Below are 43,036 nucleotides of genomic sequence, written 5' to 3' on the forward strand. Positions count from 1 at the left end.
CTTGGGTTTTCCTGGTCGGCCACGTACTGGCGGATCCACTTGTTGAGTTCCAGCTCGAGGTCGGTACGTTCTTTCCACGAACCGAGTTGCTCGCGCTGCAGCACTTTCAAGTAGTGAGCCAGGCGGTTGACGATCATCATGTACGGCAGTTGGGTGCCGAGCTTGTAGTTCAGCTCTGCGGCCTTGCCTTCTGCGCTGATGCCGAAGAACTTCGGCTTCTGCACCGAGCTTGCGGAGAAGAACGCCGCGTTGTCGGAGCCTTTGCGCATGGTCAGGGAGATGAAACCTTCCTCGGCCAGTTCGTATTCACGACGGTCGCTAACCAGAACCTCAGTAGGAATCTTGGTTTCGATTTCGCCCATGCTTTCGAAGTGGTGCAACGGCAGGTCTTCAACCGCGCCACCGCTCTGTGGGCCGATGATGTTCGGGCACCAGCGAAATTTGGCGAAGCTGTCGGTCAGCTTGGTGCCGAACGCGTAGGCCGTGTTGCCCCACAGGTAGTGCTCGTGGCTGTTGGCGACGGTTTCTTTGTACACGAACGATTTGACCGGGTTTTCTTCCGGGTCGTACGGGTTACGCAGCAGGAAGCGCGGCACGGTCAGGCCAACGTAACGGGAGTCTTCCGACTGACGGAAACTCTGCCATTTGGCGAACTGTGGGCCTTCGAAGTGATCCTTCAGATCTTTCAGGTCCGGCAGGCCGGTGAAGCTTTCCAGGCCGAAGAATTTCGGGCCGGCGGCAGCAATGAACGGCGCGTGGGACATGCAGGCTACGCTGGACACGTACTGCATCAGTTTCACGTCCGGCGAGCTTGGGGACATGTAGTAGTTGGCGATGATCGCGCCAACCGGCTGACCACCGAACTGGCCGTATTCAGCGGTGTAGATGTGCTTGTACAGGCCCGACTGCATCACTTCCGGCGAATCTTCGAAGTCATCCAGCAGGTCGTCCTTGGAGACGTTGAGGATTTCGATCTTGATGTTTTCGCGGAAGTTGGTGCGGTCGACCAGCAACTGCAGGCCACGCCACGACGATTCCAGGGACTGGAAGTCCGGGTGGTGCAGGATTTCGTCCATCTGGCGGCTGAGCTTGGCATCGATCTCGGCGATCATGCGGTCGACCATGGCCTTCTTGACCGGCTCACCGTTGTTCTGCGGCTTGAGCAGCTCTTCGATGAACGCCGACACACCGCGTTTGGCGATGTCGTAGGCTTCGTCGTCCGGGGTCAGGCGGGTTTCGGCGATGATGCTGTCGAGAATGCTGTATTCGCCGTTCTCGTTGCTCTTTTGCTGTGCTGCGCTAGTGCTCATTGTGTTGGCTTCCTTGGCTGATGGGGGCTCAGGCGTCCGGGGCTGCGGCGTTCAGGCCCAGCTCACCCAGTACGCGACCGCGGGATTCGTCGTCGGCGAGCACGCCTTCGATGGCTTTGCGGAACGCAGGCGCGTTACCCAGCGGGCCTTTGAGGGCTACCAGCGCGTCGCGCAGTTCCATCAGTTTTTTCAGCTCAGGCACTTGCTCGACCAAGGATGCCGGGTTGAAGTCCTTCATCGAGTTGACGCGCAGTTGCACGGCCAGCTCGTCGGCTTCGCCATCTTCCTGCAGACGGTTCGGCACGCTCAGGGTCAGGCTCAGCTCTTGCTTGGCCAGCACTTCGTCGAAGGTCATCTTGTCGATGCTGATCGGTTTGCGATCTTCGACTTTGCGTTCGTCCTTGCGGTGGGTGTAGTCACCGATTGCCAGTAGTTTCAGCGGCAGTTCAATCTCTTCCTGAGCACCGCCGGTGGCGGGTTTGAAGGTGACGTTGATGCGTTCCTTGGGGGCTACCGAGCCTTCTTTGGCCATGGCTTTTCTCCTTGCGGTTGTGGCCCTGAGGCCTATTCGAGTACCACTTCGAGATCGAGGTGGCACAGCCTGCGATAAATCTCTTCCTTGCGTTCACGCACTGCATGGTTCTGCGGTAACAACTCGCAGCAGCTATGCAGCAAATGCAGCACTTCCAGCGCAAGATCGGGCTCCCAGGCGTGCAGGCCTGAGTCCTGTAATGTTTGGTCGAGGGTTTCGAGTTGGGTCTTGGCCAGTTCGTATTTCTTGGCCATGAAGCACAGCCGCGCGAGGGCGAACTGCCAAAAGAACCGAACCCGCCCGCCGTTGGCGCTTTGCAGGCCCTGCTTGAGGATCTGCACGGCGGCCTTGAGGCCGTCCTTGCGCAGAATCGGCATGACTTCTTCCAGGGCCAGCTCCCAGGCCGGCTGGGTATCGGCGACTTCGACCTTGCGCGGCGCACTGGCGCTTTGCAGGTGTGGCATGACGTGGGCGCTGATCCAGGCGCGGGTGGCCGGGTCGGCGAACGGCGCGCCGTCGTGGAAACGCAATTCGATGATGCCGGGCAGGCGCTGAACCAAAAGCGCGAAGTGGATTTCCACTTCGCGCATGGCCATCTCGGCGTTCAGCCCCTGAAGGCATTCCCAGACCATTCGCTGGCCATCGAACCAAAACGGTGCCTTCGCCAGGCTCGCCTCCAGCTCTACCAGCAGATCAGCGTATTTCCCTTGGTCGAAGCGGTCCTGGTAGGCCTTGAGTTTGTCTGCCGGCACGCCACGCAGGACGGTGATCTGCTCGGCATTGCGCTCGGGCACCGCGTCGATGGGCAGCCACAGCAGCGTACGATTGAGGCGCAGGGCGCGCAGGTCGGTGGCTTTCTGCTTGAGCCACCAGGCGCACAACGGACGGGCGCTTTCCTGCTGGGCGCGCAGGGCCTTATGGGCTTCTTTCTCGTTGTCGATTGGCGCGCCGGGAGTGAACAGCTGGGTCGCGGCCTGCTTGACCTGGGCCACTGCGGCGCCCACCACGCCGGGCTCCGGCTGGTTATCGGCGGCGCGCTGAACCATGTTTTTCAAGCGGCGGGAGATCGGCAGCAGCAACGGCGCGTCATCGCCCAAGTGCTCGGTGCACGCGGCGTCGAGGCCTTCCAGATGCTCGACCAGCCGGCGGAACAGCGGCAGCTGCTCTTTGATCGCAACGTTTTCGTTCAGCACCTGCTCAAGACGCGGCACCAGCCAGCTGATGGCGGCGGAGCGGGTGCGGGCCTTGTTCGGGTGAACTTCGGCCCAATGGTTTTCACAGAGATGGTGCAGCAAACCGAGGCCGGCCAGCAGCCCCTGGAAGGATTCGCGCTGGTACAGCGCCCAGGTCAGCCAAGCGCCGACACGCAAATCCTTGGATTGAGTGCGCAGCAGGTTTTCGCTGTTTTCACGGACTTTCAGCCAGTCGATCTGACCACTTTCGTGCATGGACTGGGCTTTGGCCAGTTCGCTTTCCAATGCCTCGTATTCGCTTGAAAAGCGAACATCCTCGCCCGCGAAACTCTCTTGGGAAACAGAGGCTTTTGCGAGTTCAAGGTAATGGGCAGAAAGTTTGCTTGAGTGGGACATTTATAGCCTTTAGTTAGAAAAACTGTCATTGCCCATTGAAATTCCAATGACTACGGGCAGCATCAAAGAACGACGAAGAGCCTTTCCTTATTTAGTCCTTACTCCTTAAACATTGGCACTTTGCAACCACTGTCAAGCACCTAATCAGATAGCAAGACGAAGTATCTCTGTTGCTCGTAGGAATTTTCCCTATATGTAGCAGCACTAATGATCTCGGACCGATATCTCATCGCACGACAACCTCGCCACAAACCACTGGAATAGAGCCTTACTTTGAATATTTCAGAACCACTTATGCATTCAGTACTGCGCACTCATCTTGATTGGGCGTGAAGCATGCCAAAAATAAAAAGCGCTGAATGTAGGACCATTCCGAAACATTACTGACATCAACAAGCAATTCGGTGAACGCCAATAACCAAATAAAAAACAACATCAAATTGATAACAATTTATGTACCCCACATTTTTGAATGCGGAAATTTCAGGCTTGGCTTCCAGACCCTTCCTACATCAATCATAAAAGTGCCTTGTTAGCGTGTTCAGCCATTGACGCCTGTCCGGGCCAGGTATGGCTTGGGCATCGCAATTTGTTTTCCTCAGCTTAAGGACGAGCGACTAAACAGCAAAAGGATAAGCGCATGTTCGCACCTGCCGATGCAGCCCATTTCACGCTTGTGATTCCGACGGTCCGCAACGATTTCAAAGTGCTGGCCTTTGAAGGCACTGAAACCATCAGCTCCTTGTATTCAATTCACGTCGACTTGATCAGCGAGTACCCCGATTTCGATCTGGAGAGCCTGCTGGACCAACCTGCATATTTGCAATTCGGACTTAACGGCGAAGGTATTCACGGTCACATCGTAAGCGTGTCCGTGGGTGATGCTGGTAAACGCCTGACCCACTATCGCGTGAACCTTGTGCCGGCACTGCATTACCTGCAGTTCAGCCGGGATCAGCGAATTTTCCAGGGGCAGACGGTGCCGCAAATCATCGCTCAGGTCCTCAAAGGGCACGGCATTCAGGCCGATGCATTTACCTTCCACGTCAAGGCAAGTCCCCCGCGCGAATACTGCACTCAATACCGGGAAAATGATTTGGAGTTCGTCCAGCGGCTCTGCGCCGAGGACGGCATTACGTGGCATCACCAGCACTCCTCGGAAGGCCATGTGCTGGAGTTCACCGATGACCAGACATTCTTCCCCAAACTGGGCGAAACGCCATATCAGCAAAACTCCGGCATGGTGGCGGAACATCCGGTGGTCAGCCAGTTTTGCATGGGTTTCAAAACCCGCCCCAGTGTAGTTACCCGCCGTGACTACGACCTGAAACGCCCGAACGCGTTGCTGGAAAGTCGCTTTACCGCTGAGTTCAGTCCCGAGCTGGAAGACTATAGCTACCCGGTGCCATTGGAGAGCGAAAAGCGCGGCAAACAACTTGCCCGCCAGGCACTTGAACGGCACCGGGTCGATTATCAGTTGGCGGAGGGCAAAAGCGACCAGCCAACGCTGCGCAGCGGCCACTTTTTCAGCCTGACGAACTGCCCGCACGAAACGTACAACGATTTATGGCTGTTGCTCAGCGTTACCCACTCTGGAAAAAATCCCCAGGTGCTCGAAGAGTCAGCCAGCGCGACCGAACCTGAGAACGGATTTACCCAGGGGTACCGCAACTGCTTCAGCGCCATTCCATGGGACGTTTTTTATCGGCCACCGATGCCTGCACCAAGACCCATGCTGAATTGCCAGACCGCTCGCGTCACCGGACCTGTTGGTGAAGAGATTTACTGCGACGAATTCGGTCGCGTCAAAGTCAAATTTCACTGGGACCGGTCGGAACGCAACACTGAAAACAGCAGTTGCTGGCTGCGAGTAGCGTCCAGTTGGGCGGGGGACAACTTTGGCACAGTGATCATTCCTCGTATCGGCATGGAAGTCCTCGTCACCTACCTCGAAGGCAATCCCGATAATCCGTTGATCACCGGTTGCCTGATCAACAAGGTCACACCGGCGCCCTACCCGTTGCCCGAAAATAAAACCAAAACCGTGCTTCGAACCCACAGCTCCCCCGCTACGGGTGGCTACAACGAGTTGTCGATGGAAGATCGCGCGGGCGATGAGTTGATCTACCTGCACGCTCAGCGGGATATGGAGCAGAAGGTCGGGAACGACAGCCGGATTGAGGTGGGTAATGAGAGTCGAGTCACCATCAAGGGCGACCGTATTACGGTACTGGGATCTGAAGAGCACCTCACTATCACATCGGATCGAAAAATCCAGGTTAGCGGCAACGACTACCTGCATGTCTCTGGCGACAGCCACACAAGATCTGATGAAACGCTGGTTATCGAAGCCGGTCAGCACGTGCATATCAAGGCAGGTACACACCTGGTGATTAGCGCGGGTGAAAGTCTTTCCGTGAAGGTTGGCAATGAGCACATTGTGCTCAACGCCGACGGGATTTTCAGCAGTAGTCCGATTGAGCTCGGCGGTGCTCCGATGCCAGGCACGGCTCCTCATACATTGTTGCGAGGGGCAGCAGCAGGCTTGTTGGTTGCCGTCGCACCTGCGCCGGCATCACCGAAAGAAAATGAATCGGATGAGCTGGAGGAAGAGGAGGAGGAAGTTGAGGAAGAAGGGATTACGTTGCGGATTGGGGTGTTCTTTGATGGCACGGGCAACAACAAAGCCAACAGCGAAACCGTGGCAGCGTGTTATGCGCCGGACGCCAAACTGGCGGAGGCGGCCGAGGAAGTACAAAAGTATTGCGCAGCTTATGGGTATGACGGCAATGGGAGCTCGCCGGACAATAGTTATGGGAATGATGTGAGCAACATCGTGCGGCTTTACAAACTCTATGAGGACCGAGTGGACGAAACGCTTTCGCCAGAAGCAACGACGACTTCGATCGCCATTTACGTCGAAGGTATCGGGACCACGAATGGTGGTGAAGACTCACGTTACTCCCAGGCAACGGGGCGGGGTGAAACAGGGGTGGCTGCCCGGGTCGAGCAGAGTCCGGCGCTTATCGGCGAGCAGATACGGCAGCTAAGAGCACGTAACCCGGAATTGATAATAGAGCGAATTGAGTTCGATATTTTCGGATTCAGCCGAGGCGCCGCAGCGGCGAGGCATTTCGCGAACGAAGTGCTCAAAGGTAACGAAGGCGTTCTTGCCAAAAGTTTTCCTAGCGGCTTCGAAGGCTTGGCTAAAAATTTTGCATGGCGGCCAAAAATAGATGCGGCTATCAACTTTATCGGTCTGTTCGATACCGTCGCCTCGATCGCCAACCCGTGGGTGCTTGACTTCAATGGTGCCAACAGCAGAAACCCTTTCCTCAATCTCAGACTCCCGGACGGCTGTGCCAATAAGATTGTGCATCTGGTCGCGCGAGACGAAGTCCGTGAAAATTTTGCCCTCAACAGCCTCGGTGATACAGACCTGGTTTTGCCCGGTGTGCACTCAGACCTTGGCGGTGGTTATTTGCCAATAGCCAATGAAAAACTCCTGTTGGGTAAGCCGTTAACAAGCACCGTGAGCGAGAGCACGGACGCCACCCGCACTGAGGCCTACCTTTCAGCCGAAAAAGAGGCATTCGCCTGGTATGGAAAAGGCGTCATCGACTTCGAAGGTCCGCTTAAGAAAATCAAAGTGGCGTATTGGGAAATACCGCTGCCTTACTCAAAAGGGCCAGCTGGAACCAAGATCGAACCACAGAAGAAGGTATTTGCAACTGCTGCGATTGAACGCCCGGTGCGAGGTGAATTGTCGCTTGTTTACTTACGGATCATGCGCGAACTGGCAGTCCGACACGATGTACCGTTTGGCATCATTGATGCCAACGACCCAAAACTAGCCCTGCCTGACGATTTGGTACCCATTCACAAAAAGCTGCAAGCCTATGCCCTTGGCGAAACAGCGGTCGAGGGATTGACCCTCCAGGAACGAGCATTGCTACGCAGTCGCTACATCCATATTTCCGCTAGCTGGAACGCAGCCAGAGATTTCAATAGCAGCGACATGAGCGTTTTTTTCATCAACCGACCGGCTAAAGACAACAAGCGTGTGGTGCACCCCAATGAATAATTCCGTCTGCCTTTTCGCCAAATGCACAGGCTTACTCTTTGGGCTGCTTTTTACTGGTGGCTCGCAGAGCTTCGCCCAACCCGGTAAGGAACTACCTTGGTTCTTGGGCTTTTCAGCGCCGGCTTATATGGAAGTCTGGATTGAAACTGCAGACGTAGTGGATATCCAAGAGCGGGAATTCCGAGGTGCGGGAGGCGGTATAGCCTCTGTTCCAAAGCCCCCGAATAATCAGGGTATTGCCAAAGGATGGGTCAGCAGTAACGGTGCTGGTAAGGGTAGATATGTCACTGGTGCCGATCTGCCCCGTCTGATCTATGTGCGCTGGCAATCACTGGCGGAACCGCAAACCTATGAGGCCTACATAGTCATCCCCGAATCCGCACGGGAAATTATGCGCAAACCTGAAAAGGCGTTTTGCAGCTTCGGTGCCGAATGGATTACCGAATCTCGTGACAATATCGGCATTGGTTTGGCTCCCGGCGGCATTGCCAAGGTCTGGCTTGGCGGTGCCTGCCTGAGCGCTATCGAAATAATTCGGGTAGAAGGAACAATAAACTCTAAAGGCCCTTATGAAGGCAAATCTGGTGGTAAGCATCGACCCTTATCCGAAACGTCCAGGACTTACATAGAACAGTTCGGGATTCCTTATGGCTCTTGGTAACCACTACCTCGCGGCCTCGCCGATCATCAAACCAGTTAAGCCAATCAAGAAATACATCAGCCTGCTAGTTGGATTGCTGTTGGCCTTTAGCTCGCAAAGCTTCGCGCAATCGGACAAGAAACTACCTTGGTTCCTGGGATTTTCAGCACCCGCTTATATGGAGGTCTGGATTGAAACTGCAGACGTGGTGGACATAAAGGAGCGAGTATTCCGAGGTGCGGGTGGTGGTATCGCTTCTGTACCAAAGCCCCCGAATAACCAGGGCATTGCCAGAGGGTGGGTCAGCAGTAATGGCGCGGGTAAGGGCAGATATGTCACTGGCGCCGATCTGCCTCGTTTGATCTACGTACGCTGGCAATCGCTGGCCGAACCGCAAACCTATGAGGCCTATATCGTCATTCCCGAATCCGCACGGGAAATTATGCGCAAACCTGAAAAGGCGTTTTGCAGCTTCGGCGCCGAATGGATTACCGAATCCCGTGACAACATCGGCATTGGTTTGGCTCCAGGTGGTATCGCTAAGGTCTGGCTTGGTGGTGCCTGCTTGAACGCGATCGAGATTCTTCGGGTGGCAGGCACCGTCAATACACAAGGTCCCTCTCAGGGAAAAAATGAAGGCCGTTATGCTCTGCTTTTGTCACCGGAGTCCAAAACCTACATCGACAAGTTCGGAATCCCCTATGGAAGCTGGTAAGGAATGCCTACATTTCCGATGGTTAAACACCATTCAATAGGGCTTGTTTAAAACGCCTCAAGGTTACGTCCTGCAAGCTACAACACCTTGCGTCGTTGCCTACGGCTGCGCCAGAATCTGCCGGCTTGTGCGCCTTGGGGGCGGTCGGTAACTTGATTCCTGTCACTGCCCATCAGTGATCGGGTTTAGCAGCCCGTGGTTGTTAGTGAGGTGCATAGCGGTCCTTCAGTCAGGTATTCATGTCCTGCACTTGATGGTGGCTGTGCGTGGGGCGCCTTCGGGCGCGCCGGTTTGCTAACTCCCCGGTCTGCTAACCCGCGCATAGCCGCCACCCATCGTTTAGCAGCGACATGTGAACGGCTCCACTTCAGGAGTTGGTAAATGTTCAAAGTCACCCCAAATCCACCAGACACCGACCCGATCTCCCCATACGAAAGCCCCGATTCAAACAAACTCAACGACGCCGCCGAGCGCGCCCTCGACCATCACTTCCCGCCAGCCGAACCAAAACCACCAAAACGCAACGGCCAGCTCTTCGCTGTCTGCCCCGGCATCAACACTGAAGCCCTCCTCGCCAGCGCCTCGGAAGATCTACTGTCCATCAGCGCCATCGCCGCCGACCTCGCCGACGATGTGGACGGTTCACGCCGCTCTGTAGCCTTGGCGCTCAGCCGCATGGCCGACGGGGTGCATTTGTTGGTAGAGCGAGCGCTGGATCATCTGGATGAACCAGAAATGGCGGCAATTTTCGCCAAGCAACAAAGTAAAGTCAGCTAACTCGCCAAGTAGCAAGCAACCCCGATGGGTGTGTTCCTCCCCATCGGGGTTTTCTCGTCACGGTGCCCAGCACACAGCTGGGAGCACAAAAACCAACACAGTTATCTTCCCTGTTTCCGGAGCACATGTAGGACGCGTCCGATTTGGTCTGCTTGGTCTTGAAGTGCCTCTCTGCCTCGTTACTTTGCACAGGCACACTCGATGTTGAGTGGGTGCGGCACATCGCTCATGGAAGCGCGCCAATAAACAGGGAGTTCAATCAGTTCATGGCTAGTCGACACAATAAAAAATGGACCGTGGCATTTGGGTGCTATTGGGTCGCCATGTTTACACTCGTAGCTAGCGTCTCTGTTCGGGCTGAAGGGTGCCACGGTTTAGGCTGCGCTCTAAACGGCGGCCCCCTGGATTTCTCGATGCTGACTGGAATTGGTTTCATCTACACAACGGTCGGACCATTTATTTCGACCTCAGACGCCACTGAAGATAGCCCCTCGAAACACTACGCCCAGGCCTTAAAAGATGATGCCTCAGCTTATCTCGCTACCGACGGCGATCACGATGGATCCGTGCTTGAATCTGAATGGCGCAAGTACTTGGAGCAGTACCCCCACCAGCCAAGCAAGGAAGAGTTTGCCCGGATGGTATTAGCTACCTATCAATGAGCCGGAAATGGCGGCGATTTTCGCCAAGCAGCAAGCCGGCTCCTACATCTATGGTCTTGCGTTCCGAGGTCACCCGCGTACAAGGCACGATCAATCCCAAAGGCCCCTACGGGGCACGTCCAACGGAAAACATCGACCGCTTTCAGAGGAGTCCAAAGCCTACATCGAGAAATTCGGCATCCCCTATGGAAGCTGGTAGGCCAAGAAGAATGACGAATGACGTGCAGTTGCCGGTGAAGCGAGCGCTGGATCATTTGCCAGCGCAGGAGATGGCGGCGCATGGCGCCTAGGCGTAGCCAGTACAGATCATCCCCACGCAACACGTGGGAATGATCAAAGCCCTACAGAAAACTCAATCAAACATTCGGGCAAGGTACCGGTGCCCAGTCGCCCAGGTCCGGGTTCTTGCACATGCTGTTGACCTGAGTGGTGCCTGCGCTGGCAACTTGCTTGCTTTCCGCCTGTTTGGCTTGTGCGGTTTGCAGGGTTTTCTCGGTGGTGACCGCTTCTTTCGGCACGGTTGGCAGCACCGGTTTTTTCGCTGGTTTCACCGCTTTCTTGCTCTTGGTCGGGGTCACGACCGGTGTGGTGTCGGCGGTCGCCACGGTGACCACGTCAGTGCGCTGCACGCCTACTTGCTGCAGGTCTTTTTCGTAGGCCTGGGTGTAGTTGCTCAGGTCTTCGCTGGCTTTACCGTTCACCGCGACGATCAGGTCGTTGGACTCTTTGAGGCCGGCGACGATTTCTGCCAGGCGCTTGCGGCCCTCGGTGTCGTTGACGGTCTTGGCCTTGCGGTCGGCGACCAGTTTGGTGAACGCGCTCTGGTAGCACTGTTGCGAAGCCTTGGCATACGCGGTGCTGCGGTCGATGTCGGCGGCGCTTTTGTTGACGTCGGAGGCGTAGGACGCGATGCGCTGGTTGTCATCGGCGATCTGCTTCTGACGCTCGTTGTAGTAACCGACCGCGCCGCCCGCCAGGGCACCGCCTGCTGCACCGATGGCGGCGTTGCGGCCACGGTTCTCGGAATCGGTCAGGGCGCCCAACAGTGCACCGCCGACAGCGCCGACCGCCGCACCGGTAACCACCGATTTGGTCATGTTCGAATCGGTGGCGCGCAGGTGCTGCACCGGCTCGTAGCAGTTCGGGTAGTACTCGACCTTGGTGCTCGAGGCGACTTTGGACGTCGGCGATGTAGCGCAACCGGTCAGTACGGTGCTGAAGCCGACGGCAATCAGCAGCAGATGACGCTTGGAAACCGAAGCAAAAGGTTTACGGGAGGAAAGCATAGTTGTGTTCTCGTTTAAGTTTGACCAGCTCAGCACGGCCCATCGCCGCCTGAGTCCCTTCCAAGCTCGCTGTACAACGAACGATCAAGACCGCTGAGCGTTCGATGCGAGCAATTCCTTCAATATCGCCGCCGGGTCGGCTCGTCGTTGCTGACGATAATCACCGACATGGCGAACGAATAACGTCGCGCGCGTCACCAGGCTCTTGCCCAGTACCGGCTTGCGCTCCAACTCTTCCTTGATGCGTTGAAACTGCGCCTGGATCACGGCATCGGTGTAGCGCGTGCCAGTCGCCAGGTTGTCGATGTAGATCGCCACCGCGCCGTCCAGCGCGCTGCGGCCGTTGTCGATAGCCATGGCGAACAGCTTGGCGCTGGCCTCGTCCTTGGCGTCCACGGCCTGCTGGCGACTCTTCTGCAAATTGGTCAGGCGAATGTTGTAGTTGTTGACGGTCTCGGCCACCAGGGCCGCCGACTGGATCAGGTTGCCGGCCGCTTCCTCGCGCTGTTGGGCGATGAGCGAGACGTTGCGCTTGAGCTCTTCGTTGACCAGCCCCAACTCGGCTTGCAAACGCGGATCGACGCTGGCGGCAATGATGCTGTCCAGGCGTTTGGTCGGGTCCTGGGCGTCGTCGATGGCATCGGTCAGCGAAGCCAGACGACCTTCTTTCTGCCATTGGGCAAACAGTTCCTTGTAGCGCGAACGGGGCGCCGACAACGCACCAATCGCGACCCGGAACCCGGTGGTTTCGTTATTTTGCTCGGTGCCGTCAGCGGCGAACAGCGAGTACTCGCGGCGCATCCCGGTGAACAAGGTGCCCTCGCCTTCCAGGTAATTGCCACCCTTGACCACGAAGCCGCCGTAGGTGCCCTGGCGGCGTCCGGCGTGCACCAGCTGGAAGGACTCCTGGACCATTTCGGCGGCGTTGCCGATCACGTCGAACAAGCCAATGGGGTTTGGCAGTTTGGTACCGATCGGCATCAACCGCGCGGCCTGACCGGTGCCGCCGGCGACCTGATTGAAGACCGCCCAATCGGCCAGCGGTCCGTCGCTTTCGCTGCCGTCCAGGCGCCGGGGAAACAGGCGCCCTTCCAGATCCTGACGGCTGACGGCCTGCCCGCCACGGGCTGCGAATTCCCATTCGACTTCGGTTGGCAAGCGCACAAAACCCAGCCCGCCCTCCTCTGCCGAGGTGCCGCGACCGCTCACCGGCAGCAGATCCTTGTGGTATTTCATCAGCCAGGCGCTGTACACCGCCGAGAAGCGTTCAGCCTCGAATCGCGACAGCTTCACCTTGGGTAAACGCCCGGCCATGCCTTGCGGAATTTCAGCCTGCAACGCCTCGCAGGCCGGCGCCGGCTCGCCGCTGGCCAACGATTGCGCCTGGGCCATGACCTGCGCGTATTGGCGGGCGGTGACTTCGTATTTGCCGATGAAATAGAGCATCGGTTTGAGCGGGGTGTTGGCGTCGGTCTTGGGCATCAACGGGGTGATGCTCTTGCTCCAGTCCTTGGGCAGATCCTTGAGGGTGAACTGGCCATTGATGAAGTCCCGGCGATAACCGGAAATGAACGACTGCTGATAGCCGGCCTCACCTTCGCTGAACGGGTAACCGAGGCTGATCTCACGGTCGTCCAGACTGCCTTGGGCCAGGATGTAGACGTAACGGAACACCATCTGCCCTTCGCACGGCAGCGGCAGGCTGACGTCATCGGGCAACGGCTTGGGGTTGTCCAGCTTGTCGGTGCCTTCATCAGCCCAGACCATGCCGGCCAGGCTCAGCGCCACGGCGGCGCCCAGTAACTTATACATCTCGGATTCCTTCACACGCCTGGATACGCGCCACTCGCCAGCCACCACAGAGCGCCGCCACGGCACTGACGCCGAGCACTGCCGCCAGGGCCAACGCGTAGTGACGCGCCAGCAGATGGCTGGCGTACTCGCCCGGCATCTGCGCAAATAAATGGTTCAGGCCCGATTGCGCCAGGCCATACAGCCCGGCACTCAACAGGGCGGCAAGACCGGCGCTGTACAGCGCCTGCACCACCACAAACAACAGCAACGCTGCCGTGGAAAACCCCAGCAAGCGCAGCACCGATAACGCTCGACGCTTGCGCTCGACCGCCGCCAGCGCCCCGGCAAAAATCGCCGCGAACGCTCCCGCCACGGCCAATCCGGCGATGATCCAGAACACGATCGACAGGTTGCGGCTCAGCGATTGCACTTGGGCGATGGCCTGGGCCTGGGTCGAGACCAGCAGGTTCTGCGCAGCGAAGTACTGACGCAGCGGTTCGACATCCTTGAGGCTGCGGGCGTACAGGCGAAACGCCGGATATACCCGCTGCTCCGTCGCGCCCACCGCATCACCTGGCCAACCGAACGCTGGCACGGCGCGGCCGTCCCGGTAATCTTCAGCCGCTTCCAGTAACGTCAACGGCGCGAACAATCCGTCCCGGGCGAAGGCTTCCAGCGGCAGAACCTGCAGCACCTGAACGCGAGTGTGCTGCGCCTCACCACGACCAGCCACCTGCCGGCCAAAACCGGCCTGTAACCAATCACCGGCCTTGGCCCCGAGCTTTTCGGCGGCGGTCTGGCTGAGCAGCACCTGATCCAGCCCTTGGGGCGCCGGCAGACTGCCGAGCAACGGATCGTTGGCGGTGGTGGGGATCATTTCCACAGTCACCGTCGAAGCGCCTGCGGTCAGATCCGCTGTCGCGGCAATCTGCCGGGTGCGCGGCAAGGCGAACGACACATCGCTGCGCTGGCTCAACTGCTCGATAAACGCGGCACTGAACCGGCCGCCACCCAAGGGGATGATCTCCCGGGTTGCCGGGTCGTTTTCCAGGCGCTCGGTCAAACTGCTGACCAGGCCGAATTTCAAACCGAACAGCACCAGCAGCGGCGCGATCACCGCCACCAGCGCCAATACCGAGCAGGCCGACAGCCAGGCATCGTTGCGGTAATCCTGCCAGGCCAGGGAAGCCACCAGCGCGCCGCGCATCAGCAGGCCTCCCCAAGGGTGGCGGTGACACCGCCATCGACGTCGCGATGACAACTGATGCGTCGCACCTGCAAACCGCTGGCGCGGGCCAGTGACTCGTCGTGGGTGGCAACGACGCAGCACACCCTGTGTTCACGAGCCTGGGTCACCAGTAACTGCATCACGCGTTCCGCGTTCAGCGGATCGAGGGCAGCGGTCGGTTCATCGGCCAACAGCAGGCGCGGCCCATGGGCCAGGGCGCGGGCACAACTCACCCGTTGCCGTTGGCCGACGGACAAGTCGCACGGTCTTTTGCCCAGTTGATCGGTGATATCCAACGCCCCGGCCAGGCGATCGACGCTGCCGTCGTCTTTCAAGCCGAGCAGTTGGCGCGACAGGTCGATGTTGCCGCGCACGTCCAGAAAATCCAGCAGGCCACCGGTTTGCAGCACGTAGCCCAAGTGCCGGCTGCGCAGGTTCGCCAAGGCACTTTGCGCATCTGCGCGCCACAGCCCGGCAATGTCCGTCGTGGTTTGACCGGACGCAAAATCAAACTGCCCGGCCCGATCCGGCGCCAGCACCAGCGCCAGCAAATCGAGCAACGTGCTTTTGCCGCAGCCACTGGGACCGACCACCGCCAGTTGCTCACCGGCACGCAGTTGCAGCCGTGGAATCACCAGGCTGTAGCGCTGGCTGCCGGCGCCCCGGCTTTTGTGCACTGCGTTCATGTTCAGCATCACGGCAGCGTCGACAATGGAACGCGGTACAAGGCATCACCCGGTTCGGCATCGCCGAAACGCACCCAGTTGGCCAGGTCGTTGTGGAAGGTTTCGTAGAGGCGGATTTTCGAGTCCAGCTCGTCGATAAAGTCCTCCTGCTCGGCCACGCTCAGGGAAAGCCACAAATCCTGGGTCATGTTCAGCGACTTGCTGCGATAAGGCAGTCCTTCCAGGTACTCCCCCAAAACTCCGCCATCGGCCAGATTGCCGCCCTTGCGCAAGGCCGAGGGATCACGGCTCATGTAGGCACTGGCACTGGCGATTTCCTGGAAGAAATTCTTCGGTGAGGTCTGGGTCTTGCGGGCGGCGTCGACGATCAGTTTCAGCGATTGCTGCAAGTCGTTGAGCTGCAGTTTGGTCAGCATCACGCACACTTGGAACGCCGGCAGGGCCGGGTTGGTCAGGTCGCGGTCGGCGGTCCAGGCGCTGACCAGTTGCGGCGCCTGGCTGGCGGCTTTTCGCCCCAGGAAGTCCATGTGCATCGCGTAGCCGATGGCCGCCGATTTGTCGGCCAGGCTCGGCGCAGCGCTCAGCAGCGGCACGGTTTGCGACTTGTTGCTGCGCACCTGATGCACCAGGTCGGCAAACACCGAACCGATCTCGTCCACCCGTTCACCGAACTTGCGCACATCGGCGCCCGGCACCGGGATGTACAGATCGCCGATCTGCGGGTTGGCGTCGGCGGTCAGGGTGCGATACTGACTTTGCGCACCGCCATGGGTTTTCTTGCCGGCATCGCTAAGCAGGTGCAAGGCGTAGATTTTGATCTGTTTGCCCAATGCGGCCTGACGCACTTCGGCCTCGTTCATTTGTGTGGCGGCATACGGGTCGTTCTTGCGCAACGCACCGGCATCGGTGACCAACAGAATCAAGCGTCCGCCATAACCGGACCAGTCCATGCCCTCGACCGCTTCCATCACGCCGGCAAAGGCATCTTCATTGAACGAATGGCTCGAAACCGTGGACGCCTTGACCTGCCGCGCCAAGTCCATGAAGCGCTGTGGGTCGCGGCCCTGGTCCAGGGTGATCAAGGTTTTGGCGACGTATTCCAGGCCCGGGGTTTTCTGGATGCTGTTTCGAAACCCCACCAGGCCAAAGCTGACACTGTCCAGCTCGCCCCGCTCGGCGATGCGGGTTTGCAGTTGGTGCACCACGTCGCGGACCTGATCGATGTAGGGCTGCATGGACACCGTGGTGTCGACGACCAACACCACAGCGGTGCGAAATGCATCGGCATTGGCGGCGCTGATCGGAGTGTTGCCGACAGTGGCCTTCGGTGCATTGCCGGGGTCGATGGACGCCACGTTCAGCAACTGCACCGGCTGGCCGTTTTCATCGAAGCTCTCGCGCGAATCAAAAATCGGCAACAGATAAAACTGGTTCTGCGGCACCGCGCTGGCGGCCGGTTCCAGGGCCAGCACCTGCTGATTGTCTTCACGGTTCTGCTGGGCCTTGAGCAACAGGTTTTTTGCAGCCGACGGATCGGCCAGCAGCCGCTCCACTTCGCCGGGCTGACGCAGGAACATCACCGGCGCACGACCGGAGCGTTCGGTGAACTTGAGCACCAGGCTTTGCTTCCAGTCGCTGACTTGTTCGGCTGGCAACCAGCCGTCACTGCGCCCGTCGGTGGCGGCGCCGACGCGTAGCCACGGGCTGCCGGCCACCTCTTGGCGCTGATAGACGTACAGCACGGAAAACGCCGGCAAGGCCTTATCAGGTGCTGCCCCCGGTTCACTGGCGAGTTTCGCTCCCGGCTTGCTGAGCACCCGCTGGAACAAGGTTTTTTTGCCGGCCATCAGCAGCGGGCGCTGACCGTTATCGACTTCTGTCGCCACAGGGGGGTTCACCGGTGGCGCCACGGCTGGCGGCGGTGTTTTGACTGGAGGCACTGAAGCCACTGGCGCCTTGGCGTCCGCTTCGACGTCACCGGACAGCCACCAATAACCCGCGCCGCCCAAGGCCAGCACCACGGCTACCGCAACAGCGGCAAGCGCGAACACCGGTCCCTTGCGCTGCTCCGAGGCCAAGGATTGCGGCGTCGACTTCGCCGTCGGCGCAACAGGCTTGGCTTGGGGTTGTGGCTGTGCAGGGCTCGTCGGAATGTCGATAGACACCGGCGTCAGTCCCGCCAGGTCATTGTTCATTGGAAGGGGCAACGGCCGGATCGTGGTCGCTTCAACCGATTCACGCGGCAGATTATCCAGCGCCTGCAACAGCGCTTTTGCATCCGGGAAACGCTCGGCCGGATCCTTGGCCAACAGCTTGCGCAGCACCTCTTGATAACGGCCGTGGTGCACCGGCAGCTCCGGCAGCGGTTCGGTCAAATGCGCCAGGGCCGTAGAGAGCGCGTCGTTGCCGGTGTACGGCAGTTTGCCGACGAGGATTTCGTAGAGCACCACGCCCAGGGCATAAAGATCGGCCCGGCCGTCAATGTCCTGGCCGCGCGCCTGTTCCGGGCTCATGTAGCTGGGCGTGCCGACGGCGAAACCCGCTTGGGTGAACTGGGTGCGGTCGTCCAGCGACTTGGCGATGCCGAAGTCCGAGAGCACCGCTGTGCCATCGGCGCGGAACAGAATGTTCGCCGGTTTGACGTCGCGATGAACCAGCCCCAGCCCGTGGGCATAGCCCAGCGCCGAGGCGATCTGGCGGATGTAGATCAGGCCCTGCTCCGGCGTCAGGCCGGCGGAAATGCGCTCCTTGAGCGTGCCATTGGGCAGGTATTCCATGGCCATGTAATACAGCTCACCGACATTGCCGATATCATGGATGGTGACCGTATGCGGGTGAGACAGGCGCGCCAGGGTTTTGCCTTCGCGCAGGAAGCGCTCGCAGAAACTCGGATCGGCTGCCAGCGCGGCGGCCATGACCTTCAACGCCACCTTGCGCTCCAGCGAGCGTTGGGTCGCCAGGTAAACGCTGGCCATGGCGCCCTCACCGATCTCACCGTCGATGTCGTAGCCCGGGATCAGAATGTTCGCGGTGAGGTTCATGAAGGCACCTTCACGACGACGACGGTGATGTTGTCCGGAGCACCGCGCATCAGGCCCAGGGACACCAGGCTGCTGGCGATTTCCCCTGGCTCGTCGTGGCCCAGCACCTCGCTGATCTCATGATCTTCAACGGTTTTGTTCAACCCGTCGCTGCACAACAGGTAACTGTCGCCGGGCTTCAACAGCAACTCGACCATCGCCAGCTCCAGCTGTGCCTGGACCCCGATGGCGCGGGTGACAATATTGGACCGTGGGTGCACCCGGGCTTCGGCTTCGCTGAGCAGGCCGCTGTCCTGCAGGTCCTGGACGTAACTGTGGTCCCGCGAGATCCGTTTGAGCCGGCCGTCACGCAGGCGATACAAGCGGCTGTCACCCGCCCACAAACACACCCCACGCAAGTCACGCGCCGCCATCACCACCACCGTGCTGCCCATCATGGTCACGCCGCGGTTGGCGGTTTCTTCACGCACGGCGGCGTTGACCCGCAGCAGGTCGGTTTTCAACGCCGCGACGTATTCATCCAGCGAACGGCCCACAGCAATGCTACGCAGACTGTCGACAATCAGACTGCTGACGTAGTCGCCCGCCGCGTGCCCGCCCATGCCATCGGCGACCACCCACAGGCCTTTTTGCGGCAGGTCCAGGCAAGCGTCTTCGTTAACCTGGCGGACCATGCCGACATGGCTTTTGCTTGCAGACTTCAGGGTCCTTCCCACGTTTGAACACATCTACACAAAACCTTCTTGGCCGAGCAAAAATTGCGCAAAATCAGCGGCGGCCGGCAGGCCCTGGCACCGCAATAAACCGGGGGCGATACGCTCCGAACCCTGGCCCCACCACACACTGGCCCCTTCGCAGGCCTGTTCGGCGAGGGCGATCATTCGCGCCTGCGGATCGGTGACATCAAAGCGGTGCAGGCCGGCAATACGGCTGCTCGGGGTGCGCGGCAGGCAGGTCGGACTGCCCAGTGTCTCCAGCGCTGCACCGAAGGCTTCGAAGCTCGCCTCCACGCTCAACGTGCTCAACAGCAATTGCTCGACCTGTTCAAACCAGGCGTCCGAACCGCTCACCACCGACGCCGGGTCGGCATCGTGATCCAGCAGCACCGCGACGGTCAGCGGAAAATACCGGCCAACCCGATCAATGCTCGGCATCACCACCCCCACGGCGGCCTGCGGCCCACACACACCGGGCGCGACCATAAAGCGCCACAGCGGACTGACCAGATAGGCATTCAGCCAACGGTCGCCAAGGCTCTGGCTGGCGAGCAACCCCGCCGCCAGCCACGAATCCCAAGGGCCGATAAAACTCTGCGGCAAGCCACGGCTGACAAAGTCCCCGCGACTGGCCAACTTTCCATAGAAGCCCGGCGTGCTCATAAGCGCTCCGGCAGGCTGAAACCGCTGAGCACACGGCTCTTGAACGGGTTGAAGGCGCTGTTGGCCCGCAGCTCATAAGAGGCGCTGGCGCCGTCGACCCGCAGCCGCAGGTTGAAGCGGTCCGGCGAGTTGCCGGCGGTGAGATCCGATTGCTCGAGCAGGCGGAACCAGGCCCAGGGCCCGTCCAGGGTGATGCCGGACCGACCGCTGGCCGTGGGCGGCATGATCGAGATCCGCACCACGCCGATGCTGCCGGGGTTGGGCCATTGCATGGCGGTCGGACGGCTCGGACCGTGGTCGTAGCTCAATTGCTGGCCGTCGAGGTCGAGCAAAAACTGAGTGATGGTGGAATCCATGGCCACGGGCTTGAGTTCGAAGCGCACCATCGGCTGGGTACCGCCGGAACGGAAAAACGCATCCCGGATGGTCGCTGCCCGCTGGAAGGTTTGCAGCACACCCGGGGCGATGCCGAGCTTCTGCGCGGCGCCCGGTTGCCAGCGCCAGGCCTGGGTCGAGGTATCCACGTAGGGCTGCAGGTATTTGCGGAAGTAGTTGTCCATCACCCCGCCCACACCGAAGAACTGACCGAAGTCGTCGAGGGTCGCGTCCCGTGCACTGCCTGGCGACATCGGATAACGCCCGGCCAGGGACTGGCGATAGATGTTCACCACTTCGCTGGTCCAGGCCGCGTTCAGTTGATTGCGTACTCCACCCATCATGCTGTTGGTGGTGGAGTTGACCACCGACTTGACCAGGCCCTGCACCAACGCCGGTTGACGCTCGGCGTTGAGGCTGACCCGCGTCGCCGCCGCTGCGGCCTGGTTCTTGGCTTCGCCAAGCAAGGCGTCGCCGCTGGCACCGACCATGGCGCTGACCTGCACATACAGGGCGTTCATGTCGGCCAGCAGGCCGTCGATGGCTGCCGGCTCGCCTTCGTTCTTGCTGACGATGCGGTTGAGTTCGGCAAAATGCGTGGTGACTGGATCGTCACTGGCCTCAGGTGCGTTTTGCATCGCCTGCTCCTGGCCGAGCAAGGTGCCCAGGCGCTCTTTGAGCTTGTCGACCCCACCCTCCACCGGCGCCCCCTTGGCCGCCAGCAGGCGTTCTTCCTGTTGCAGGTCGGTTTCCTTCGCCACCGCCACCAGCAATTTTTTCAACGGCGAAGTCGGTCCGGAAATCACCCGCAGCACATCGGCGGCCTGGGCCACGCTGGTGATCGGCACGAAGTCGATATCAGCCAACAAGGCGTCCCACTGGCGCTGATAATCCTGGAAATACAGGCGACGCACATCGGCGGCCAGGCTGGCGACGTTCTGTTGTTCTGCCTGATCGCGACCGAGCACCCACTGCTCCTCGGCCAAGGTGCCGGTCTGGTTCAGGCTGGTGAGCAAAAACCCTTGGCGGTAACCCTTGGCCGTGAAGAAGCCACTCAAGGGATCGCCCAGCGGCTTGCCGCTCTTGCGGCTGAACACCAGCGCAGCATCGCGCCCGGCCGCTTCGTTGAGACGAAAGTCCGGGATACCGTCCGGCAGTTTCTGCCGCTTGATCCGGTCATAGACACGCTGGGCCACCGGCAGCTGTTGCAATTGCCGGCGCAAGTCATCGATCAGGCGCGGGTCGAGACGCGCGGTGGGCGGATGGCGCTCGAACAGCGCCTGCAAGTGCTCACCGAGGGCTACGCGCTGCTCGGCCGGCAAGTCGCGGGGCAGGCTGCGGTCCCAGTCCAGGGCGATCCAAGCCTTGATGAAATCAGCATCGTAATGCTCACTGTCGGCGAGCATCAGGTAGGCCTTCAAGCCTTCGTAAAGGAAGTCCGAATTGCCGCCGCCGTGCAGTTGCTCCTCGATACGCGTGAGCAAGCGCGGCGCGAAGACCGCGATCAATAGCTTGCGATAGACGCTGCCGGACTCGGCTTCAAGCATGTCGCCCTGATACAGACCCAGGCCTTCGGCCCAGTTCGGCGCGTCATCGGCCAAGTGCTTCACTGCGTTGAGCAAGGGCAACACGGCGAGCACGTCCCGCTGTGCCGGGCTGAGGTTCTGCACGGCCTGGCCCAGGGGCACGACTTTCTGATCGACTTGCGCGATATACGCCTGATTGGCGCGGTAGCTGACCCACCACAAGGTCCCGACCACCAGCACCAAGGCTACGGTCGAGGCCAGCACGCCCTGGGCGATCCACTTGCGTCGACGTTCGACTTTCGGATTGACACCCACCAGCCCACGCTCGGCAAAGGCCACGGCGCTGAAGAGCTTTTCGATGAAGTAACTGCGCCCGGTGCCGTTCTGGCGCACCAGGTGCTGGCGGTCCAGGTTCATGCTCTGGGCCATGGAGCCGATCAGCCGGTCAATCGGGCTGCCTTCCTGGGTGCCGCTGGTGAAATACACCCCGCGCAACAGCGCCCGCTCTTCAAAGGCGTTGGGTTTGAACACGCCCTCAAGGAAGCTTTGCAGGCAATCCTTCAACGCGCCGAACTGCTGTGGAAAACCGTAGATCAGATCGCGTCGCGCCGGGTCGCGTTCCTGCTGCAAGCGCTCCACCAGCCGATCGTTCAGGCGTTGCTCCAGACCGGCGAATTCGCTTTGCAGATGGGCCAGCGGGCTGTCATTGCTTTTGCCGTCATCCAGAGCGAAGGTCATGCCCCAAACCTGGGCTCGCTCTTCCTTGCTCAGGGAGTCGAAATACTCCATGAACCCAGGCACCAGATCGAGCTTGGTCAGCATCAGGTAGATCGGGAAACGCACGCCCAGTTGGGTGTACAGCTCCTGAATGCGCAGGCGTATCGCAGCGGCATGGGCGGCGCGTTCGGCATCGCTGCCCAGCAACAGGTCGGAGAGGCTGATGGCGATAAATGCACCGTCGATCGGGCGACGGGCCCGCTGTTTTTTCAACAGACCCAGAAAGCCCAGCCATGCGGCCTTGTCGACCGTCGCGTCGCTGTCCTGAGTGGTGTAGCGGCCTGCGGTGTCGAGCAGCACAGCCTGGTCGGTAAACCACCAATCACAATTACGCGTACCGCCGACGCCGCGCACCGCACCGGCGCCCAACTGCGCGGCCAACGGAAAATGCAGACCGGAGTTGACCAGCGCCGTGGTCTTGCCCGAACCCGGCGGGCCGATGATCACGTACCACGGCAATTCGTAGAGATTGCGTCGTTCGTCGCCGCCCAGCTTGGCTTTCTTCAACAGCGTCAGGGCTTCGTCCATGCGCTGGCGCAGGGTTTCGAGCTCTTCGGCCGTAGCGATGCTGGTCGGGTCCGGTGGGGTTTGCGCCGCCAGGCTGCGCATGACTTCGGCGGCCTGACGGCGGGCCTGGATGATGCGAAACACTCGATAGGCGATCCACACCGCGAATACCAGAATGATCAGCGCCCAGCGCCGGCCTTCGGGCACCAGGAGTTCAAGCAGCGGCCCGACAAACCAGATGATCAGGCTCAGGGCGATCAGCCCCAGCAACGGAATGACCCAGCGAGTCATAAAACTGAAAAACGCCTTCACTCGACCCCCTCCGCCAACACTGTGATTTCGACCCGACGATTGCGTGCGCGGCCCTCGGTCGTAGCGTTCGAGGCCAGCGGTTCGGTGTCGCTGCGGCCTTCGGCGCTGAAGCGCTCGGGCTGGCCGGTCTTGGCCGAAAGGATTTGCAGCACCGAAGTGGCCCGCGCCTCGGACAACGCCCAGTTCGATGGGAACCTCAAGGTGGCAATCGGGCGATTGTCACTGTGGCCGGTCACCCGGACCTGGCCCTTGACCTTGCGAATGGCATCGGCGATGCGCAGCATCAGCGGCTGGAAATTGTCGACGATACTGGCGCTGCCCGAGGCGAACAGCTCATCGCCACGGATGGTCACCACTGAACGGTCAACGGCATCTTCCACGGCCACCCGGCCGGCCTTGATTTCATCAGCGAGAAAACCGGCCAAGCGTGGCCGCTCGACCAGTTTCGGCTGCACCACCGGACGGTCGATGGCCTGCACCGGGATCTCGCCCAGCGCATGAATGTTTTTAAACACCGGCTCGGCATCGGCGGCCAGTTTCAAGCGCAGGCCGAACACCAGGGCCAGCAGCAACGCCACGCCGATGGCTACCGCGATCCATGGCGGCATGAATTGCGCCAGTCGATCGCGCGCCACGGTCACGCCGCGCCAATGGGGCGACAGTTCGCGCTCATATTCGCCACGGGCGCTGCGGATAACCGCACTGGTGCGCTCACGCAACGCCTCCAGTTGGCTGCGACCGTCATTCATGACCCGGTAACGCCCTTCGAAACCCAGGCACATGCACAGGTACAACAGCTCCAACAGATACAAACGTTCGCGGGGGCTTTGCAGGCAATGTTCCAGGAGCTGGAACACTTTCTCGCCACCCCAGGCTTCGTTGTGCACAGTGATCAACAGGCTTTGCTTGCCCCAGTCACTGGCGCCGCCCCACGGCGTACTCAACACCGCTTCATCCAGGGCGGTGCACAAGGCGTAGCGGGCCAATAACACATCGTTGCGCACCACGCCGGCGGCCTCGGCGCGCTCCTCGAACTGGCGCAGGTAGGCCAGTAGTTGCGCCCGCAGACTCGCTGGTGCCGGGTGGGCAATGGTGTTGCGCAAACGGGTCAGCAAAGCCAGCAGCGGGCCCGCGGCGCTCTCCAGGGGGTTGAGACCTTCGGTTTTACCGGTCAACAGCGGCGCGGCCGGCATCGACAGTGGCGCGGGCTGGGCGCGGCCAGGGTCCGGGCGGGCCGGCTCGGCGCCACGACCACCGGGGGTCGGCATGAACTGGGTACGATCGTCGTTGTTCATCGCGGTTTATCCTCGGATCGCCCAGAAAGCCAGGTTCAACCCCGGGAACTGACCCGCGATGTGGAACGCAAAACCGCCGGAGTTGGCCAGTTGTTGCCAATGCTCGCTGCCCCGGTCGAGTTCGTAATAGGTGGAGCCGGCGTGATAGGGAATCTGCCGTGGCGCCACCGGCAGCGGCAGCAGACCGATGCCCGGCAATTGCAGGTTGACCATGTCGCGAATGTGTTCCACCGAGCCGATTTTGCTCTGCAGGCCGAAGCGGCTGCGCAGGGTCTCGGCAGGTACATCGGCGCGCACCACCAGAATAAAACTGGCGTTGTCGAGCAGGGTCTTGTCAGCCAGCATGGCCACATGAATGCCATAGGCTTTTTCGACGATCGGAATCGGCGTGGCCTTGCTGTCGATCAGCATCGACAGCGCTTCACGCAGGGCTTGCATCACCGGGGCAAAACTCAGCGCGAGGTCATCATGCTGGTACTGCGGGAATTCCTGCGGTCGCCGCCCGGAAGCGGTAAAAGTCGAGAATTCCCCGGCCAGGCTCACCAACTCGCTGTAGAACCGCTCGGGATGCAACGGACTCAACCGGCTCAAGTGCTGGATCAGCGGTTGGGCACGGTTGACCAGTTGCAGCAGCATGAAGTCGGCAATCTCCGAGGCACCGCCAGCACCGGACGCCACCACCCGCCCGGCGAGCGCTTCGCCACGCTGATGAAGCAGGCCCAGTAGCTCGTTGCGAAACGCAGCCAAGGGCGTGGAGGCGACCACATCCAGCAGCGGCGGGATGTAAGTGTCATCGAGCACCAAGGCGCGGTCGGCGCGTTTCTCCTTGATTCGCACCAGGCCGATGGCCGCGTAGTCGCTGATGCCATCCCGGGCTATCAATAATCGCAGCGCCCTCGACCCCACGGCCACCGGGGCCTGGTTTTCGAATGGCGCGTTATCGTCCCGAACTTCGCGCACCTGACTCACATAGCGCGCAGCGCCCAGGGCCTCGCCTTCGTCAACGGTGTCACGCGCACCGGCGCGCTTGAGCGGCAAGGCCAAATACACCAAACCATCGCGCAGGTTGTCATCGATATTCAGCGGGCTCGGCGCCAGGTCATCCTGGGGAATGTTGAATGGCGTGCCGTCTGGCAACAGGCCCCGCGCCGAGATGATCGCCAGTTTGCCCTGGGCCAGCAGGCCCTGGTCGATCAGCAACTCAGAAAACCCCCAGGCACCGGCCGACAATGGGCGACTCCGGGCGTCGATGAGGTTCTCCAGGTAACGGTCATGCTGCTGGAAGTGCTGCGTTCCAATGAACATGCCTTCCGACCAGACCACGCGATTGTTCCAGGACATGGGGGCTCCGATTGTTTATTGGGCAGGGCTGGATGGGGGAACCGCGACGGCGCTGCGCACGGCTCGCACGTCGAGGCTGATCTGGTATTCGGTGTATTGGCGCGGCGGGACGTTCATCACCGTGCGCCACAGCGACTGATCCAGCTCGCGATACCCCACCAGCACGCCGATATGGCGGGTGGCCGGATCGAGGTCACGCTGCAGACTCAACTGCTGGCCAGGCTGGATCAGCACTTCGTCCTGGTCGATCAGATCCGCACCGAGCGTCGCCTGGGCTCGTTCGGCCAGTGCGAAATAATCGGAACGACCGAAGGTGGCGGCATTTTTCAATTCGAAAATGCGCACCCGGACCGGGGCCGGCTGGCCAGTGGCTCCGGGGTTGAGCCCGGCGATGGCGTGAAAGTGCAACTCGACGGCGGCCGTGTCGGCCTCAGCCTCTTCGGGCTGGGGTTTGGTGGCATCCTTGGCACACGCGGTCAGCAGAAGCGCGGTGGCGACTGCGAGTAAAAACCTGTGAATCATCCTGCGTCCTCAATGACGTTTCAGCTATCCGTTGTTCCGTTCTTTGCTATGAATCGCGTTATGTGACGGCGACGCTCAGTGGCGACGTTGTCTTGCACTGTGTTCTTCGTAGGCACGGCTGAATTCCCGACCGAACAGGTCCTGGAAATCCTCCTGGGCCTCACGGGAAATATTGCTGTAGAGCTCGGTGAACTGCTGCCAGTACTGGGCCTGTCGTGAACCATTGAAAATGCTCGACAGGCCACCGGGCTTGCCCATGCGCTCTTCCAGTTGTGCCGGTTCGAAACGCGCCAACAGGTGCTTGATCGCAGCTTCCACACCGGCCATCACCGCCAACTGGTGGGCACGCAAGTCATCGAAGCTGTCGCGCACCGCCAGGTCCGGCGCCATGAACGCTTGATTGGTGTGGCGCAACAGCAGCAGCAAGGCCTCATCGACGTTGGGAGCGAATTTCAGCGGGTTGTTTTCCACCGGCTGAATCATCGTCTGCTGAATGCGAAACTCGCCCTTGAGGCTGCTGCGGGCGCGCAAGACATCGATCAGGCCTTCGACCATCAATCGATAACTGCGGCCGATGTTTTCCATCTGCGCTTCGGCCTGGGCCTTTTCCAGGCGCACTTGATCCAGCCCGGCGCCGCGCAGAAAGGCTCGTAACAGGTCGGGTTGCGAATGGTCGACCGGGCCGGGCGGATTGACCGGATGCTCGACGATGGCCACGGGTGGTTCGTGCCGTGGTGGCGGCTCGACCGGTGCCTCGATCGGTACGCTGACTTGAGGCGCCGGCGGCGCAACTTCTGCAACAGGCAAGGGGGCGACAGGCAGGGGTGTAACCGCCACTGGCGCGGGCTTGTCGCTGAACAGGTCCCAATCTTCCGGAATCACCGGGGCTGGGGCTGGGGCTGGGGCCGACGCCAGCGGCACAGGCTCGGCCATGGGCGTCGGGCTGGGGATCGGGGTCGGTGGGCGGAAGTCGTGCTGCTCAGCCGGGACATGGTCGGACTGGGTGGCCGGCGGGACGGTGGTCGGTGCCAGAAAGTCGAACAAGTCCGGCAACGTGTCCATGGCCGACACACCCTGGAAATGTGCAGGTGGTGTCATGGGCGACGATGTCGGCGTAGCCACGCCAGCGCCCTGACGCCCCATCAGAGCCTCGAAGCTGTTGGACGAATCGGCAAAAGGGTTGCTGTCAGTCACCGGCAGATTGAAATCGATGCGCGCCTGGATTTCATAATCACCTATGCGGATAACTTCCCCATCTTGCAACGGCTCGCTGTTTCCTTTGCGCAGACGAATGCCGGCCTTAACCAATTCCACACCATTAGTGCTGTTATCGGTTAAATAATACCGGCCATCTTTATATTGAATAACGCAATGCTTTCCGGAAACCAAGCGCTCTGGATCGGGCAATACCCAGTCATTATCAGAATTACGGCCAATTGCCATCACTCCCTGATCCATGGATTTTTCAGAGCATTGACCAGGGGTAATCTTGTGATAACTAGTGATAGTCAAACACAGCGGCATCTTGCCTCCTTGCTGCACACTTTGCGCGCCGGCGAATGAGGGGATCAATCCCCGCGGAACTCGCCGACAAACCTTGCAAACAACCTCAAAAATAGCTTTTTACCAGCATATTTGCTGATCTTAACCGGTTTACGTGACAAAAAACCTGCGTCAGTACCTTCCCAGACCTACCGGTCGCAAGGGTTGTTAAGCACCTCACATCTGTCACACAGGAGAAATAGCTTACCTTGACAAGCCATAAGTACTACACCAAAAATGAACAACTTTCTTGAATACAGTGATGGCACTTTAAGATCATAGAGGATCCAAAGGGCCATTACGCACAAGGAAACATGCGAAGTTCCACTTGGAGCTTACGTGTGAACTGCCCGATTCTGTCGCGGGCGATAGGGAGATCAATTTCAGTGGAAGTGCCTTTGCTGCTCGCCGCCGTTTCTGCGACTTCGCCTTGTGGCGAAGATCTGGAATACGACGCGGACTTTTTGCGCCTGGAACGCGATTCCCAAGGCCAGCCCGAGCGCAGCATGGGCGATTCGATATTGCCTGCCGAACCGCCTGAATGGCGCAGCATCCAGCAGCAAAGCCTGGACTTGTTGCAACGCAGCAAAGACCTGCGTATCACCCATTTCCTTTTGCAAAGCTCCCTTGCCCTGGAAGGTGTCACCGGCCTGGCCCGCGTCCTGACGCTGATCAGTGAATTGCTCAAGCAATACTGGGCCGACCTGCATCCACGCCTGGATGCCGAAGACGACAACGATCCCACCGTGCGCATCAATGCCCTCGCCGGCCTGGCATCCGATGCCACCATTCGCCTGCTGCGCGAAAGTATCCTGGCCCGTTCGCGAACCTTTGGCGCTGTCAGCCTGCGCGCCGCCGCCAACGCCAGCGGCCTGCAAAGCTTCCCTGACGAAAACCTCGGCGCCGAACAACTCGCCGGAGCGTTCCTCGACAGCGATCCCGAACAGTTGGACATCATCCGCAAAGCCTTGCACGAGGCCCGTAGCGCCGCCGAGACCATCGAGCAACACGTCAGCGAACAAGTCGGCTCCGCCCAGGGCGTTGACCTTGGCCCGTTGAAGCAACCGCTCAAAATGGCCTTGCAGATTCTCGGCCAGTTCGCCCCGCAGAGCGGCGACAGTCCCCTGCCCGATGCCATCAGCGACGACAGTGCCGCGCCGGTTGAATACCCCACCGCACCAAGCGCGCCGCGCAACGCCAGCACCAGCACCAGCACCGGCGAAATCAACAACCGTGACGACGTGCTGCGCAGCCTGGACCGGATTCTTGCGTATTACACCCGTCACGAGCCCTCCAGCCCCCTGCCGGTGCTGTTGAACCGGGCAAAGAATCTGGTGCACGCCGACTTCGCGGCGATCGTGCGCAACCTGATTCCCGACGGCATCAGCCAATTTGAAAACCTGCGCGGACCAGACAGCGAATAAAAGCGTACGGATCACGCAGTCACGTCACCGGCACCGCCGATGACGCCAACACCGTCGCTTGAGCGACCAGGAGCAGCAACGTGGCGAAGCAAAGTTCTCAGAAATTCATCGCGCGCAACCGTGCGCCTCGAGTGCAGATCGAGTACGACGTCGAGCTTTACGGCGCCGAGAAAAAGGTTCAGTTGCCCTTCGTGATGGGGGTTATGGCTGACCTCGCCGGCAAGCCCGCCGAGCCTCTGGCACCTGTGGCCGATCGCAAGTTCCTTGAAGTGGATGTGGACAACTTCGACTCCCGCCTCAAGGCCATGCAGCCACGCGTTGCGTTCCACGTGCCCAACGAGCTGACCGGCGAAGGCAACCTGAGCCTGGACATCACCTTTGAAAGCATGGACGACTTCAGCCCGGCCGCCGTGGCGCGCAAGGTCGACTCGCTGAACAAGCTGCTCGAAGCGCGCACTCAATTGGCCAACCTGCTGACCTACATGGACGGCAAGACCGGTGCCGAAGAAATCATCATGAAGGCCATCAAGGATCCGGCGCTGCTCCAGGCACTTGCCAGTGCGCCCAAGCCCGCCGAGCCTCAGGCTTAATCAGGACGAATGATCATGACCGATCCAGTACGCGCAAGCGCCCAGACACTGGGCACCACCGAAGAAGCCAGCGAGTTCGCCTCCCTGCTGCTGCAAGAATTCAAACCCAAGACCGAACGCGCCCGCGAAGCCGTCGAGACCGCCGTGCGCACCCTGGCCGAACAGGCCCTGGCGCAGACCGACCTGGTGTCCAACGACGCCATCAAGTCGATCGAGTCGATCATCGCCGCCATCGACGCCAAGCTCACCGCCCAGGTCAACCAGGTCATCCATCACCCGGAGTTCCAGCAACTGGAAAGCGCCTGGCGTGGCTTGCACTACCTGGTCAACAACACCGAGAGCGACGAGCAGCTCAAGATCCGCGTGCTCAACATCTCCAAGACCGACCTGCACAAGACCCTGAAGAAATTCAAGGGCACCGCGTGGGACCAGAGCCCGATCTTCAAAAAGATGTACGAAGAAGAATACGGCCAGTTCGGCGGCGAACCTTACGGCTGCCTGGTGGGCGATTACTACTTCGACCAGTCGCCGCCGGATGTCGAATTGCTGGGCGAACTGTCGAAAGTCTGCGCCGCCATGCACGCGCCATTCATTGCCGCCGCATCGCCGACCGTGATGGGCATGGGCTCGTGGCAGGAACTGTCGAACCCGCGCGATCTGACCAAAATCTTCACCACCCCGGAATATGCCGGCTGGCGCTCGCTGCGTGAATCGGAAGACTCGCGTTACATCGGCCTGACCATGCCGCGCTTCCTGGCACGCCTGCCGTACGGTGCCAAGACCGACCCGGTGGAAGCCTTCGCCTTCGAAGAAAACACCGACGGCGCCGACAGCTCCAAGTACACCTGGGCCAACGCCGCTTACGCGATGGCGGTGAACATCAACCGCTCGTTCAAACACTTTGGCTGGTGCTCGCGCATTCGTGGCGTGGAGTCTGGTGGTGAAGTGGAGAACCTGCCGGCGCACACCTTCCCGACTGACGACGGTGGCGTGGACATGAAGTGCCCGACGGAAATCGCCATTTCGGACCGCCGTGAAGCGGAACTGGCGAAGAACGGTTTCATGCCGCTGCTGCACAAGAAAAACACCGACTTCGCCGCGTTCATCGGCGCCCAGTCGCTGCAAAAGCCGGCCGAGTACGACGACCCGGATGCTACCGCCAACGCCAACCTGGCCGCGCGCCTGCCCTACCTGTTCGCCACCTGCCGTTTCGCCCATTACTTGAAGTGCATCGTGCGCGACAAGATCGGCTCCTTCAAAGAGAAGGACGAAATGCAGCGCTGGTTGCAGGACTGGATCCTCAACTACGTCGACGGTGACCCAGCGCACTCCACCGAAACCACCAAGGCCCAGCACCCATTGGCGGCGGCCGAAGTGATTGTCGAAGAGGTGGAAGGCAACCCGGGGTATTACAACTCTCGGTTCTACCTGCGCCCGCACTATCAGCTCGAAGGTCTGACGGTGTCGCTGCGCCTGGTATCCAAGCTGCCTTCGGCTAAAGGCGCGTAACACCGCCCTTGATGTGATCGCTCCCACGCTCAGCGTGGGAACGATCAGAAAAACACAACGTGGTAGACACCACACAGGGAGAGAACATGGCTGTTGATATTTTCATCAAGATCGGCGACATCAAGGGCGAGTCCATGGACAAGGCCCACAAGGACGAAATCGACGTCTTGAACTGGAGCTGGGGCATGTCTCAGTCCGGCAATATGCACGTGGGCGGCGGCGGCGGTGCCGGCAAGGTGAACGTCCAGGACCTGTCGCTGACCAAGTACGTCGACAAGGCTACACCCAACCTGATGATGCACTGCGCCAGCGGCAAGCACATCGACAAGGTCAAGCTGACCGTGCGCAAGGCCGGCGGCGAAAGCCAGGTCGAGTACATGATCATCAACCTGGAAGAAGTGCTGATCAGTTCCCTGAGCACCGGCGGCTCGGGCAGCGATGATCGTCTGACTGAAAACGTCACCCTGAACTTCGCCAAGGTGCTGGTGGACTACCAGCCGCAAAAAGCCGACGGCACCAAGGAAGGCGGGCCGATCAAGTTCGGCTGGAACATCCGCCAGAACGTCAAGGTGTAATCGAACGTGCCCCCGTCGTTATGCGCCGGGGGCATTTTGGTGCTTGCTCGAATCCAATCCTTTCCCATCCGGTGTCTGAGTCATGGCCAAGCCGTCGTTTATTAATTTGTGGAAAGCGTATTCCGATCTCCTGGTCACGTACCCTGATGCAAAGCCCTGTGATGGCCCTTGGGAAAACCAGTGTGCTATCCGCATGAGCATGACGCTCAACACAGAGCTGACCATCAAGGTCAACAAATCCACCTATACCGAACCCAAGTGTGCACATGAGCACGCCCGGGGTGCCGAGTCACTGGCGAACTGGTTGTGGAAGCATCATCTGGGGCGGCCACTGATTCTCGGTGGAAGTGCCGAAGAACGTCGGAAGTTGCAAGACAAGACCGGGCTCATCTTCTTCAAGGATTGTTTCCAGCAGACAGGAGAGTCATCGGACAGTCGCACCGGCGACCATATCGACCTGTGGAATCGCGGCCTGACCATCGGCCGGTATAGCGACCCATCCTACCGATCCCGAGCCATCTGGTTCTGGGAGCTGACATGATCAAGTCCAGCCGAAACGCTGTGGTCCTGTGTTGCGTATTGTCGAGTGTATCCGCGTGCGCCGACCAGCAAGCCCCGTCTGCTGCCGCAGACCAGGTAGTCACCCTGGGCGCACAACAGCTGACACTGGAGAACGACCAGCAGCGCTGCGTGTTGCGTAAACCGGATCGGAGCGTGCTGCCACTTGAAATGCCATGGCCTTGCCAATTTGCGGTCGACCGCCAAGGCAAGCCGCACGTCGAGTCCTTCAACAATGTGCCGATTGCCATCGTGCTGCACATAAGCGTTGACCCTGCGAACAGTCGCGACTGTCGGTCCGAGTACCGCGCCGTACGCCAGATCAAAGGCCAGCTCGAACCTTCGGTGGTTTCTCGCAGTGCCAGTTGCCTGCGCGGTGCAGGCGATCAGAAAGACTACACAGCGCTTTTCACTTGGTAAGCGACTTCACATGCAATCACTTACGACTCTGCGCATCGCGCAAAACAGGTTGGGCTTTGAGGGTTGAAATGATCAAACGAACCCTGTTGATGCTGCTGTCCGGCTGCCTGCCGTTGAGCCTCAACGCCTGGGCCGGGCAGCAACCACTTGCTGCCCCCAGCAATGAAGTCATTGTCGCCGGACAAACATTGACTCTGGAAAACCACGATCAGCAATGTGCGTTACGCAAACAGGACCAAAGCATCTTGAAACTAGACATGCCGTGGCCTTGTTTTCTGAGTGTCAACCGTGAGGGTCAGCCACGGGTCGAAACCTTCAACAACGCCCAAATCATTATCGTGGAGCACTCCACGCCCGAGCCCCCTCCCAGCCGTGATTGTGACGCTCGGTATCAGGCCATCCGCCAAATCAAAGGTCAGCCCATGGAAGTGTCAAACGTCGCCCATAGTGCTGGCTGCATGACCGGCGGCATGGACCAGAAAAATTTCGTGGCGCATTTCTCGTGGTAACCGACATCGCCACCCGCGATCGCCTGCAACCGTCCCTGCTGGATCGGTTGACCGACGACGACCCAAGCAACCTCAAGGAAAGCGCCGACAAGCGCGTACTGTCCCTGACCCAACTCAAAGCCTCGGTGCTGCGGGACCTGGCGTGGCTGCTCAACACCACGTCATTGCTCAGCGCCGATGCGACGCTGCACACACCGGCCGGCACTTCGGTGGTCAACTTCGGGCTGCCAGCCCTGGCCGGCAACAGTGCATCGAACGTCGATATCGCGGCGCTTGAAGCACTGATCCACCAGGCCATCGCCACGTTCGAGCCGCGGATTCTGCGCCATACCCTGCGCGTGCGGGCCCGGGCATCCGCCGAGATGAATCACAACGCCCTGAGTTTCGAGATCGAAGGCGACCTCTGGGCCCAGCCAGTGCCGCTGCGCCTGATGCTGCAAACCGACCTGGACCTGGAATCCGGCCATGTGCGAGTGGTCAACGCCGACCAGCGGAGACACTCATGAACCCGCGCCTGCTGGAACTGTACAACCAGGAACTGCACCACGTGCGCGAAAGCGCGGCGGAGTTCGCCCAGGAATACCCGAAAATCGCCAGTCGGCTGACGTTGTCTGGCATGGACTGCGCCGACCCGTACGTCGAGCGCTTGCTGGAAGGGTTCGCCTACCTGACGGCGCGGGTACAGCTCAAACTCGATGCCGAATACCCGACCTTCACCCACAACCTGCTGGAAATCGCGTACCCCCATTACCTGGCGCCGACACCCTCGATGACCGTGGTGCAATTGCAGGCCGACCCCGATGAAGGCTCACTGAGCAGCGGTTTCCCGTTGCCTCGGGATACGGTTCTGCGCGCCGCCCTGGGTCGCGAAAGCCAAACCTGCTGTGAGTACCGCACCGCCCATGCGGTGACGTTGTGGCCATTGCAGGTCAGCCAGGCCGAGTACTTCGGCAACCCGTCCGCCGTGCTCGGGCGCCTGGCCGCCAGCGCCCCCAAGGCCAAGGCTGGCCTGCGCCTGACCCTGCGCACCGGTGCCGAACTGCCGTTCAACAGTCTGGCCCTGGACAACCTGCCGCTGTACCTCAACGGCGCCGACGAACAACCCTTTCGCCTCTACGAACAGTTGCTGGGTAACGCCTGCGCCGTCTTCGCCCGTCAGCCCGGCGGCGATTGGGTAGAACGCCTGCCCCAGGATGCACTGCGCTCCGTGGGGTTCGACGATACCGACGCCGCGTTGCCAGTGGTGTCGCGAGCCTTCCAGGGCTATCGCCTGTTGCAGGAATACTTCGCCCTGCCCCGCCGCTTTCTGTTTGTCGACTTCACCGGGTTGAGCCGGGCGGTCAAACGCTGCCAGGGCCAGGAGCTGGAATTGATCGTGCTGTTCGACCGTCACGATCCGAGCCTGGAAGGCAGTGTCGGTGCCGCACAGTTCCTGCCGTTCTGCACCCCGGCAATCAACTTGTTTCCCAAGCGCCTGGATCGCATCCACTTGTCGGAACGTGTGAATGAACACCATGTGATCGCCGACCGTACCCGGCCGATGGATTTCGAGATTCATTCCCTGACCGCCCTCACCGGCCACGGCACCGGGTCGGAACAGCCTTTTTTGCCGTTCTACGCCGTCCGCGATCCGTCTCGCTACGGCCGCGATCAGGCGTATTACACGGTGCGGCGCGAACCCCGTATGCTCTCCAGCGGTCAGCGGCGCAACGGCCCACGTTCGACTTACATCGGCAGCGAAACCTTCGTCAGTCTGGTGGACAGCCAGCAGGCGCCCTATCGTCACGACCTGCGCCAATTGGGCGTAACGGCGTTGTGCACCAACCGCGACCTGCCGCTGTTCATGAGCGTGGGTAACAACAAGACCGACTTCACCCTGGCCGACAGCGCGCCGGTAGCGGCGGTACGCTGCGTGGCAGGCCCGAGCCGCCCACGCGCCAGCCATGCCCACGACGCCAAGGCCTGGCGGTTGATCAGCCAGCTTTCGCTCAATTACTTGTCCCTCAGCGAGCAAGGCCAGGGCGCCGCCGCCCTGCGCGAGCTGCTGCGCCTGTATGGCGACGACAACGATGCAGCCTTGCAATTGCAGATCGAAGGCCTGCGCGAAGTCAGCAGCAAACCCTGCACCCGACGTTTGCCAATGCCGGGCCCGATCGTGTTTGGCCGCGGTATGGAAATCACCCTGGAATTCGATGAGAACGCGTTTCGTGGCACGGGCGTCTTCTTGCTCGGTGCAGTCTTCGAGCGCTTCCTGGCACGTTACGTGTCGATCAACAGTTTTACCGAGACGGTGATCCGTACCACCGAGCGCGGCGAGATCATGCGATGGAAAGCCAAACCCGGACGCCGTCCGACCCTGTGAATACCCTGGACGCGATGCACCAGCAGCCCTGGGAATACGACTTCTTCCAGGCATTACGGCGCATCGAGTGCGAATCGCCTGAGCTTCCGCGCCTGGGCCATTCGTTGCGCCTGGCCGATGACCCCTTGCGCCTTGGGCAACAGGCCGATTGCACCTTCGCCCCGGCGACCCTGGCCTCGGTACAGCCGGGCATCGACGGTTCGCCGGCGCGTCTGGAACAGTTCTTTTTTGGCCTCGGCGGCCCCAACGGCCCGTTGCCGCTGCACCTCACCGAATATGTGCGTGAACGCCAGCGCAACAACGCCGACAGCACCAGCAAACGCTTTCTGGATGTGTTCCATCATCGCCTGCTGAGCCTGTTTTACCGGGCCTGGGCCGAAGCACGACCGACAGTCAGCCATGATCGCCCGGACGATGACTACTGGTCGGCACGTCTGGCAGCGCTGAGCGGTCGAGGCATGCCGAGCCTGCTCAAACAAGGCCTGATACCCGACACGGCGAAGCTGCATTACAGCGGTCATCTGTCGGCACAAACCCGCTATCCCGACGGTTTGAAGGCAATCATCGGCGAGTACTTCGGCCTGCCGGTGGAGATCGAAGAATACGTCGGCCAATGGCTGGTGCTGCCGGAGCGCAGCCGCGTGGGCGTCAGCGCTCATCAATTGGGCGTGGATTTTTGCCTGGGCCGCTGCGTCTGGGATCGCCAGCACAAATTCCGCATTCGCCTGGGGCCGCTCAAGCTGGATGACTACATGAGCATGTTGCCCGGCAGCCCATCCTTCAATGAGCTGGTGGCCTGGGTGGCCGAATACCTGGGCCATGAACTGGACTGGGATCTGAACCTGGTTCTGAAACAGCCCGAAGTGCCGACACTGCAACTCAATGGCCGCTTCCGCCTGGGGTTCAATACCTGGGTGGGCAAGCCCGCAAAAGATGCCAAGGACTTAATACTCGCCCGGCATTACGCCGAACAAGCCAACACCTCACAGATCTCAAGGAGCCAAGAGCATGGGTGAAATCAGTCGCGCCGCGTTGTTCGGCAAACTCAATAGCGTGGCCTACAAAGCCATCGAAGCCGCCACCGTGTTCTGCAAGTTGCGCGGTAACCCTTATGTGGAACTGGCCCACTGGTTTCATCAGTTGCTGCAATTGCAGGATTCGGACCTGCACCGCCTCATCCGCCAGTTCAATATCGAGCCGGCGCGCCTGGCCCGGGACCTGACCGAAGCCCTGGACCGTTTGCCACGGGGCTCGACGTCAATCACTGACTTGTCTTCCCATGTGGAAGAAGCCGTGGAGCGTGGCTGGGTCTACGGCAGCTTGATGTTCGGCGAAAGCCAGGTGCGTACCGGTTATCTGGTGCTGGGCATCCTCAAGACCCCGAGCTTGCGCCATGGATTACTGGGACTGTCGGCAGAGTTCGACAAGATCAAGGTCGAGGCCCTGAGCGAGCGGTTCGACGAGTACGTCGGCGACTCGCCGGAAAATGCACTCAGCGCCAGCGATGGTTTCAACGCCGGCAGCGTGCCCGGTGAAGCCAGTGGCGCCATGGCCCCAAGTGCCATGGGCAAGCAGGAAGCGCTCAAGCGTTTTACCGTCGACCTCACCGAGCAGGCCCGAAATGGCAAGCTTGACCCGATCGTCGGCCGTGACGAAGAGATCCGCCAATTGGTAGACATCCTCATGCGTCGTCGGCAGAACAACCCGATTCTGACCGGTGAAGCCGGCGTCGGTAAAACCGCCGTGGTCGAAGGTTTTGCCCTGCGCATCGTCGCCGGTGACGTGCCGCCGGCGCTCAAGGATGTGGAACTGCGCAGCCTGGACGTCGGCCTGCTACAGGCCGGCGCGAGCATGAAAGGTGAATTCGAACAGCGCCTGCGCCAAGTCATCGAAGACGTCCAGGCCTCACCAAAACCGATCATCCTGTTTATCGACGAAGCCCACACCCTGGTAGGTGCCGGTGGCGCCGCCGGCACCGGGGACGCGGCCAACCTGCTCAAGCCGGCTCTGGCCCGGGGTACCCTGCGCACCGTGGCCGCCACGACCTGGGCCGAGTACAAAAAGCATATCGAAAAAGACCCGGCCCTGACCCGCCGCTTCCAGGTGGTGCAAGTCGCCGAACCGTCCGAAGACAAGGCGCTGCTGATGATGCGCGGCGTGGCCTCGACCATGGAAAAACACCATCAGGTGCAGATCCTCGACGAAGCCCTGGAAGCCTCGGTCAAACTGTCCCATCGCTACATCCCCGCGCGCCAGTTGCCGGACAAATCCGTGAGTCTGCTGGACACCGCCTGCGCCCGGGTCGCCATCAGCCTGCATGCCGTGCCGGCCGAAGTGGACGACAGCCGTCGGCGCATCGAGGCGTTGGAAACCGAGCTGCAGATCATCGCCCGCGAGCACGCCATCGGCATCGTCATCGGCGCCCGCCAGACCCAAAGCGAAAACCTGTTGAGCGCCGAACGCGAACGCCTGGCCGAACTGGAAAACCGCTGGGCCGAAGAAAAAGCCCTGGTGGATGAATTGCTCGCCACCCGCGCCACCCTGCGCGAGCGCGTCGGTGTGGTGGACAGCGAGGACGGCAGCGAGACCAGCCACGCCTTGCGCGAAAAACTGGTGGACCTGCAACAGCGTCTCAGCGCCCTGCAAGGAGAAACGCCGCTGATTCTGCCGACGGTCGATTACCAGGCCGTGGCCTCGGTGGTCGCCGACTGGACCGGGATTCCGGTGGGCCGCATGGCCCGTAATGAACTGGAAACCGTGCTCAACCTCGACCAGCACCTGAAGAAACGCATCATCGGCCAGGACCATGCCTTGCAGATGATCGCCAAACGCATCCAGACCTCCCGCGCCGGCCTCGACAACCCGAGCAAGCCGATCGGGGTATTCATGCTCGCCGGCACCTCCGGCGTGGGCAAGACCGAAACCGCCCTGGCGCTGGCCGAAGCCATGTACGGCGGCGAGCAAAACGTCATCACCATCAACATGAGTGAATTCCAGGAAGCTCACACGGTGTCCACCCTCAAGGGCGCGCCACCGGGCTACATCGGCTATGGCGAAGGCGGCGTGCTGACCGAAGCCGTGCGGCGCAAACCCTACAGCGTGGTACTGCTGGACGAAGTGGAAAAGGCTCACCCGGATGTGCACGAGATCTTCTTCCAGGTCTTCGACAAAGGTGTGATGGAGGACGGCGAAGGTCGGGTGATTGACTTCAAGAACACCTTGATTCTGCTGACCACCAACGCTGGCACCGAGCTGATTGCCCAGGTCTGCAAAGACCCGCAAAACGTGCCGGAGCCCGAAGAAATCGCCAAGGCCCTGCGCCAACCGCTGCTGGAGATTTTCCCGCCGGCATTGCTGGGCCGGCTGGTGACCATTCCGTATTACCCGCTCAGCGACGAGATGCTCAAGGCCATCACCCGCCTGCAACTCAACCGCATCAAGAAGCGCGTGGAAAACACCCACAAGGTGGCTTTCGATTACGACGACGCGGTGATCGACCTGATCGTCTCCCGTTGCACCGAAACCGAAAGCGGCGGGCGGATGATCGACACCATCCTGACCAACAGCCTGCTACCGGACATGAGCCGCGAATTCCTCACCCGCATGCTCGAAGGCAAAGCGCTGGCAGGCGTGCGGATCAGCGCCCGGGATAACGAATTGCACTACGACTTCAGCGACGCCGCCTAAGCGGCCCTCCTCCGTAGGAAGGAACCGAGCAGTGACAAGGGATAACTGATGCTATTCAAGCAACTCTCACGCCTGGCAAAGATCACCAGCCCCCTGGGGCCGGATGTGCTGTTGCTCAAGGACATGGGCGGAGACGAAGAATTGGGGCGGCTGTTCAGCTATGAGCTGCAGTTGCACTCGCTGGACAACGCCATCGACCTCAACCAGTTGCTCGGCAAACCCATGTGCCTGAGCCTGCAACTGGACGGCGGTGGCGAGCGTCATTTCCATGGCATCGTTGCCCGTTGCAGCCAGAACGTCGACCAGGGCCAGTTCGCCAGTTACCAGGCCACGCTGCGGCCCTGGCTATGGCTGCTGACCCGCACCTCCGATTGCCGGATTTTCCAGAACCTGACCATCCCGCAGATCATCAAGCAGGTGTTTCGCGACCTGGGTTTTTCCGATTTCGAAGATGCCCTGAGCCGGCCCTATCGCGAGTGGGAATACTGCGTGCAGTATCGCGAAACCAGCTTCGACTTCGTCAGCCGCCTGATGGAACAGGAAGGAATCTACTACTTCTTCCGCCATGAACAGGGTCGTCATGTACTGGTGCTGGCCGACGCCTACGGCGCCCATGCCAACGTGCCCGGCTATGCCTCGGTGCCCTACTACCCCAAGAATGAACAGCAGCGCGAACGCGATCACATCTACGATTGGCACCTGGCCCAGCAAGTCCAGCCGGGTTCGCTGGAACTCAACGACTATGATTTCCAGCGCCCCAGCGCGCGTATCGACGTGCGCTCGGCCATGCCTCGTCCGCACACCGCCGGCGATTATCCGCTGTACGACTACCCCGGCACTTATGTGCAAAGCGCAGACGGCGAACACTACGCCCGCACCCGCATCGAAGCGTTGCAGACCCTGCACGAACAGGTCGAGCTGGCCGGTAACGCCCGAGGCCTGGGCTCGGGTCATTTGTTCAGCCTCACCGGCTTCAGCCGCCAGGACCAGAACCGTGAATACCTTATCGTCGGCACCCGCTATTACATTTCCCAGGAAAGCGGGGAAACCGGTGGTGGCGCGCCTTCGGCACAGTTCGAAAGCAGCCTGACCTGCATCGACGCCCAACAAAGCTACCGCCCGCTGCCCAACACCCACCGCCCCATCGTCAAAGGCCCGCAGACCGCGTTGGTGGTGGGCCCCAAAGGCGAGGAAATCTGGACCGATCAGTTTGGCCGGGTGAAGGTGCATTTCTATTGGGACCGGCATGATCAGTCCAACGAAAACAGTTCGTGCTGGATTCGCGTGTCGCAATCCTGGGCCGGAAAAAACTGGGGCTCGATGCAGATCCCACGAATCGGCCAGGAAGTCATCGTCAGCTTCCTCGAAGGCGACCCGGATCGGCCGATCATCACCGGCCGCGTCTACAACGCCGAACAGACCGTGCCCTATGACTTGCCGGAAAACGCTACCCAGAGCGGCATGAAAAGCCGTTCGAGCAAGGGCGGCTCGCCGGCCAATTTCAACGAAATCCGCATGGAAGACAAAAAAGGCGCCGAGCAGTTGTACATCCATGCCGAGCGCAATCAGGACATCGTGGTCGAGGTGGATGAAAGCCACTCGGTGGGCCACGACCGCAACAAAAGCATCGGGCATAACGAAACGGTGACCATCGGCAACAATCGGCTGCGCATCGTCAAGCAGGAAGACATTCTGTCGGTGGGCCAGCGCAAGACCGACAGCATCAGCCAGAGCTACGTCATCGAAGTGGGCGAAAACCTGCGGCTGGTATGCGGCGAAAGCATCCTGGAGCTCAATGCCAGCGGCCAGATCAACCTGACCGGCGTGCAAATCAGCTTCTATGCCAGCGGTGACGCCGAGATCAACACCGGCGGCGTGCTGCACCTGAACAACGGCGGCGGCCCTGGCGCCACGCCTGACGGCCAGGGCGTCAAGGCCAGCATCGACGCCAATATCAATGCCGCGTTTCCCAAGCCCAAGGGCTAATCACGAGATCTGTGTTCCATGGCTTACCGAATCAATGAATTCCAGTTCCAGCTGCCGGCAAGCGAGCTGCAAGACGCGACGATCAACATCCTCAAGTTCCCCGAACTGGGCACCTCGCTGATAGTCAGCCGCAGCTTGCTGGCCGAGGGCGAAACACTGCAAAGCAACTTCGACGACCAGCTCAAGCGCCTGGAAAAACAAGTGCAGGACTTGCGTTTTCAGCCGGGCGTCGCCGTGCGCCTGGGCGCCAGCCAGGAGGTCGAAGGCATCGAGTTGCGCAGCCAGTTCAACAAGGGCAACGACAAAGTCTTCCAGTATCAGTTGGCGCTGGTATTGCCCGGCACCCGCAAAATGCTCGCCCTGAGCTACGTGAAGGCGGAAAAACTCGGCGATGCCGAAGCCGCGCATTGGGCAACCATCAAGAGTTCGCTGTTGTTCGACGTTCCGGCCTGATGAGCACCCTGCATGTCTGACGCACTCTGGGCCGCCCGCCTGGGCGATGCACTCGACCACACCTCGATGATGGCCGACATCCTCGGCGGTGTGCTGGAGGTGGCGGCCAANATCGCGATCACCGCGNTGGCGACGGCTGCCGTGGTGGCGGCNACGGGCATCACCGTNGCCACCGGCGGNCTCGGNTGCTTTCTGCTCGGCGCGGTGGTGGGCACCATCGTCGGCCTNGCCATGAGCAAGACNGGNGCCGACAANGGCTTGAGNAANCTGTGCGAGAGCTTCAGCAATNCGCTGTTTCCNCCCACGGTGCAGGCGACGATTCTCACCGGTTCCACCAACACCCTGACCAACAACATCCCCGCCGCCCGCGCCGCCGGGGCGATCCCGTCCCATGTCGCGCCGGCCGGCACCGAGCTGGAGGCACCCGAGCCCGAAGCCGAGCCCAGCTATCTGGACATGGCCGAGAGCTTCTTCTCGCAGATGTGGCGCCCCACCGTCGCCACCCCNGCGCCCGGCGCCGTACCCAAGCCGCTGGACCTGGTCACCTGCATGAAGCATCCACCGATGCCGCCGCANTTTCTGGCCGAGGGNTCGGACAAAGTCACCATCAACGGCCAGCCCGCCGTGCGCAGCGGCGACCGCACCACCTGCGACGCCAAGGTCGTATCGTCCGGGCTGATCTCNTCGAACGTNACCATTGGTGGCGGTTCGGTGGTNGTGCGCGAGATCCGCAGCGGCAAGACCCCGGGCGTGGGGCTGGCGGTCACCGCGTTGCTGATGCTCAAGGGCNGCAAAGGCAAGTTCTTCAGCAAACTGCCGTGCATGCTGATCGGCGGCGCGACGTCGATGGCTGTCAGCAGCGCCATGGGCGCCATGGCCAACGCCGCCATGGGTTCGTCGAACCCGGTGCATGCNGCNACCGGGGCCAAGGTGCTGGGTGGGGACGAAGAGCTGGATTTCGTGCTGCCGGGCATCTTGCCGATCGATTGGCAGCGCTTCTACAACAGCCGTGACGAACGCCGCGACGGGCTGTTCGGCGCCGG

Annotated in this window: 34 protein-coding genes (1 of these 34 cut by a window edge); 19 read left to right on the top strand and 15 right to left on the bottom strand. The window is 60.6% G+C overall.

Annotated features, from left to right (window positions below; genetic code table 11):
* The 3 genes in view from tssC (AF70_RS17940) to tssA (AF70_RS17950) are tightly spaced (at most 32 nt apart) and all read right to left on the bottom strand, a layout consistent with a single transcriptional unit that may run on beyond the window.
* Positions 1 to 1,310, bottom strand: partial view of a type VI secretion system contractile sheath large subunit gene (gene tssC / locus AF70_RS17940; RefSeq protein WP_019580436.1) — the 5' portion only. It extends 166 nt beyond the left edge of the window; only the first 1,310 of its 1,476 coding nucleotides appear in the window; its start codon is at positions 1,308 to 1,310; its stop codon lies beyond the left edge, outside the window.
* A 28-nt stretch (positions 1,311 to 1,338) separates the two neighbouring features.
* On the bottom strand, positions 1,339 to 1,842 hold the full coding sequence (gene tssB / locus AF70_RS17945) for a type VI secretion system contractile sheath small subunit (protein WP_019580435.1): 504 nt from the start codon (positions 1,840 to 1,842) through the stop codon (positions 1,339 to 1,341).
* 32 nt (positions 1,843 to 1,874) lie between these two features.
* Positions 1,875 to 3,431 (bottom strand): type VI secretion system protein TssA, encoded by a 1,557-nt coding sequence (gene tssA / locus AF70_RS17950; protein WP_019580434.1) that lies wholly within the window; start codon positions 3,429 to 3,431, stop codon positions 1,875 to 1,877.
* A gap of 640 nt (positions 3,432 to 4,071) precedes the next feature.
* Between tssA (AF70_RS17950) and tssI the strand changes: the two genes are divergently transcribed.
* The 5 genes from tssI to AF70_RS29850 all read left to right on the top strand — a co-directional run bounded on the left by tssI (position 4,072) and on the right by AF70_RS29850 (position 10,309).
* Entirely contained in the window at positions 4,072 to 7,515 is a 3,444-nt protein-coding gene (tssI, locus tag AF70_RS17955) for a type VI secretion system tip protein TssI/VgrG (RefSeq protein ID WP_028939171.1), read from the top strand.
* Positions 7,508 to 8,176 (top strand): DUF2931 family protein, encoded by a 669-nt coding sequence (locus AF70_RS17960; protein ID WP_028939172.1) that lies wholly within the window; start codon positions 7,508 to 7,510, stop codon positions 8,174 to 8,176. Before tssI ends, AF70_RS17960 begins: the two co-directional genes overlap by 8 nt.
* Positions 8,163 to 8,870: a DUF2931 family protein gene (locus tag AF70_RS17965; RefSeq protein ID WP_028939173.1), complete on the top strand. Its 708-nt coding sequence runs from the start codon at positions 8,163 to 8,165 to the stop codon at positions 8,868 to 8,870. The genes AF70_RS17960 and AF70_RS17965 overlap by 14 nt, the downstream gene beginning before the upstream one ends.
* A 381-nt stretch (positions 8,871 to 9,251) precedes the next feature.
* Positions 9,252 to 9,647, top strand: a complete 396-nt coding sequence (locus AF70_RS17970) for a DUF6124 family protein (protein ID WP_028939174.1) — start codon at positions 9,252 to 9,254, stop codon at positions 9,645 to 9,647.
* Positions 9,648 to 10,060: 413 nt separating this feature from the next.
* A complete protein-coding gene (locus AF70_RS29850) occupies positions 10,061 to 10,309 on the top strand; it encodes a hypothetical protein (RefSeq protein ID WP_231508958.1) in 249 nt (82 codons plus the stop codon).
* Positions 10,310 to 10,665: 356 nt separating this feature from the next.
* On the opposite strand, the gene tagQ is transcribed toward AF70_RS29850, so the two are convergent.
* From tagQ to tagH, 12 genes are all read right to left on the bottom strand, one after another.
* Positions 10,666 to 11,595 carry a type VI secretion system-associated lipoprotein TagQ gene (gene tagQ / locus AF70_RS17980; RefSeq protein WP_019580428.1) on the bottom strand — a complete coding sequence of 310 codons (930 nt, stop codon included), beginning with the start codon at positions 11,593 to 11,595 and terminating at the stop codon, positions 10,666 to 10,668.
* Between the two features lie 84 nt (positions 11,596 to 11,679).
* Positions 11,680 to 13,407, bottom strand: a complete 1,728-nt coding sequence (locus AF70_RS17985) for an SUMF1/EgtB/PvdO family nonheme iron enzyme (protein ID WP_019580427.1) — start codon at positions 13,405 to 13,407, stop codon at positions 11,680 to 11,682.
* Positions 13,400 to 14,596 (bottom strand): ABC transporter permease, encoded by a 1,197-nt coding sequence (locus AF70_RS17990; protein WP_028939177.1) that lies wholly within the window; start codon positions 14,594 to 14,596, stop codon positions 13,400 to 13,402. The genes AF70_RS17985 and AF70_RS17990 overlap by 8 nt, the downstream gene beginning before the upstream one ends.
* A complete protein-coding gene (locus AF70_RS17995; protein ID WP_019580425.1) occupies positions 14,596 to 15,312 on the bottom strand; it encodes an ABC transporter ATP-binding protein in 717 nt (238 codons plus the stop codon). The genes AF70_RS17990 and AF70_RS17995 overlap by 1 nt, the downstream gene beginning before the upstream one ends.
* On the bottom strand, positions 15,312 to 18,344 hold the full coding sequence (locus AF70_RS18000) for a serine/threonine-protein kinase (protein ID WP_028939178.1): 3,033 nt from the start codon (positions 18,342 to 18,344) through the stop codon (positions 15,312 to 15,314). The genes AF70_RS17995 and AF70_RS18000 overlap by 1 nt, the downstream gene beginning before the upstream one ends.
* Positions 18,341 to 19,060 carry a PP2C family serine/threonine-protein phosphatase gene (locus AF70_RS18005; RefSeq protein ID WP_026331813.1) on the bottom strand — a complete coding sequence of 240 codons (720 nt, stop codon included), beginning with the start codon at positions 19,058 to 19,060 and terminating at the stop codon, positions 18,341 to 18,343. The genes AF70_RS18000 and AF70_RS18005 overlap by 4 nt, the downstream gene beginning before the upstream one ends.
* A gap of 12 nt (positions 19,061 to 19,072) precedes the next feature.
* A complete protein-coding gene (gene tagF / locus AF70_RS18010) occupies positions 19,073 to 19,723 on the bottom strand; it encodes a type VI secretion system-associated protein TagF (protein WP_019580422.1) in 651 nt (216 codons plus the stop codon).
* Complete coding sequence (tssM, locus tag AF70_RS18015) at positions 19,720 to 23,220, bottom strand: type VI secretion system membrane subunit TssM (RefSeq protein WP_028939179.1); 3,501 nt, start codon at positions 23,218 to 23,220, stop codon at positions 19,720 to 19,722. Before tssM ends, tagF begins: the two co-directional genes overlap by 4 nt.
* Entirely contained in the window at positions 23,217 to 24,515 is a 1,299-nt protein-coding gene (locus AF70_RS18020) for a DotU family type VI secretion system protein (protein ID WP_019580420.1), read from the bottom strand. Before AF70_RS18020 ends, tssM begins: the two co-directional genes overlap by 4 nt.
* 6 nt (positions 24,516 to 24,521) lie before the next feature.
* Positions 24,522 to 25,856, bottom strand: coding sequence for a type VI secretion system baseplate subunit TssK (gene tssK, locus AF70_RS18025; protein ID WP_019580419.1), 1,335 nt, complete (start codon positions 25,854 to 25,856; stop codon positions 24,522 to 24,524).
* A gap of 15 nt (positions 25,857 to 25,871) precedes the next feature.
* Positions 25,872 to 26,378: a type VI secretion system lipoprotein TssJ gene (gene tssJ, locus AF70_RS18030; RefSeq protein ID WP_019580418.1), complete on the bottom strand. Its 507-nt coding sequence runs from the start codon at positions 26,376 to 26,378 to the stop codon at positions 25,872 to 25,874.
* A gap of 75 nt (positions 26,379 to 26,453) precedes the next feature.
* Positions 26,454 to 27,902, bottom strand: a complete 1,449-nt coding sequence (gene tagH, locus AF70_RS18035; protein WP_028939180.1) for a type VI secretion system-associated FHA domain protein TagH — start codon at positions 27,900 to 27,902, stop codon at positions 26,454 to 26,456.
* Positions 27,903 to 28,306: 404 nt separating this feature from the next.
* Between tagH and tssA (AF70_RS18040) the strand changes: the two genes are divergently transcribed.
* From tssA (AF70_RS18040) to AF70_RS18105, 14 genes are all read left to right on the top strand, one after another.
* The gene (gene tssA / locus AF70_RS18040; RefSeq protein WP_028939181.1) at positions 28,307 to 29,344 is read left to right on the top strand and encodes a type VI secretion system protein TssA; all 1,038 of its coding nucleotides are present in this window, start codon (positions 28,307 to 28,309) and stop codon (positions 29,342 to 29,344) included.
* Positions 29,345 to 29,424: 80 nt separating this feature from the next.
* On the top strand, positions 29,425 to 29,934 hold the full coding sequence (gene tssB, locus AF70_RS18045; RefSeq protein WP_007894500.1) for a type VI secretion system contractile sheath small subunit: 510 nt from the start codon (positions 29,425 to 29,427) through the stop codon (positions 29,932 to 29,934).
* Between the two features lie 15 nt (positions 29,935 to 29,949).
* Entirely contained in the window at positions 29,950 to 31,443 is a 1,494-nt protein-coding gene (tssC, locus tag AF70_RS18050; RefSeq protein ID WP_018927417.1) for a type VI secretion system contractile sheath large subunit, read from the top strand.
* 86 nt (positions 31,444 to 31,529) lie between these two features.
* On the top strand, positions 31,530 to 32,018 hold the full coding sequence (locus AF70_RS18055) for a type VI secretion system tube protein Hcp (protein WP_018927416.1): 489 nt from the start codon (positions 31,530 to 31,532) through the stop codon (positions 32,016 to 32,018).
* Between the two features lie 82 nt (positions 32,019 to 32,100).
* Positions 32,101 to 32,559, top strand: a complete 459-nt coding sequence (locus AF70_RS18060) for a type VI secretion system amidase effector protein Tae4 (protein WP_028939182.1) — start codon at positions 32,101 to 32,103, stop codon at positions 32,557 to 32,559.
* Positions 32,556 to 32,996 carry a hypothetical protein gene (locus AF70_RS18065; RefSeq protein WP_019580414.1) on the top strand — a complete coding sequence of 147 codons (441 nt, stop codon included), beginning with the start codon at positions 32,556 to 32,558 and terminating at the stop codon, positions 32,994 to 32,996. The genes AF70_RS18060 and AF70_RS18065 overlap by 4 nt, the downstream gene beginning before the upstream one ends.
* A gap of 89 nt (positions 32,997 to 33,085) precedes the next feature.
* A complete protein-coding gene (locus tag AF70_RS18070) occupies positions 33,086 to 33,505 on the top strand; it encodes a hypothetical protein (protein ID WP_169342489.1) in 420 nt (139 codons plus the stop codon).
* Entirely contained in the window at positions 33,499 to 34,011 is a 513-nt protein-coding gene (tssE, locus tag AF70_RS18075) for a type VI secretion system baseplate subunit TssE (protein WP_028939183.1), read from the top strand. The genes AF70_RS18070 and tssE overlap by 7 nt, the downstream gene beginning before the upstream one ends.
* Complete coding sequence (gene tssF, locus AF70_RS18080) at positions 34,008 to 35,867, top strand: type VI secretion system baseplate subunit TssF (RefSeq protein WP_019580411.1); 1,860 nt, start codon at positions 34,008 to 34,010, stop codon at positions 35,865 to 35,867. The genes tssE and tssF overlap by 4 nt, the downstream gene beginning before the upstream one ends.
* Positions 35,831 to 36,883 (top strand): type VI secretion system baseplate subunit TssG, encoded by a 1,053-nt coding sequence (gene tssG / locus AF70_RS18085; RefSeq protein WP_026331811.1) that lies wholly within the window; start codon positions 35,831 to 35,833, stop codon positions 36,881 to 36,883. The genes tssF and tssG overlap by 37 nt, the downstream gene beginning before the upstream one ends.
* The gene (gene tssH, locus AF70_RS18090; RefSeq protein ID WP_028939184.1) at positions 36,876 to 39,554 is read left to right on the top strand and encodes a type VI secretion system ATPase TssH; all 2,679 of its coding nucleotides are present in this window, start codon (positions 36,876 to 36,878) and stop codon (positions 39,552 to 39,554) included. Before tssG ends, tssH begins: the two co-directional genes overlap by 8 nt.
* 48 nt (positions 39,555 to 39,602) lie before the next feature.
* The gene (locus AF70_RS18095; RefSeq protein WP_028939185.1) at positions 39,603 to 41,540 is read left to right on the top strand and encodes a type VI secretion system Vgr family protein; all 1,938 of its coding nucleotides are present in this window, start codon (positions 39,603 to 39,605) and stop codon (positions 41,538 to 41,540) included.
* Between the two features lie 18 nt (positions 41,541 to 41,558).
* Positions 41,559 to 41,993, top strand: a complete 435-nt coding sequence (locus tag AF70_RS18100; RefSeq protein WP_019580407.1) for a DcrB-related protein — start codon at positions 41,559 to 41,561, stop codon at positions 41,991 to 41,993.
* A 12-nt stretch (positions 41,994 to 42,005) separates the two neighbouring features.
* Positions 42,006 to 43,036: PAAR domain-containing protein (locus tag AF70_RS18105; protein WP_178119831.1), on the top strand; the 1,031-nt coding region annotated here is incomplete at its 3' end.

Origin of the sequence: Pseudomonas sp. KD5, from assembly GCF_012932895.1 — a bacterium.
In the GTDB taxonomy this organism is placed as follows: Bacteria; Pseudomonadota; Gammaproteobacteria; order Pseudomonadales; family Pseudomonadaceae; genus Aquipseudomonas.

What these genes read in the sequence shown, in the direction of transcription:
- AF70_RS18100 (WP_019580407.1), top strand. Translation starts at nt 41,559, where the DNA reads ATGGCTTACCGAATCAATGAATTCCAGTTCCAGCTGCCGGCAAGCGAG.
- AF70_RS17960 (WP_028939172.1), top strand. Translation starts at nt 7,508, where the DNA reads ATGAATAATTCCGTCTGCCTTTTCGCCAAATGCACAGGCTTACTCTTT.
- tssJ (WP_019580418.1), bottom strand. Translation starts at nt 26,378, where the DNA reads ATGATTCACAGGTTTTTACTCGCAGTCGCCACCGCGCTTCTGCTGACC.
- tssG (WP_026331811.1), top strand. Translation starts at nt 35,831, where the DNA reads ATGGAAAGCCAAACCCGGACGCCGTCCGACCCTGTGAATACCCTGGAC.
- AF70_RS18000 (WP_028939178.1), bottom strand. Translation starts at nt 18,344, where the DNA reads ATGAACCTCACCGCGAACATTCTGATCCCGGGCTACGACATCGACGGT.
- AF70_RS18095 (WP_028939185.1), top strand. Translation starts at nt 39,603, where the DNA reads ATGCTATTCAAGCAACTCTCACGCCTGGCAAAGATCACCAGCCCCCTG.
- tagF (WP_019580422.1), bottom strand. Translation starts at nt 19,723, where the DNA reads ATGAGCACGCCGGGCTTCTATGGAAAGTTGGCCAGTCGCGGGGACTTT.
- AF70_RS17985 (WP_019580427.1), bottom strand. Translation starts at nt 13,407, where the DNA reads ATGTATAAGTTACTGGGCGCCGCCGTGGCGCTGAGCCTGGCCGGCATG.
- tssC (WP_018927417.1), top strand. Translation starts at nt 29,950, where the DNA reads ATGACCGATCCAGTACGCGCAAGCGCCCAGACACTGGGCACCACCGAA.
- tssK (WP_019580419.1), bottom strand. Translation starts at nt 25,856, where the DNA reads ATGTCCTGGAACAATCGCGTGGTCTGGTCGGAAGGCATGTTCATTGGA.
- AF70_RS17965 (WP_028939173.1), top strand. Translation starts at nt 8,163, where the DNA reads ATGGCTCTTGGTAACCACTACCTCGCGGCCTCGCCGATCATCAAACCA.
- AF70_RS18055 (WP_018927416.1), top strand. Translation starts at nt 31,530, where the DNA reads ATGGCTGTTGATATTTTCATCAAGATCGGCGACATCAAGGGCGAGTCC.
- tssF (WP_019580411.1), top strand. Translation starts at nt 34,008, where the DNA reads ATGAACCCGCGCCTGCTGGAACTGTACAACCAGGAACTGCACCACGTG.
- AF70_RS18020 (WP_019580420.1), bottom strand. Translation starts at nt 24,515, where the DNA reads ATGAACAACGACGATCGTACCCAGTTCATGCCGACCCCCGGTGGTCGT.
- AF70_RS17995 (WP_019580425.1), bottom strand. Translation starts at nt 15,312, where the DNA reads ATGCTGAACATGAACGCAGTGCACAAAAGCCGGGGCGCCGGCAGCCAG.
- AF70_RS18070 (WP_169342489.1), top strand. Translation starts at nt 33,086, where the DNA reads ATGCTGCTGTCCGGCTGCCTGCCGTTGAGCCTCAACGCCTGGGCCGGG.
- tssI (WP_028939171.1), top strand. Translation starts at nt 4,072, where the DNA reads ATGTTCGCACCTGCCGATGCAGCCCATTTCACGCTTGTGATTCCGACG.
- tagQ (WP_019580428.1), bottom strand. Translation starts at nt 11,595, where the DNA reads ATGCTTTCCTCCCGTAAACCTTTTGCTTCGGTTTCCAAGCGTCATCTG.
- tssA (WP_019580434.1), bottom strand. Translation starts at nt 3,431, where the DNA reads ATGTCCCACTCAAGCAAACTTTCTGCCCATTACCTTGAACTCGCAAAA.
- tssH (WP_028939184.1), top strand. Translation starts at nt 36,876, where the DNA reads ATGGGTGAAATCAGTCGCGCCGCGTTGTTCGGCAAACTCAATAGCGTG.
- AF70_RS18065 (WP_019580414.1), top strand. Translation starts at nt 32,556, where the DNA reads ATGATCAAGTCCAGCCGAAACGCTGTGGTCCTGTGTTGCGTATTGTCG.
- tssB (WP_019580435.1), bottom strand. Translation starts at nt 1,842, where the DNA reads ATGGCCAAAGAAGGCTCGGTAGCCCCCAAGGAACGCATCAACGTCACC.
- AF70_RS17990 (WP_028939177.1), bottom strand. Translation starts at nt 14,596, where the DNA reads ATGCGCGGCGCGCTGGTGGCTTCCCTGGCCTGGCAGGATTACCGCAAC.
- AF70_RS29850 (WP_231508958.1), top strand. Translation starts at nt 10,061, where the DNA reads ATGCTGACTGGAATTGGTTTCATCTACACAACGGTCGGACCATTTATT.
- tagH (WP_028939180.1), bottom strand. Translation starts at nt 27,902, where the DNA reads ATGCCGCTGTGTTTGACTATCACTAGTTATCACAAGATTACCCCTGGT.
- AF70_RS17970 (WP_028939174.1), top strand. Translation starts at nt 9,252, where the DNA reads ATGTTCAAAGTCACCCCAAATCCACCAGACACCGACCCGATCTCCCCA.
- AF70_RS18060 (WP_028939182.1), top strand. Translation starts at nt 32,101, where the DNA reads ATGGCCAAGCCGTCGTTTATTAATTTGTGGAAAGCGTATTCCGATCTC.